Origin of the sequence: Paenibacillus sp. NPDC057886 (assembly GCF_042796655.1) — a bacterium.
GTDB lineage: Bacteria > Bacillota > Bacilli > Paenibacillales > Paenibacillaceae > Paenibacillus.
The window spans coordinates 212,213-269,883 of record NZ_JBHVMZ010000008.1; the positions used below are offsets into that span (position 1 = coordinate 212,213).

Annotated in this window: 45 protein-coding genes (1 of these 45 cut by a window edge); 14 read left to right on the plus strand and 31 right to left on the minus strand. The window is 47.2% G+C overall.

Translation table 11 applies throughout. The features are described from left to right. Both uvrC and trxA read right to left on the minus strand, forming a co-directional pair. On the minus strand, positions 1-1,759 hold the 5' portion of the coding sequence (gene uvrC / locus ACFVQB_RS25685; RefSeq protein WP_379446768.1) for an excinuclease ABC subunit UvrC. Its footprint begins 323 nt before the window's first position; the window shows 1,759 of its 2,082 coding nt (coding positions 1-1,759); the start codon lies at positions 1,757-1,759; its stop codon lies off the left edge, out of view. Between the two features lie 314 nt (positions 1,760-2,073). Beyond that, on the minus strand, positions 2,074-2,391 hold the full coding sequence (gene trxA, locus ACFVQB_RS25690; protein WP_036605788.1) for a thioredoxin: 318 nt from the start codon (positions 2,389-2,391) through the stop codon (positions 2,074-2,076). 263 nt (positions 2,392-2,654) lie between these two features. On the opposite strand from trxA, the gene ACFVQB_RS25695 reads away from it, so the two are divergent. Beyond that, positions 2,655-2,810 (plus strand): YqzM family protein, encoded by a 156-nt coding sequence (locus ACFVQB_RS25695; protein WP_090810527.1) that lies wholly within the window; start codon positions 2,655-2,657, stop codon positions 2,808-2,810. 116 nt (positions 2,811-2,926) lie between these two features. On the opposite strand, the gene dnaI is transcribed toward ACFVQB_RS25695, so the two are convergent. The 11 genes from dnaI to ACFVQB_RS25750 all read right to left on the minus strand — a co-directional run bounded on the left by dnaI (position 2,927) and on the right by ACFVQB_RS25750 (position 24,254). Beyond that, positions 2,927-3,877, minus strand: a complete 951-nt coding sequence (gene dnaI / locus ACFVQB_RS25700) for a primosomal protein DnaI (RefSeq protein ID WP_053783224.1) — start codon at positions 3,875-3,877, stop codon at positions 2,927-2,929. Between the two features lie 230 nt (positions 3,878-4,107). After that, entirely contained in the window at positions 4,108-6,930 is a 2,823-nt protein-coding gene (locus ACFVQB_RS25705) for an alpha-mannosidase (RefSeq protein WP_379446775.1), read from the minus strand. Positions 6,931-6,934: 4 nt separating this feature from the next. Further along, positions 6,935-10,108, minus strand: coding sequence for a beta-galactosidase (locus ACFVQB_RS25710; RefSeq protein WP_379446779.1), 3,174 nt, complete (start codon positions 10,106-10,108; stop codon positions 6,935-6,937). Next, positions 10,105-11,424, minus strand: a complete 1,320-nt coding sequence (locus tag ACFVQB_RS25715) for a glycoside hydrolase family 125 protein (protein WP_379446783.1) — start codon at positions 11,422-11,424, stop codon at positions 10,105-10,107. The genes ACFVQB_RS25710 and ACFVQB_RS25715 overlap by 4 nt, the downstream gene beginning before the upstream one ends. Positions 11,425-11,716: 292 nt before the next feature. Further along, positions 11,717-14,824: an alpha-mannosidase gene (locus tag ACFVQB_RS25720; RefSeq protein WP_379446787.1), complete on the minus strand. Its 3,108-nt coding sequence runs from the start codon at positions 14,822-14,824 to the stop codon at positions 11,717-11,719. Between the two features lie 4 nt (positions 14,825-14,828). Beyond that, on the minus strand, positions 14,829-17,177 hold the full coding sequence (locus tag ACFVQB_RS25725; RefSeq protein ID WP_379446791.1) for a glycoside hydrolase family 3 N-terminal domain-containing protein: 2,349 nt from the start codon (positions 17,175-17,177) through the stop codon (positions 14,829-14,831). Between the two features lie 33 nt (positions 17,178-17,210). Beyond that, positions 17,211-18,065 carry a carbohydrate ABC transporter permease gene (locus ACFVQB_RS25730; protein WP_379446879.1) on the minus strand — a complete coding sequence of 285 codons (855 nt, stop codon included), beginning with the start codon at positions 18,063-18,065 and terminating at the stop codon, positions 17,211-17,213. An 84-nt stretch (positions 18,066-18,149) separates the two neighbouring features. After that, complete coding sequence (locus ACFVQB_RS25735) at positions 18,150-19,079, minus strand: ABC transporter permease (RefSeq protein ID WP_379446795.1); 930 nt, start codon at positions 19,077-19,079, stop codon at positions 18,150-18,152. Between the two features lie 75 nt (positions 19,080-19,154). Next, a complete protein-coding gene (locus tag ACFVQB_RS25740; protein ID WP_379446799.1) occupies positions 19,155-20,627 on the minus strand; it encodes an ABC transporter substrate-binding protein in 1,473 nt (490 codons plus the stop codon). A gap of 281 nt (positions 20,628-20,908) precedes the next feature. Then, the gene (locus ACFVQB_RS25745) at positions 20,909-22,423 is read right to left on the minus strand and encodes a response regulator (RefSeq protein ID WP_379446800.1); all 1,515 of its coding nucleotides are present in this window, start codon (positions 22,421-22,423) and stop codon (positions 20,909-20,911) included. 1 nt (position 22,424) lies between these two features. Beyond that, entirely contained in the window at positions 22,425-24,254 is a 1,830-nt protein-coding gene (locus tag ACFVQB_RS25750) for a sensor histidine kinase (RefSeq protein WP_379446801.1), read from the minus strand. A gap of 211 nt (positions 24,255-24,465) precedes the next feature. Here ACFVQB_RS25750 and ACFVQB_RS25755 point away from each other — a divergent pair, with 211 nt between their 5' ends. Further along, positions 24,466-27,222 carry an endo-beta-N-acetylglucosaminidase gene (locus ACFVQB_RS25755; RefSeq protein WP_379446802.1) on the plus strand — a complete coding sequence of 919 codons (2,757 nt, stop codon included), beginning with the start codon at positions 24,466-24,468 and terminating at the stop codon, positions 27,220-27,222. 88 nt (positions 27,223-27,310) lie between these two features. Here ACFVQB_RS25755 and ACFVQB_RS25760 read toward each other — a convergent pair whose 3' ends face one another. The 5 genes from ACFVQB_RS25760 to ACFVQB_RS25780 all read right to left on the minus strand — a co-directional run bounded on the left by ACFVQB_RS25760 (position 27,311) and on the right by ACFVQB_RS25780 (position 31,165). Continuing rightward, a complete protein-coding gene (locus ACFVQB_RS25760) occupies positions 27,311-27,967 on the minus strand; it encodes a hypothetical protein (protein ID WP_379446803.1) in 657 nt (218 codons plus the stop codon). Beyond that, entirely contained in the window at positions 27,968-28,486 is a 519-nt protein-coding gene (locus ACFVQB_RS25765; protein WP_379446804.1) for a DinB family protein, read from the minus strand. Between the two features lie 95 nt (positions 28,487-28,581). Then, positions 28,582-28,911 carry a WYL domain-containing protein gene (locus tag ACFVQB_RS25770; protein WP_379446805.1) on the minus strand — a complete coding sequence of 110 codons (330 nt, stop codon included), beginning with the start codon at positions 28,909-28,911 and terminating at the stop codon, positions 28,582-28,584. A gap of 70 nt (positions 28,912-28,981) precedes the next feature. Continuing rightward, complete coding sequence (locus ACFVQB_RS25775; RefSeq protein ID WP_379446806.1) at positions 28,982-30,517, minus strand: replication initiation and membrane attachment family protein; 1,536 nt, start codon at positions 30,515-30,517, stop codon at positions 28,982-28,984. Positions 30,518-30,871: 354 nt separating this feature from the next. Continuing rightward, positions 30,872-31,165, minus strand: a complete 294-nt coding sequence (locus ACFVQB_RS25780; protein WP_053783239.1) for a YuiB family protein — start codon at positions 31,163-31,165, stop codon at positions 30,872-30,874. Positions 31,166-31,395: 230 nt separating this feature from the next. Here ACFVQB_RS25780 and hemQ point away from each other — a divergent pair, with 230 nt between their 5' ends. Then, on the plus strand, positions 31,396-32,142 hold the full coding sequence (hemQ, locus tag ACFVQB_RS25785) for a hydrogen peroxide-dependent heme synthase (protein WP_379446807.1): 747 nt from the start codon (positions 31,396-31,398) through the stop codon (positions 32,140-32,142). A gap of 133 nt (positions 32,143-32,275) precedes the next feature. Here the strand turns inward: hemQ and ACFVQB_RS25790 are convergent, their stop codons facing one another. Beyond that, entirely contained in the window at positions 32,276-32,530 is a 255-nt protein-coding gene (locus ACFVQB_RS25790; protein WP_379446808.1) for a hypothetical protein, read from the minus strand. Next, on the minus strand, positions 32,527-33,720 hold the full coding sequence (locus ACFVQB_RS25795) for an NAD(P)/FAD-dependent oxidoreductase (RefSeq protein ID WP_024632649.1): 1,194 nt from the start codon (positions 33,718-33,720) through the stop codon (positions 32,527-32,529). Before ACFVQB_RS25795 ends, ACFVQB_RS25790 begins: the two co-directional genes overlap by 4 nt. A 534-nt stretch (positions 33,721-34,254) precedes the next feature. On the opposite strand from ACFVQB_RS25795, the gene ACFVQB_RS25800 reads away from it, so the two are divergent. Together ACFVQB_RS25800 and ACFVQB_RS25805 are read left to right on the plus strand one after the other, a co-directional pair. Further along, positions 34,255-35,229 (plus strand): NAD(P)/FAD-dependent oxidoreductase, encoded by a 975-nt coding sequence (locus ACFVQB_RS25800; protein ID WP_211754064.1) that lies wholly within the window; start codon positions 34,255-34,257, stop codon positions 35,227-35,229. An 84-nt stretch (positions 35,230-35,313) separates the two neighbouring features. Beyond that, positions 35,314-35,565 carry a hypothetical protein gene (locus ACFVQB_RS25805; RefSeq protein WP_379446809.1) on the plus strand — a complete coding sequence of 84 codons (252 nt, stop codon included), beginning with the start codon at positions 35,314-35,316 and terminating at the stop codon, positions 35,563-35,565. A 21-nt stretch (positions 35,566-35,586) separates the two neighbouring features. On the opposite strand, the gene sda is transcribed toward ACFVQB_RS25805, so the two are convergent. Then, positions 35,587-35,730 (minus strand): sporulation histidine kinase inhibitor Sda, encoded by a 144-nt coding sequence (gene sda / locus ACFVQB_RS25810; protein ID WP_017692430.1) that lies wholly within the window; start codon positions 35,728-35,730, stop codon positions 35,587-35,589. A 355-nt stretch (positions 35,731-36,085) separates the two neighbouring features. Then, complete coding sequence (locus tag ACFVQB_RS25815) at positions 36,086-36,745, minus strand: YheC/YheD family protein (RefSeq protein ID WP_379446810.1); 660 nt, start codon at positions 36,743-36,745, stop codon at positions 36,086-36,088. Positions 36,746-36,981: 236 nt separating this feature from the next. On the opposite strand from ACFVQB_RS25815, the gene ACFVQB_RS25820 reads away from it, so the two are divergent. Both ACFVQB_RS25820 and ACFVQB_RS25825 read left to right on the plus strand, forming a co-directional pair. Then, complete coding sequence (locus ACFVQB_RS25820; protein ID WP_090904514.1) at positions 36,982-37,236, plus strand: hypothetical protein; 255 nt, start codon at positions 36,982-36,984, stop codon at positions 37,234-37,236. A 26-nt stretch (positions 37,237-37,262) separates the two neighbouring features. Continuing rightward, positions 37,263-38,789: a Ppx/GppA phosphatase family protein gene (locus ACFVQB_RS25825; protein ID WP_379446811.1), complete on the plus strand. Its 1,527-nt coding sequence runs from the start codon at positions 37,263-37,265 to the stop codon at positions 38,787-38,789. Here ACFVQB_RS25825 and ppk1 read toward each other — a convergent pair. Beyond that, positions 38,749-40,830, minus strand: a complete 2,082-nt coding sequence (gene ppk1 / locus ACFVQB_RS25830; RefSeq protein WP_379446812.1) for a polyphosphate kinase 1 — start codon at positions 40,828-40,830, stop codon at positions 38,749-38,751. The genes ACFVQB_RS25825 and ppk1 overlap by 41 nt on opposite strands. Before the next feature lie 476 nt (positions 40,831-41,306). Here ppk1 and ACFVQB_RS25835 point away from each other — a divergent pair, with 476 nt between their 5' ends. The 3 genes from ACFVQB_RS25835 to ACFVQB_RS25845 all read left to right on the plus strand — a co-directional run bounded on the left by ACFVQB_RS25835 (position 41,307) and on the right by ACFVQB_RS25845 (position 43,759). After that, positions 41,307-41,534 (plus strand): hypothetical protein, encoded by a 228-nt coding sequence (locus ACFVQB_RS25835; RefSeq protein WP_379446813.1) that lies wholly within the window; start codon positions 41,307-41,309, stop codon positions 41,532-41,534. A 415-nt stretch (positions 41,535-41,949) separates the two neighbouring features. After that, a complete protein-coding gene (locus ACFVQB_RS25840) occupies positions 41,950-42,930 on the plus strand; it encodes a glycoside hydrolase family 53 protein (protein WP_379446880.1) in 981 nt (326 codons plus the stop codon). 319 nt (positions 42,931-43,249) lie between these two features. Next, the gene (locus ACFVQB_RS25845; RefSeq protein WP_379446814.1) at positions 43,250-43,759 is read left to right on the plus strand and encodes a hypothetical protein; all 510 of its coding nucleotides are present in this window, start codon (positions 43,250-43,252) and stop codon (positions 43,757-43,759) included. A gap of 94 nt (positions 43,760-43,853) precedes the next feature. On the opposite strand, the gene ACFVQB_RS25850 is transcribed toward ACFVQB_RS25845, so the two are convergent. The 3 genes from ACFVQB_RS25850 to ACFVQB_RS25860 all read right to left on the minus strand — a co-directional run bounded on the left by ACFVQB_RS25850 (position 43,854) and on the right by ACFVQB_RS25860 (position 49,216). Continuing rightward, complete coding sequence (locus tag ACFVQB_RS25850; RefSeq protein ID WP_379446881.1) at positions 43,854-44,495, minus strand: NAD(P)-dependent oxidoreductase; 642 nt, start codon at positions 44,493-44,495, stop codon at positions 43,854-43,856. 143 nt (positions 44,496-44,638) lie between these two features. Beyond that, entirely contained in the window at positions 44,639-48,541 is a 3,903-nt protein-coding gene (locus tag ACFVQB_RS25855) for a carbohydrate binding domain-containing protein (RefSeq protein ID WP_379446815.1), read from the minus strand. 318 nt (positions 48,542-48,859) lie between these two features. Beyond that, positions 48,860-49,216 carry a HesB/IscA family protein gene (locus ACFVQB_RS25860; protein WP_247899263.1) on the minus strand — a complete coding sequence of 119 codons (357 nt, stop codon included), beginning with the start codon at positions 49,214-49,216 and terminating at the stop codon, positions 48,860-48,862. A gap of 441 nt (positions 49,217-49,657) precedes the next feature. Here ACFVQB_RS25860 and mqnE point away from each other — a divergent pair, with 441 nt between their 5' ends. Continuing rightward, positions 49,658-50,764 (plus strand): aminofutalosine synthase MqnE, encoded by a 1,107-nt coding sequence (gene mqnE, locus ACFVQB_RS25865; RefSeq protein WP_379446816.1) that lies wholly within the window; start codon positions 49,658-49,660, stop codon positions 50,762-50,764. 225 nt (positions 50,765-50,989) lie between these two features. Beyond that, complete coding sequence (locus ACFVQB_RS25870; RefSeq protein ID WP_379446817.1) at positions 50,990-52,051, plus strand: NAD(P)/FAD-dependent oxidoreductase; 1,062 nt, start codon at positions 50,990-50,992, stop codon at positions 52,049-52,051. Here the strand turns inward: ACFVQB_RS25870 and ACFVQB_RS25875 are convergent. Further along, positions 52,048-52,302: a YuzB family protein gene (locus ACFVQB_RS25875; protein WP_063566116.1), complete on the minus strand. Its 255-nt coding sequence runs from the start codon at positions 52,300-52,302 to the stop codon at positions 52,048-52,050. The two genes, ACFVQB_RS25870 and ACFVQB_RS25875, sit on opposite strands and share 4 nt — an antisense overlap. Positions 52,303-52,382: 80 nt before the next feature. On the opposite strand from ACFVQB_RS25875, the gene ACFVQB_RS25880 reads away from it, so the two are divergent. Next, a complete protein-coding gene (locus tag ACFVQB_RS25880; RefSeq protein WP_062324083.1) occupies positions 52,383-52,628 on the plus strand; it encodes a NifU family protein in 246 nt (81 codons plus the stop codon). Between the two features lie 66 nt (positions 52,629-52,694). On the opposite strand, the gene ACFVQB_RS25885 is transcribed toward ACFVQB_RS25880, so the two are convergent. Beyond that, on the minus strand, positions 52,695-53,474 hold the full coding sequence (locus tag ACFVQB_RS25885; RefSeq protein WP_379446818.1) for an SDR family oxidoreductase: 780 nt from the start codon (positions 53,472-53,474) through the stop codon (positions 52,695-52,697). A gap of 323 nt (positions 53,475-53,797) precedes the next feature. On the opposite strand from ACFVQB_RS25885, the gene ACFVQB_RS25890 reads away from it, so the two are divergent. Next, positions 53,798-54,796, plus strand: coding sequence for a DUF2167 domain-containing protein (locus ACFVQB_RS25890; RefSeq protein ID WP_379446819.1), 999 nt, complete (start codon positions 53,798-53,800; stop codon positions 54,794-54,796). A gap of 169 nt (positions 54,797-54,965) precedes the next feature. On the opposite strand, the gene ACFVQB_RS25895 is transcribed toward ACFVQB_RS25890, so the two are convergent. The 3 genes from ACFVQB_RS25895 to ACFVQB_RS25905 all read right to left on the minus strand — a co-directional run bounded on the left by ACFVQB_RS25895 (position 54,966) and on the right by ACFVQB_RS25905 (position 57,576). Continuing rightward, the gene (locus tag ACFVQB_RS25895; RefSeq protein WP_379446820.1) at positions 54,966-55,802 is read right to left on the minus strand and encodes a MetQ/NlpA family ABC transporter substrate-binding protein; all 837 of its coding nucleotides are present in this window, start codon (positions 55,800-55,802) and stop codon (positions 54,966-54,968) included. A gap of 80 nt (positions 55,803-55,882) precedes the next feature. Then, the gene (locus ACFVQB_RS25900; protein ID WP_379446821.1) at positions 55,883-56,542 is read right to left on the minus strand and encodes a methionine ABC transporter permease; all 660 of its coding nucleotides are present in this window, start codon (positions 56,540-56,542) and stop codon (positions 55,883-55,885) included. Continuing rightward, positions 56,542-57,576 carry a methionine ABC transporter ATP-binding protein gene (locus tag ACFVQB_RS25905; protein WP_379446822.1) on the minus strand — a complete coding sequence of 345 codons (1,035 nt, stop codon included), beginning with the start codon at positions 57,574-57,576 and terminating at the stop codon, positions 56,542-56,544. Before ACFVQB_RS25905 ends, ACFVQB_RS25900 begins: the two co-directional genes overlap by 1 nt. Between the last annotated feature and the right edge of the window lie 95 nt (positions 57,577-57,671).

Below are 57,671 nucleotides of genomic sequence, written 5' to 3' on the forward strand. Positions count from 1 at the left end.
TCTTGTGCTTCGCATCCTTCACCAGTCCACATACCGGAATAAACAATCCCAATTCATTCTCCAAAATGTCCACGGCTGCCGAGATCTGTCCTTTGCCTCCATCGACAACAATCAGGTCAGGTTGGGTCAAGTTTTCTTTCAACACCCGTTCGTAACGGCGACGGATGACTTCTCGCATCGTTTCATAATCATCCGGTCCTTCAACCGAACGCACCTTGTATTTGCGGTATTCTTTTTTATCCGGTTTACCATCGGTAAATACAATCATGGCAGATACCGGGTTCGTACCCTGGATGTTTGAGTTATCAAATGCTTCGATCCGGCGCAGCTGATCCAGACCAATAAAGCGTCCCAGTCCTTCAGAAGCCTTCGAGGTCCGCTCTTCGTTGCGCTCGATCAGACGGAATTTCTCCTCCAATGCTACACGCGCGTTATCAACAGCCATTGTGATCATCTGCCGTTTCAACCCGCGCTGCGGAATGTGGACTTTAATTTCCAGCCATTCCTGCAATGCTGCTGCGACCTGAGAAGGGTCTTCAAGGCCTGGAGGCTGTTTATCATCTTCCTGAGCAACAGCGTCGTCCTGAATAACCATCGCAGCTTCTTCCGCTTCTGCTTCTGGTTGGATATCTCCATAAGATGCACGGGACTCGGCAACACGCAGCTCAATCCCAGAATCTTGCGCCAAGTGCGTTGTGTGTTCTGACTCGGCTGTCACGGCCGCAGGTACCGTTCCATCAACATCGGATACATCATCCGCACTCTCGTCACCAGCTCCCAAATCTTTTGGCATTTCCGGCAGTAAGATCTCCTGCGGCAATGCTGGATTATCACTGTAGTACTGGGTCACGTAAGACATAAAATCACTGTATGCCTCACCATAAAACGGGAACGTCGACACGTGGCGTTCGATCATTTTCCCCTGACGCATATATAGAATCTGGACACACATCCAGCCTTTATCAATGGCAAAACCAAACACATCGCGGTCTCTGGCGTCCGCCATCGTAATTTTCTGTTTTTCCATCATTGCATCAATGGCGATGACCTGATCCCGAAGTTCCTTGGCACGTTCAAAATAAAGATCCTCAGCCGCTTCCTGCATTTTGCGCTGCAAATCCTTCTTGATCTCCTCATGGCCTCCGCCCAGAAAAGAACTGATCTCCTGGGAGATCTCATCATACTGCTCCTTGCCCACTTCTTGCACACAGGGAGCGAGGCACTGTCCCATATGATAATACAGGCATACTTCCTTCGGCATCACGCCGCATTTGCGTAACGGATACATCCGGTCAAGCAGCTTTTTCGTTTGGTGTGCCGCATATGAATTCGGATAAGGTCCGAAGTATTTGGCTTTATCTTTGAGCACCCGCCGGGTCACTTCGAGTCGGGGATGCTTTTCATTCGTAATTTTAAGGTAAGGAAATGTCTTATCATCCTTGAGCAACACGTTATACCGCGGCATATGTTTCTTGATCAGGTTACACTCCAAAATAAGTGCTTCCATATTGCTGCCGGTAACGATATATTCGAAATCACGAATTTCCGACACCAGGCGCTGTGTCTTCCCATTATGACTGCCGATAAAATATGATCTTACGCGATTCTTCAGCACTTTGGCTTTCCCTACATAGATAATGGTACCTTCACTGTTTTTCATCAGGTAACAGCCGGACATGTCGGGCAGCAAAGCCAGCTTGTGGCGGATCTGCTCCAGTGCCTTCTCCTGTTCCTGCACGTTTGTAATGAATTCATCCATAATTCGGTGGGTCCTCCTTCCCGATTACTGAGAAAGCTGATAGCTTCACCTTACATGAGGCACTCCGATGACAGAATGACCTTCCGATCGCTGTTACCCCCAGATTTCTTTGATTTCTTTTTTTATAAGGTATAAATCCGGGGATAAAGGCGAACGCTGCGCTTCTACAGGTCATTTCTGTCCTCTACGTTATCCATGTAAATTTCAGTTTCCAACGTCTTATAATTAGTATACTTTATATTGTCCTATATAAAAGGTTTCGACGCAAAACGCCCCCGGCGCATAACCGGAGGCGTATTTGAAATCTTGGTCAATTATTGGTGTTTTTCGATAATTCCTTTGAGAGCATCTTTCGAGTTCAGACCAACCACTTTATCAACCGGTTGACCATCTTTGAAGAAGATCAATGTTGGAATGCTCATTACGCCGAAGCGGGAAGCGGATTCCGGATTTTCGTCCACGTTGACTTTAGCAATTTTCACTGCATCGCCAACTTCGGTGGACAGCTCTTCCAGGATTGGAGCGAGCATTTTACAAGGACCGCACCAAGGCGCCCAGAAATCAACAAGAACCGTTCCTTCGCCTTCGACTTCAGCGTTGAAGGATTGATCGGATACGTTAACAATAGCCATGAAATTGTCCTCCTTATATATACTTACGGTTTATTTTAACCTGTAACGTCGTGAACGACACTTCCAGTATAACACAGGTAATCTAAACTTGTGAAATGAACGCTGCAATGTTCATCTCCCCAACATCAAATCTTCACAATTGAAGAACTTGCGGGTTCGCTGCAAAATCTTTACAAACGCTTTCTTTTCCAAGTATACTAAAATTACTCCGGGCTTCAGCTCCCTGTAAGGGCAAGCTGTTATCCCCATAAGGAGGCAATACCATGGATGCAAATGTGCGGATCAACGACCCGCGTGAACATGTGAACGAGGAACCCCGTAACGATCTGTTTGATCTGATAGCGGGTGTTGCTGGCATGGCCGGCCTGATGACGGTTATCTTTTTCGGAATGGTTATTTTCAAATTTATCACCGAATAGGATCTTCAGGCTGCACGCAGGGCCAGAAAAGCCCGGTTTTCGCGACAATGCGAAAGCCAGGCTTTTTTTGGGACTATATAAGTAAAAATAGATCAGATCGGTAACATAAATAGAAATTAACGTTTGCCCCGCTGATTCTCACCCCGAACCGAGATGACATCAACAAACGGACGAATCCGGTCCATCAAACGCTGGCCTTTGTTCATTTCCTCGCCGTCCCTGCTGGTGAAGCTAAGATGTTTCTCCAGCCCATCCAAATTGTAGTTGGACGTATAAAATGTAGGCTTGCGATTCATACGATAGTTCAGAATGGAACCCATCACATGATCCCGAACCCATGGGTTCAGATTCTCTGCCCCAATATCATCAAAGATGAGCAGATCACAACTTTTCAGAATATCCGTCGTTTCCTTCAGCTTGTTTCCTTCACTAATCATGGATTTCAGATCCTCCACAAAATCAGGCATGTAGATAATAACACCTGTGTGGCCCACAACCGCGAGTTCATGCAGCAGATAACACATTAGAAACGTCTTGCCCGTTCCGAATGATCCTTCCAAAAACAGTCCTTGCGGAGACAATCCATTCTCCTTGGTGTCGTTAATATAACGCAGAACCTGGTTCACCGCCGGAGCACGCATCCGATCCTTGCCCATAATTTCCACATCGTTATATCCTGCATTGAGCGCACGCTCGTCCACATAAAAACTGCGGATTCTCTGTTTGATGACATGCTCATTTTGCCGGGCGATATGTTTGGAACAAGGTGCTTTTTTATCTATAATTTCGGGTTTACCGTTAAAATGCTCTACTTCCAGTTTGCAAAAGTGACCCTGGAAATCGTTAGGACAGTTGTCGAGCCCCGGACAGTTCGCACAGTTCTTCGAATCTTTGGCATACTGATACAGCTTGCTCAGATCAGTAATAAGCTGTGCATCTTTCAGTTCAGGATGACCTGCGCGGAATTCGCGTACGTACGGATCTTCCATCAATTCCGCCGCAATCCGCCGCGACTGTTCACGAAAGGAAGGATTCAGCTGCTGAAGCAGTCCTCCCAAGGATTCCATGGCTTCAAGCCCCCTTAATAGTTTCAATATAGAATGAACAATTGAATTTTACGATGACCATCATGATGGCAGGGTAACCTTCGATCGCTTGTAATTCTACTGTTCATTCTATATAAACTTGAGGAATAACTCAACATGTTCAGCTGGAAAAAGCATTATCCATTCCATGACAGTACGCAGAACTTCAGGTACACCGTACGCAAAAAATAGATCCAATCACGCTTGCCAAATTAACGACGCAATCCCACGGTAACAATCTCACAAGGTCCCGCCTGCAGAGCCCATTCCTTGCTGATCAAGGTAGTGGAAGATTCATTTATAACAGAAGAATTCAGCTTGCCTGTCTCTTCCTCCAGAATGTTGCTCTGATAGGCATCTTCCAATGCTTGTGGGATGGACTCAGAAGCAGCAAACTTCAACTCAGTCGTATTGGATCTCATATTATACCAACGTAACATCAGATCACCCGAATCCTCGTTCACCTTCAGTGAAGAGAACGCAAGACCGTCCCCTTGCCACTCAAACGGTGTGTTGCTTGGCGTCAGGAAACCCGGGTGTACGTCCGTCTGGGTCACAGTCCATGGAATCTGGAACTGGTAAGCTTCAATGTACGCTCCGGAGGTAGCTCCGTTCCCATCATGAGGGATGATCTCCAGCTGGAAGGAATGCTCGCCGAGACACTGAGCTTCCGGTGTCGGGAACAATCCCCAGTCTCCAAGCTCTCCCACCGCACGAAGCAATGTCACGGCAATCGTATTCCGTCCATCCTTAAGAACCTCATATTCATTCAGACCCAGATTGGCTACAACCAATCCAGCCTGATCCTCGCTCACATCAACAAAACTTTGCTGATGCTGGGTGTTGCTCGGATTCTGCCATTCCGGTGCAGGCGTATTATCGCGAGTAGCAATTTCGAACATCGAGTCAACGTGATGAACAGCCGCTGTCAGATCTGTTGGGAAGAGTGCCCGCACCCGATGATCCTTCGCCTGATTGTTGAAGGTTGTTTCGAGCTTGATGCCTTTTCCACTGCGGCTTAACGACACAATGGTTCGGATCTTGAGCGTAACCATTTGTTTGGAACGTTGCGCTTTGCGATGTGGGTAATAGATAAGTTCACGCTGCTCACGATCGAGCATTTCGTCCGCGGACTCAGGAATCTCCCAATGATGAACAATTTCGTACGATGCTCTGTAAGGCGCATCTTCGATGACCCGAATTTCTGCCTGAAGATCCTTCGTAGTCAATGCCACTTCATTCTCCGGCTGCTTGAACATGTACTCATTGCCGATATCACCGACATTTTCATACACGCCAAGATCCTTATACGTCCGGCCTGTCCGTTTATCCGTGAGTGCAAAAGACCCGTTGTCTGCAATATTTACGATAAAATATTCATTTTCCATGCCACGTTCACCACGCAGCAGTGTATTCGAAGGCGCATGGGTATCCACAGACTCCCCAGCAACAGCATTTGAATCACTTGCAGCATTGCTGTCCATGCGAACCAAAGCATACGTCTTCAGGCCAAGTGCAGGCACGCTCTCTGCTTCAAACGTAATGCTGACCCGACGGCAGCTATATGGCTGACGGAATCGATCATCCGGCAGATCATAGCCGAATTGCAGACCCAGATCCTCTATCGTACACGGAACTGGCTTGCCTTCTTCATCCACCAATATATGACCTGACAGGTCGATAGCGTTCATTTTGGTTGCCATCTCTTCCAATGAGAAACCTTCGCGGAAGTACAAACGGGCCGCATCCAGTTCCATCTGAACCACACCGCTGCGCTCCCATCCCGATGTGTTAAACACAACCACAGGCCGCGCTTCTTCACCATATCGTTCAAAGGTTGAAGTATCGACGGCTGCGGCGATTTGGCTGGTGCTATCCTCAATCAGGGCCTCAGCGACATGACGGCTCTTATCAAACCGTGTGACCATCTCACGATGTACCTCGTCTACGCTACAGCCACAGATGCTGTCATGCGGATGATTCTGCATCAATGTTTTCCAGGCATAGGTAAACTGATCATGCGGATATGGATGACCTAGCAGATGCGCGAACGAAGCCAGTGGCTCAGCCACCTTTTCCAACATGGCTTGGCCCAGTTGGTTCATCTGTTTCAGATAAACGCGTGCCGAAGCTGTGTTCACCAGAGTGCCCCAGCCATCAGTACGCTGACTGCGCAGCTCTCCTTTTACAACAGACAGCTCCTGAACCGCAGATTCTTTCAACGCTGACAGATAGTCCGGGAAGTTGGAGTGCACAAACTCGATATCGGGATACAACTGTTCAGCCATACGGATGGCTTCAGGCAGATCCTTCTGAATCGGCTGGTGATCGCATCCGTTCATGTACAGCAATTCATTTGTCGATGCATACTTCTCCGCGTCCGCCAGCTTGGTTTCCCAGAACTTGCGGGCCGAAGCTTCGTCCACCGGAACCTCATTCCCGTTGGAGTACCAGTTGGCAAATAGAACACCCAGCACCTTCGATCCATCCGGGCCTTCCCACATCAGCTCTGAGAAACTGGATTCGTATCCAGCGTCAGACACCGTGTTGTTGAAGCCCGTTGGCTTCACACCTCGCCCGAAAAAGACATTATCGATACCCGATTGCAGCATAAGCTGCGGTGTCTGTCCCACAAGTCCGAACGTATCTGGGAAGTATCCGATCTTTGAAGGTGTTCCGTATCGTTTGGCATCCCGATGTCCGACCTGCATATTACGTACATTCGCTTCACCACTGGTCAGGAAGGCATCCTGCAAAATATACCAAGGCCCAATGACAATACGGCCATCACGAATATGCTTCTCCAGCCGTTCCTTCTGCTCAGGTCTAACCTGAAGATAGTCTTCGATGATGATCGTCTGGCCGTCCAGGTAAAAGCTTTTAAAATCCGGTCCTTGATCGAGCTGATCCAGCAAAGCATCCACCAGTTGAACCAATCGCATATGATGCTTCTCATACGGCAGATACCATTCCCGATCCCAGTGCGTGTGAGAAATAATATGCGCTCTCTTCGATTTGTTTGTCGGTTTAGTCATTGTATTATTCCCCCTCTACCTTTTGTTGTACAATCTCTACTTCATCCGGACGATATACGGCTTGCAGTTGTCCGGCAGCATCTGTGGCAAACAGCACGGAGCGATTCTTCTCCAACAGGAACGTATAGAGGACTCCTGTACGCGTATCTCTGACTTTCACCTCATGATCCAAAGCGAACTCTGATACAAATACGTACAGATTCCCTTTCGGGAAGCTCAGCTTCCGGCCATAAATCCCTGCCAGATCACCGCCAGATATCCATTCCAGTTCATTCTCAATGCCAGCCACTTCTGACGCATATCGATACAGGTCAGCCAGCGGTTCATCTCTACCGTTCAGCTCCAGCGGCAGCGGGCTCCAGATCAACTTGCCTTTGCCTAATGGCAGTACGACTACTTCATCAGGTGTATGATTCTTCGCATGAAGCAGCGTTTCCTTCGCCACCTCGGCAATTCGGCGACGACCATACGTGACGCGGTGATTCATCCCGTTAATATTCAGCATTTCTTCTCGCTGTACGTTGCCCAGACTGCGCTGGCCGACAAGATGATCTGCCCGATCACTTCTCTTCCAATAAGCATCCAACCCAAGCGGCCCGGTAATAAGCAGTGTAGCTCCTTCATTTTCCGCGAAGTTCAGCAGCTCGCTTAAGGCATCGCTATCTATGTTATGCGGACTCGGAACCATGATCAGCTTCGGTGGTTGCTGCTTCAACGCTTCCAGATGATACTCGGATACAGCCCGGAATGGCTGATTCAGCTCATAGGCCATCACACGGGTTAATTTTGTCGTTGCGTCGTAAGCCAGGGAACGGTTCGAGAAATCGTTGGAATACGGGAAGACCACCGCAATTTCCTCCAGCTCGCGATCGGTAAACAGGTCTCGGATCTGCTCCATGAATCGGCCAAAATCGTAAGACACATCGGCCTCAGGTTTTTCCGTACCGTCCGCTCGTAGCGCTCCGATATGAGATTCATTGGCATTATCCATATAGAAGTTGGTATTCCAGATCCATTGCACGGCTCCGGCACCGCCTGTTGAGAAGGCATACGCGTATTTGCGCTCCAGAATGCTGTGAAGCTCTTCCTCTGTGCGTTTAGCACGGCCATCCGGAGTTTCCACATACATGATGCCTGTCTCCTGAATGAGATTTGGTTTATGTGGTGTTTTGGCGAAAATGCCATCCCAGATCAGGTCATCGTTGAGCCACCAGGAATGCACGGTTGTATAATCCACTTCCCGCTCATAGAAGAACGGTGAAGGCCGCTGTGCTCCGAGAGCTTCATCCTGCCCCACGGTAACCAGATGATGGGGAACGAGATCCTTGATCGTGCCTACAAGCTCTCTCGCCCAAACATTATGCATCTCCATGGAAAAGAGACAATAATCGAGCCAGCGTGTTCCTTTTTTAGCCTTGTGCATGTCCTGTACATCGAAATTGATCTCTTCCGGTTCAGGAATGACTGCTGCGGTAAAGTTCGGGAGCTGTTTAGGTGACATGTTCCATGCCTCCTGCAACGCTTCAATCGTCTGATGCCGCTGCTGAAGCCACTCGATAAACGCCTGCTGCTCATATGAATCTCGTGCCGAACGTGGCCCATCGGAGAATATGCGCACAGGATCAAACATCGACGGTTCATTAATCAAGTCCCAGTCCACATGTGTGGAATGTCTGTGACGACTAACAATGCTGCGAATGAATCGTTTCTGTGCATCTACGCTCTGCGGGTCCAAATATGGATTCGTTCCTTCCCACGTCTCAGGTGTAAAGGAGAAAAAGGTGAATGTTACTTGAAGGCCATGCCGTTTTGCCGTTAACAGGAACGCATCAATGGCGCGCAGTACATCCTCGGACATGTGACCATCCACCTGCATCATGTTGCGATAGGCAGTCCAGATTCCGGTCCGAATCCAGTTAATACCGGCTTTCGCCATCTGTGCCATATCCCGATCCCATACATCCGCATTGGGAAGGAACAGGAATTTCCGTGCCACGTCTGAGGTCATGTAGGTCATACCAACAACAGGCAGCGGACGACCGTCTTTGATAAAATAATCTCTGCTGCGTGTAATGACTTCACCTTCTGCCAACAAGGCTGCGTCCTGCCCCCAGAAACCTTGTCGCAGGATACGAACTTCTCCATCAGGTGCCTGCACACGACTCACAATTCGGTACAGCCCGCTCTCGATTGGAACCGGAAGAAGTAGGCGTTCAAAACGCTGCTCGCTGGAAATTTCCATCTCCAGGTGATGATTCCATACCTTCTCTACCGTGCCGTTGGTGCGATTCTCCCGTTCAACCGTCAAATCAAACGTCCACACCTCAGGCTCACTTCTTCTGCTGCCTGCACGCTGTAGAATTTGGGTTTGGAGGATCAGTGAAGCTCGTTCACCCGGTTCATACGAAGCATAGTTCGGCTTCAGAGATAGCTCGGTCACACCTTTGGCGCAATACCGCGCCCAATTCACCATTTCAGCTGCTCCGTTCTGTTCCCAGAAGGTAGCTGTCAGAGGCAGATGCACAAACAGCCAGCGTGAACCGGCAAACGTACTGCGGGAGTTTTCCCACAATACGATTGGGGCAGCGATGTTACGACCATCCTTGGTGCGACCTCGGAGCAGCGGAGAAATCTGCGTGCTCATCGGACCTGAAGAACCCATCTGGTGTGGCAAATCACTTGTTTTGGTTGTATGGGGTACCAGATTCCACGTATCCGCACTCTCAAACATTCCCTCCTTGCCTGCAAGAAGTGGAATATCTTCTGATGAAATTAGTGAATCCACTTTGGCTGCGGATACTTTTAATGCCTCATGAATGTAAAGTTCCTGGTGATACGCCGTTTGTTCCGACTCGGAAACCCATGCCCCATTCTCATGACGAACAGGACATTTGAAAGGTGCACCCCCGACGCTGATCAGGCTTCCGCCCTGATGAAGAAAAGCTGCAATTTCGGTCCAAGCGGATTTTGGAAAATAAGGCGCATGTAAGTTCACGAAACATCCGTCACCTGCCGTTGTGCTCAAAGCCGAAGCCAATTCACCCGCGCCCACAACGATGATCTCTTCCGATGCTTTCCATGCATCAAGAGCACCTTGCGTTGGCAAAGTGCCTTCCACCGGAAACGCTGGATCAGAGAAAATAATCAGCCTGGTTCTCTTCACCTGTGCGCTACTCATAGCAAACCATCCTTCATGGATTTATAGACCAACTGGGAGAACAAACTGTTGGACCAAGCAAACCATTTTCTCGTAAAAATCGTCGGATCATCGGCATGGAAACCTTCATGCATATATCCTGTATCTGCATCCGTTGCTTCCAGCATCCGAATGATTTCTAGCTTCTCTTCAGCAGACTGTGCCGTCAATCCTTGCATGGACAGACCCATATGCCAGATGTAATCCGGCGGTGTATGCGGGCTGCCGATTCCTTTGGCAACTTTGCCTTCATAGTAGAACGGATTCTCTTTGCTGAGCGCAAAACGTCTCGTATTCTGATAGATCGGATCATCCGCCGTGACGTAACCAAGATAAGGAATGGACATCAGTCCCGGTGTACCTGCATCATCCATCAAGCAGTAGTTGCCGAAACCATCCGTCTCATAAGCATAGATCGGACCGAATTCAGGATGACGGTAAATACCGTACAGCTGAATACCATGATCTACTTCCGCCTCCAGATCCTTAAGCTCCTGCAGGAACTCCATGTCCCGGAATACCCACTCCGCGAACTCCTGCATCTGACGCAGGGCAACGACGGCAAACATATTGCCTGGAATGTTGTAATGGAAATCGCACGCATCATCACTGGAACGGAAACCGGACCAGATCATGCCTGTGTAATTGACGGGCATGCCTCGTCCGTTATTACGGATTGAATCCGTAGCAATGCCGTTATTGCGGGTAAAGCTGTATGGTGATTTCTCCATGTGATGCTGCTCCACCCGGAACAAATCCACGATTTTGCGCATGGCGGCTTTGAAGCTGGAATCGAAAATATCCGTCAGTTCGGTTTCTTTCCAATATAAATAAGCGAGACGCACGACAAAGCACAAGGAATCAATCTCGAATTTGCGCTCCCACACCCAAGGTGACATCTCGGTTACGTCGGTGGTGTTCCAGTGCCAGTCATTGGCTGTCTCATTGAAGGCATTCGCGTACGGATCAATATGAACGTACTGGATGTGGCGCTTAATCAGGCCGCCGATAATGCGTTGCAGGTCCTGATCTTCCTTGGCAAAGGGAATATAATGCACCACTTGCTCCACGGAATCACGCAGCCAGGAAGCTGGAATATCGCCAGTGATGACAAAGGTCGTGCCGTCATCCATTAATTTCGTTGTTGTTTCAATCGTATTGGGAAAACAGTTCTTAAATAGCTGAAGCAGCTTCGGTCGATGCGCCAGCTTCTGCTCCACTTCTTCCATTACAGCCTGAACAGCTTGTGGCAATGCAACAGGTGGCATTGGTATTTTGGGTAGTCTGAATTGTTCCATGAATGAGTGCGCTCCTTAAACAAATTGAATGGTGTAGCCATAAAGATCAGCTGAGAACATTCACACTAGCCACTACGATGACAGAATAACCTTCCGATCGCTGTTATCCCCAGATTTTTTGACTTCCTTCTCCAAAAGGTAAAATCCGGGGATAAAGGCATAGCATATGCTTTCGATGTAGCTTTCTTTCAGAAAGCTTTTAGCTTACGCTTCTTCAGGTTATTTCTGCCCTCTCCGTTATCGTGTACATGTTTTAGTTCATCTTACATAGCTCAAAATATATCAAAAAGGTTTACCGTAGTAGCACGGTTTTTATTTCGTAAGGTTTAAAAGACAATGTAATCTGACCATTGGTACTGGCCAGCGGTTCGCCTGCTTCTTCCAAAGCATTGGAGAGACAAGCTTGTTCAAATGCATGCGGCCATTGCAGCGTCACACGTTCACGTGTGCCCGAAGATTCATAGAAACGTAGCACCGTACCGCGTCCATCCTCTGCCATTTTGACCGTATCCAAAATGACATGGCTGCTATCGAATTCAATCCATGCTCCTGATGCCGGGCGTACGCCTTCGTTCTGCTCTACCTGATGCACAGGCACTTCATGGTTCAATTCGGCTGCCTGACGTACCGTATGTGCACTTCTCCAGTCGCCTTCATGTGGATACAGGGAATAGGTGAAGTCATGTTCTCCAATATCCGCAGTCCGGTCAGGCCATCTCGGTGCACGCAACAAGGAAAGGCGAATCGTGCTTCCCTGTACGTCGTATCCGTATTTGCAATCATTGAGCAGACTAACGCCATATCCGTACTCCGCGACATCTGTGAAGCGGTGTCCGCACACTTCATACTGAGCCTGTTCCCAACTCGTGTTGCGATGGGTCGGACGCTCCAATGCACCGAATGGAATTTCATAGGTCGCTTTGGAAGTCATTACATCGATCGGGAAACCCACTTTGAGTAATTTATGATCTTCATTCCAGCTTACATGGGTCTTAAAATCAATCCGTCGATTGTCATGATAGAACACCATATCCTGCGTAATCACAGACTGGTGAAGCTTCCACCGAAAACGCAGTACGTCCTTCGTAGTGCCTGCCAGAACCAGTTTCTTCTCCACAAGCTCCACTTCTCCAGCAACCTGAGCCTCATAACGGCTGTCGATATCCCAGGCATCCCAGAGCGTCGGACGGTCATGGAAAAAGTAAAATTGATTGCCACGTTCACCCGGCTTCAGAATCTCGCGTTCTGCTGTCTTGTCCCACAAGCGGGATATCTCGCCACGATCGTTAAACTGCACATAGTAATACGCGGTTTCCCATGTATCTGTAAAGTTCTTTTGCCCGGCAATGCTCGTCATTTCCCGTACATTCATTTCCCTTGCATTTTCCGGTACGAGCCAAATTGTCTTATGCCCAAACGCTGGAATGTCCGTCACCAGAACCGAAATTTGGCTATCTTCCCGATCCATGCGCAAGCGCTGACCTTCTTCATCTATTACGTAACGATCGAATCCATCGTGCATTTGAAGTTGAACAACTTCACTTCGAGTCCAGCCGAGACTGTTAAACACAACATAAGGTACAGAACCCTCTGGCCCCTGGGTGTTAATTCCCTTCGTCAATGAGGAAATCCCTTGATTCAACCCTGCTTTACCCAATTCAAATACCCGGACATATTCCTCGTCTGAGGTTACATACGATTCCGTAATGGCCGAGCCAGGGATAATATCATGAAATTGATTCAGCAAAATCAGCTTCCAGCCATCATGCAGCGAAGATCGTACTTCCGCTTCCTGCTGCGGCTCCATATCCGGCAGGGCAAGTGTGTTCCAGAGCTCCGCTTCACGATAAAGCACTTCAGCCTTCCGGTTGTTGCGCTTATTGCGGCCATGGGTCGTGTAGGTCCCCCGGTGAAGCTCCAGATACAAGTCGCCATGCCACTTCGGAAGATCAGGCTGCGCCTTCTCAATTCCGTCAAAAAAGGCTCCGGCGGTACTATAACCATTCTTCGGTTGGCCCACCATCAACTCGGAACGATCCACGTACTCCAACATCTCTCGCGTCACTCCGCCACCACCATCCCCATGCCCATACAGAAGCATATGCTCAGGATGCGCCGCCTTCTCGCGGTAAGACTGCCAATGATCATGAATGTCCTTCGGCAGCGTATGCTCGTTGACACCATGATTGAGATAAGACAGGATGGACGTGCCATCAATGCCTACCCAGTGGAAAAGATCATATGGAAACACGTTCGTATCATTCCACCCGAGCTTGGTCGTCATGAAATACTCCACATTGCCATGCTTCAAAATCTGAGGCAGGGAAGCACAATAACCAAATGTATCTGGCAGCCATTCAATCTGAGATGTTTTGCCGAACTCCTCCATATAAAAGCGCTGACCATATAACATCTGACGAATCAGGGATTCACCGCTCGGAATGTTCAGATCCGGCTCAACCCACATCCCGCCAACCAGTTCCCAGCGTCCTTCGGCAATGCGCTTCTTCACCCGTTCATATAGCTCGGGATCATGTTCCTTCAGAAAAGCATACAGCAAAGGCTGGCTCTGGGAATAAACATAATCGGGATATTCATTCATGAGTGCATCCACCGTGGAGAATGTACGACTGGTCTTGCGCACCGTCTCACGTACAGGCCACAGCCAGGCAATATCGATGTGCGATTGCCCCACCATATGCTCCAAGCCTTCGGCGTTTCCACCAATCTCTCGCACTTCATGGATCAATCTTTCTTCGATGTTGTGGATGTCATTCCCCTGCTTGACAGCCTCTTCTGTCAGACCTACGAATTGATCCATCGCCCGATAGATCGCTTCCAGCAGGCGCACACGGCGGAAATCACTTTCCGGCAGCAGCACTGCGGAATCACGCACAATTATGACCGTGTACATCAGGCTGCGAACAGGTTCATTCGGTCGCACCAACAAACTGCTGATGGATGTAATCGGCGGCTGAATAACCGCCTGTTGGTTCAGTGGATCTACAGGCTCGGGTACCGGATCAAATAACTCAATCTCTAGCTCAGGCTGAGCACCTATTCGGGAAGGGTCGAGCGTTACATACGTATGATTACGATCCAGCCCCTGATAGGAATGTCCATTTACCCGAAGCAAGCCTTCCCCACCGGATTCAAATACAAGTCCGTATGGCTCCTGCTGCCAGGATGCAGGCACTTCCAGACGTGTACGGAAGAAATAAGTCGTTCCCTGATCACTCGGAAAACGATTCAACCCTTCACCTTCTGGATAAGCCTTTTGATCCTCGTATTGTCCTGGCACTTTATAATAAGCGCGGATGATGTCCCAACTGCGTAGCTCCATTTGCTCCAACCACTGACGTTCGGACAACTCGCGAATAAATCGTCTGATGCGTTCCATTTCCTTACGCCTCCTCTACGGTCAGCTCGGCGAACTGCGTATCGTTCACATGTCTTCCGATATGAATATGGAATTGACCTGGTTCAACGACAGGTGTGAGATCACGACCGATATATTGCAGCTGCTCTGCTCCAATATGGAAGGCTACCGTCTTCGTCTCTCCAGGTTCCAAATTCACTTTTGCAAACCCCTTTAGCTCTTTGGCTGGACGAGCGACTCGACTGACCACGTCAGATACATACATCTGTATGACTTCTGCGCCTCTGCAAGCCCCCGTATTAGTGACCTCCACCGATACGGTGACTGTCTCGTCTGCCTTCATCGACTCTGTACTCAGCTCCGGCTCACTGTAATTAAAAGTAGTATAGCTAAGCCCATATCCGAATGGATAACGAGGCTCCAAATCCTCTTCCAAATAACGCTTGCCGCGTGAACGTTTGCCATTGTAGTAAATCGGTAACTGACCCACATGCTTCGGAATGGATATCGTCAGTTTGCCGGACGGATTTACTTCGCCGAATAAAATATCCGCAATGGCATGCCCACCCTCTTGGCCTGGATACCAAGCTTCCAGAATGGCATCGGCATGTTCATCCACCCAAGGCTCGGTAATGGGCCGACCGTTGATATATACAATGACAAGTGTTTTGCCAAGCTCGTGAATCTCCTGAATCAGCTCCAGCTGGACTCCGGCGAGTCCAAGCGTCATGCGGTCAATGCCTTCTCCACACTCCATGTCATTCCATGAGTTATCGGACACATTGGAAGCGCCTGTCTTCAGATCGATCGTTCCTTCACCAAAATCACGGGCACTTGAGCCGCCAACGACCATGATGACCGTATCGGCCTGACGTGCAGTTTCTATCGCGTGCTCGAACCCTTCTCTCGAATCACCCTTGATGCGGCAACCCGGTGCATACAGCACCCGGGCTTCACCATTCGATTGTCCATCTGAGTCCTCCTCCGCGTACCCACGCTCACTTACGGCAAGCTTACTGCGGATGCCATCCAGCACCGTAGCCACTTTGGATTTCGGTTGGGGGGATGTATAATCGCCCAACTGGTTATAAGCTTGGTCTGCATTAGGACCAATAACAGCAATTCGGCCCGCTGTTGCCGTCGACAGAGGCAGAGCAGCAGCTTCATTTTTGAGCAAGACCACACCTTCTGAAGCCAATTGGCGTGCCAGTTGAATATGCTCTGCACTGCCAATGACCTCTGCTGCTCGATCAGCATCCACATAAGGCTGCTCGAATAGTCCCAGCTTGAATTTCAGTGCCAGCACGCGGCGGACAGCCTGATCCAGTACATGCATTTCAAGCTTGCCTTCCGAGATCGCCTGCACCAGATATTGTCCAAACATCTCACCGGACATTTCCATATCAATCCCTGCCTGAATGGCCTGTACGGATGCTTCCAATCCATCTGCTGCCACATCATGCCCACTTGCGAGCATGTTAATGGCACCGCAGTCCGTAATCACCAAACCGTCAAAGCCCCAGTCTTTTCGCAGAACGTCATCCAGCAGTTCCGTATTAACCGTACACGGGATACCGTCGATTTCGTTATACGCCGGCATAATGGATTGAGCGCCTGCTTCAACAGCTTTGCGGAACGGATACAGATCTACTTCCAGCAGCTCACGCCAGCCCATGTGCACCGGTCCCGCATTGCGTCCACCTTCCGAGCTTCCATAACCGACAAAGTGTTTCAGTGTAGCCGCGACCGCATCCTCTTGGTCCAAACGCTCGCCTTGAAGTCCTTGCACGGATGCAACAGCCAGTTCGCCAATGAGATACGGGTCTTCACCAAAGCATTCCTCGGTACGCCCCCAACGTGGATCACGTACAACATCCAGCACCGGAGAATAGGTTACCGCACCGCCTTGAGCACGCGTCTCGCGAGCGACTGCCCGGCACATGTCACGGTACAGATCCACGTTCCAGGTACTTCCCAAGAGCAAGGGAACCGGATAGACCGTTCCGTCAATCGCCATATGTCCGTGTGAGCACTCCTCTCCGATCAGAATGGGAATTCCCAGTCTGGAATGCTCTACAGCATGGCGCTGAATGAGGTTTACTGCTTCTGCCCCTTCTCTGGCAGACAGTCCATTTTCAAGCGTAACACCCGTCCATGGATCTGCACGAAGTGCACCATACAGGGAGCCTACACCCCCGTTTTCCACCTGCTGCTTAAAGGATTCATTCAACGTGATGTTTCCCTGATCATTCGTATATGTCTGCCAGCCAAAAGGCTGGATGAGCTGACCCGCCTTTTCCTCCGTCGTCATTAAGCTCAGCAGATGTTCTACTCGCTCTTCCACGGAGTTGCTTTTATCCTTATATATCATCATCCTTCGATGCCTCCATCTGTAGAAGTGATTTGGTTACTCTTTGACAGCTCCGACCGTCAGACCCTGTACAAAGTAACGCTGGAAGAACGGATAAGCGAAAATAATCGGCAACGTGGCGAGAACCACCATAGCCATCCGTGAAGTATCCTGCGGGATGGATTGCATCGCCGCCAGACTCATCGAGCTGTTCGCCGAGTTCTGCTGAATGAACTGGATGCTGGACTCGATCCGCATCAGCATCGATTGCAGCGGTACGAGGTTGGGATTATCGATATATAACAGCGCATTGAACCAATCGTTCCAGTAACCTAGCGTACTGAACAAGCCGATCGTCGCCAGCCCTGGCAGCGATAATGGAATAACAATTTTCAGGAACGTATAAAATTCTCCGGCTCCATCAATTCTCGCGGATTCAATGACTGCATCCGGCACACTGGTTGAATAGAACGTACGCAGGATCATGATATAGAAGGCATTCATTGCGAGTGGCAGGATCAGTGCCCATACGGTATCTTTTAATCCAAGAAGCTGGGACACGACCATATAGGTCGGGATCATCCCGCCGTTAAACAACATGGTCAGAATGGCAAATATGGAGAAAAATCTCCGATAACGGAAGCTCTTGCGGGAAATCGCATAAGCGTACAATGACATTAGAATTAAACTGACAATGGTACCCAGTACCGTGACCAAAATAGTGACCCCGTACGCACGCAGCAGCGTGTCTCCACTCTGCCACACAAACTGATAGGCTGCGAGACTCCACTCTGCCGGAATGAGTCGATACCCGTCACGGGCCAGTACCTTCTCGTCCGTGAGCGAGATGATGACCACAAACACAAAAGGAAATACACAAATCAAAGCGAATAGACCGGCTATAATGTTCATAATTACGTTCCAGCCGTTGGATACATGATGGAAGTCGCGTTTTTTTACGAGTTGAGCCACAGTGGTTCACTCCTTTCCCTTATCCTAGAATAGGCTGCTATCTTTATCGATTTTGCGAACAACATAGTTGGAAATGATAACAAGCACGAAGCCCACAACGGATTGATACAATCCGGCAGCTGTACTCATGCCAATCTCACCGCTTGTTTTCAAGCCACGATACACATACGTATCAATAACATTCGTGACAGAATACAACGTACCTGAATCCCTTGGCACCTGATAGAAGAGACCAAAGTCGGCATAGAAGATACGACCTACGGCCAGCAGGGTCATAATAATGATGATGGGGGATAGCAACGGAATCGTTATGTTACGGATCTGCTGCCATTTATTGGCGCCATCGATCATCGCTGCCTCATACAGCGACCGATCAATCCCCAGAATGGAAGCCAGATAGACAATGCTGTTGTACCCGATGGTTTTCCATAAAGCTACGAACACCAGGATATACGGCCAGTACTTCGCTTCCGAATACCACTGAATGGGTTCCACACCGAACCAGCCAATAATTTGATTCAACATCCCCCGGTCCATGCTCAGGAAGCTGAACGCGAAGTAACCTACAATAACCCAAGACAGGAAATAAGGGAGGAACATACCTGTCTGATACAACTTGGCCAATCGTTTATTAATCAGTTCCGAGAGCAGAATTGCCAAACCTACAGCGAATACCAACCCCAAGAAAATAATGGCAATGTTATAAAAAAGTGTATTTCGAGTAATGAGCCACGCATCGTTGGTGCTGAACAGGAACTTGAAGTTGTCCCAACCCACCCATTCGCTCTTCATCAGACTGGCCCAGAAGCCTTCGCGACTGAAGCGATATTCCTTGAATGCTGCTACTGTACCTACCAATGGAAGGTAGGAGAAGAAGAAGAACCAGATAGCGCCTGGCAGCACCATGAACAGCATGACTCGGTTTCTAATCAAATTTTTCAAAAATGACGTCATATGGAGATCCTCCTTCAGGCTTGAATGAAAAAGGATCGGGCGCAACAAACAGCGGCCCGATCCCTGAATTTACCCTTACTTATTTGCCGCTCTCCAGGCATCAAGCTGGGTTTGGGCTTCAGCCATCACTTTTTCAAGTCCGGCTTGATTGAACTTCTCAATCACTTGCTCCAAATTGTTCTCTGGATCCAGCGTACCTGTCATCAATGCGGCCCAGTATTGCTCTTTGACATTCTGCACTGCTGTCAGTTCCGACGACACGTTACTTGAGTCAAAGTTAAAACTCAGAATTGGGGAATTTACACCCTCTGCATTAAACTTCTTGAACTCATCCCATTTGTTATCCGGGTCATTGTTGTTCAGATACAACAACATGTTGTTACCGAGGGAGTAAGAAGGCATATCGTAGTTCTTGGATTCAGCCAGATTTTCCATGTGCGTATCATCCACTTTTTTGTAGTGAACGCCCTCAATACCGGAATCGACCATATTGCGCAGCACTGGATCTGTATTCAGCAGGTTCAGGAACTCCATTGCTTTCTCCGGATATTCGGAGTTGGCCGAGATGGCCATGATCGAACCTTGTACAGACGTGTTAGTGATAATCGCGTCACTAGCTGGCGTGGAAACTACCGGATATCCGTAACTTGCCGACCATTGGTTGTCTGCGAGCGGTTGTGTCTGTGCACGATCCAGGAACCAGTTGCCTGATGTGGTCAGGTCATTGGTGGAACCTGTTGTTGCTGCCTCTGCCGACACATAACCAGCTTTGTAGTATTTGCTCATCGTTTTGAGTGCTGCTTTCATTTCCGGAGTATCCAGAATGTTCACAATCTTGTAATCCGTCGTATCCAGTTTGATTGCCATTGGCAAATTCTGAATGACGTAGTCATAAGGAACATAAGGAACGAAGTTTTTATCCATTCCAAATGGAGTCACACTTGGCTCATTTTCCTTGATTGTTTTGAGCAAAGGCTCCAGACTGTCTAACGTACGAATATTGGAGATGTCCATTTTGTATTTATCAAGCAGCGTTTTGTTGAAACGCCATACCTCTTGTTGAGGCAGTTCCTTGTTGGCCGGAATTCCGTAATTGTGTCCGTCTACTTTCGAACCGCTCAGGAATGCAGGATCAATGGTTTTAATGAGATCCTGACCGTATTTAGGGAGCAAATCATCCAGTTCCAGGAATGCGCCCTTTCTGGCATTTTGAACATAATCGAATCCGCCGGATGAGGTGAACAGGATGTCCATTGGCTCACCGGATGCTACGTTAACTTGCATCTTTTGCGGATAGTCACCCCAGTCAACCATTTTCATCGTTACTGTGGCATTGATTTTTTCTTTGGTGTACTTGCTGACTTCTTCCATCACTTTATTAACATCTTTCTGAGGGGTACCGATGGTGTACCAGATCAGCTCGACAGGATCCTCCCCTGCTTCCCCTGATTCTGAAGCATCCTTGCTTCCTCCACAGGCGCTAAGAACAAGTGTAACCGCCATCAACAATGCAAGTACGAGAGAAAAACTTTTTCTTTGTTTACTCATTTCCTTGATCCTCCCTTTTCGTGTTCCCTTTAGCTCTACAAACTAACTGCTTTAACCTTATCGAATGAAAGCATTTTCAAAAAGAAGATAAACTTAATATTTCGAGGTACAAATTAAAGAGAAATCAGTACTGATTCATTAATTTGTACCAATTTGAATGAATCGCTTACATAAAAAAGACATGCTGAGTAACATTTGGCACCAACTCCATTGCATGCCCTCCTGTCCCCAGAATGTCTCATCCATTTCAGTCCACTGGTCTAATCGTGATCCACTGGAAATTATCCAAAAACCTTAAAATCAGTAGGTGAAATTCCCACATACTTGCGGAACTGTTTATAGAAATATCCGGTCTCCCAGTACCCGACATTCCTTGCGATCTCATGTACTTTCAGATTCGAATTGCGCAGCTGTTCCTTGGCACGTTCAATCCGGTATTTATTGATATATTCGGCAAAAGTATCCCCCGTCTCCTTATGGAACAGTTGTCCTAAATATACCGGATGAAGATGGTAGTGAGCACCCAGCAGCTTCAGGGAAAGTTCTTCTGCGTAATGTTTGTCAATATGTTGAAGCACCTGGTTGACGATCGGATTCTTTAAATCCTGAAGCAGAGACTGAATCGTCTCCGAACCAACCTGCTGCAACGCCTGCACGAGTTCATCAAAGGTTCCGCTGTCCAGCACAAGGCGAAGTCCACGTTGGTAAATAGCCGATTCATCCGAATGTTTGATGCCCTCCAATTCCATCTTGAAGCGAATGACCACTTCCAGTGCGATGTTCTGCAACTCAGCCGGAGTAACTCCGTCGCGGTGCTGTTCAAAATCGACCCGAATTCGCTCCGCAAGCAGCTCTGCATTGCGGGATAGAATGAGCTTCGCGTACTCCTTCCAATCGATCGAGAAGGAAGAAGCAGAGCTTCCACCCTTCTCCAATATGGCATGATCGATCACTTTAAGATCAGGATAGATCATCACATACTGGAGCGCCTTTTTCGCCTCCTGATAGCTTGCAGGAGCATGGTGAAGCCCACGCATCAGACTTCCTGCACCAATCAGAACATCAGGATGTGTCTCACACAGCGCAGCGGATAATGCCTCAAGGCACTCCATAAATTTCTTTTTCTCGTCCTCACCTGCATGCACATTGGCAACAATGACAATGTCTCCATCAATGTCATGAAATATATTTACATTGGACTTATCCTTCAGCATGTCCTCCACTCGCTCAAACATGCCGGATGCTTCTCCTTTAGTGCGAAGTACTGCTACTGCAACATCAGGTGCATCCAGCGAAAGATTCAAGAACTGTGCCCGTTCCTCGAATTCCGTGGAGGCAATCTGTCCCGTCAACCATCGGTGAAGGATGTTGTCTTTCAGAATCTGAACACCATAAGCATCATCCGTTTGAGGAGACAACGTATGGTCCAGCTTGGAAGCCGTATTGCGAAGCGTGGATTCCAGCTCTTCCACATTAATCGGTTTGAGCAGGTAGTTTTCGATCCCCAGCTGCATGCCCTCTTTCAAATATTCAAACTCATTGAAACCACTAAGAATAATCACCTTGATGTCAGGCTGCAATTGCCTTGCTTCCCGAATCAGATCCAGACCATTCATGAATGGCATAGATATATCGGTAATCAGAATGTCCACAGGCTGCGCGGACAAGGCCTTTAATGCGGCCTGTCCATTGCCGGCATGGCTTACAATTTCCATATCGAACGATGACCAATCCAAAATATCGTACAAACCTTCAATGATGAACGGTTCATCATCCACAATAAATACCTTGTACATATTAAATACCTGTCCCTTCTGTATGAGGATAACGTACCCTGATCAGGGTACCTTCTCCGAGTGTACTCTCTATCGTGATACCGAATTCCGGTCCATACAGGAAACGCAAACGGGTGTGAACGCTGCGCAGTCCGAACATTTTACCCGACTCTTCCGGACGTTCCAGTTCTTCTAAAATTTCAGTCAGGCGTGCAGGCTCAATGCCTTTGCCATTATCTCTGACCTCTACCTGCAGAGCATCGCCCAGTTCTTCAACAACGATCGTTAATTGATTATCCGAACGTTCTGTCTGAATGCCGTGCACCACATAGTTCTCAATAATCGGCTGCAGGGATAGCTTGACTACTGGATGCTGATTATGCACAGGGTCCAACTGAATCGTGTACATAAAAATGTCCTTATACCGGATTCGGAACAATTCCAGATATAAACGGCAAGCTTCCATCTCATCCTTGAGCGTATAATTTTTCTTCTGTTGAACGAGGCTCTTGAATAACACCGATAAACTGTAGATCATCTCGCCGACATCCTTCGCCCCCTGCGAAATCGCCCTCATTCGGATGACTTCCAGCGTGTTATAGAGAAAGTGAGGATTAATCCGTGCCTGGAGAGCGACCAGTTCTGTCTCCTTTTGTTTGATCTCGGCTTTGTAGACACGTTCAATATATTGATTAAGTTCATCCAGCATATCGTTGAAACTGTGCGAGATCTGTCCGAGCTCATCATCACGGGCATCATCGATGCGTGCTGTCAGGTTGCCGTATTTCACCCTTTGGGTGAAACGAATAATTCTGCGGGTGCGTTTGGCAAAATTAATAATGAAAAACGCCGGAACCAGCACTGCAAACAGGATACATATGATGCTAATCGAAACGATTGTATTGCGTGTACCCGCATAGGCCTCAGCCATCTCATCCACAGGGACCGTGCCAACGACCACATATCCCTGATCTGCCGAGACAAACTTATTCACATACATATTTCTCTCCTTTTTCATCGAGTCCATATCCGTCTGATCAAACAGGGAATCGGCCACATTTATATACGGGTACTTTTTGCCGTAATAGTTACTGTTGGAATCGAACAATACTGTGCCTCTGGCTGACAGCACAACAATTTCTCCCTTAAGATTACTTTCATAACTATCCAAAGCGTTACCAATTCCCGCTGAGTCAAAGAACACAAGGAACTGACCCAAATTCCGAAGGGTCTGCGTATCGTTGATAGGCACCCGAATCGCATACAGCGCCGGGTCCCATTGATTAATTTCTTTGCGAATCCAATAGTTTGGTGCGCTGATATTCGGTGTCTCCATCGCCATCACGTCAGGAATATAGGAATGGGCCACATTGGTGTTTAGCTTTCTGAACTGCTTATGTTGATTGAAGGAGGACAGATCCTGCTGTTCGGCACTATATAACATCACTTGATTGATATCCGAATTGCGATCCATGATATTCTGAAAATGTTTCAGTACATCAGCTGAGTAATCATCCTGATTCGCATAATAGCCATTCGTCAGATGCTGTACATACTCGGCGTACGTGTGGTTCATCAGATAGGTGATATTGGACGATAACGCCTCATTCTGATGCATATCCCTCACCATGTTCTGCACCGATTCATACTGCTGATGAATATATCGGTCGACACTCTCCATCGCCGCTTTCTGGATCGCCAGCTCTCGGCGAATCGTGGCATCGGACACTGATAGGAAAATGATATAGGACAAGGTAATTATCGTTACAATCGAAATCATGGAGAAGATGAACAGCATCTTCATAAACATATTATTTTTAAAGAAATTTTTGTAAACGCTAACAATTTTCAAGTCACATGTTCCCTCCGATGCTGTTTTCCTGTCTAAAGTATATCATCTGCCTTCTGACATTAACTTGTCACCTAGAACTTTTCTTTATTTTATACCTATGTTTCTTTAATTTCGCCCTATTTGAAAATGCTTTCATGCCCTATCGTTAACCATAAGTTTATTTTTGTGTAAAAGAATACCTTACATTCATTCGACTTGAAGGAGGAACAGCATGACACGCAAACACAAACCCAAAGGCCTCATCCCCAAAGTAACCGCAATGGTTCTCACTTCGGCTCTGCTTGGACAAGTCATTGCCTCATCCGTTTATGCCGGAGACACGCTCCCTTACACAGGTGACAGCGCCAAGGGAGTAAATCAGCCTTATCAGCACGGCTACACCGCTGCCCAGATTCTGAATTGGACACCCGAAAGTGATATCCATGGTGATCTGCTTCGTGCTCATGTACCTTTGCAGCCACGTAATGATGCCTTTGCGGCCACGCAAGCATATCCCGAACTCAGCCCGGACACCCAGTTGTTTACGATGAGTGGCGATTACGGCAACGCGTTCTTTGACAGCACCCCTTACACGAATGAATTCAGCGAGTACCTCTTTAATTATTGGCAGTACACAGACTATTACAGCTATTGGCATGGTATGGCTTCTGCTGGTGTGCCTGAGGAATTGTATGACCCCAATAAGGAATGGACGGAAAAGTACTTTGAGTTTGGCATTTTGAACATTCCGAATCCGGCCTATACCAATGCCGCACACAAAAACGGTGTCCGTTCCATCGCCAACATCTTCTTCTCCGACAACGATCGCGGACCACAAACCTACAAGCAGATGCTTGTGCAGGATGAGAAAGGGAATTTCCCTGTCGCTGCAAAGCTGGTCGAGATGGCAAAGTATTATAATTACGACGGATACTTCTTCAATCAGGAAGAGGTTGCCAAAGGCGTTGCGCCTGAAGACATCGCTTCCTACAAGAAATTCATGAAGTATTTAAGAGACGAAGGACTATATGTTCAGTGGTATGACTCCACCATCAATACAACGGGCAAAATTCAATATCAGAACCAGTTTAACGGACTCAACAGTCCATTTGTGCAAGATTCTGCATTAGGCAGAGTCTCGGATTCGATCTTCCTGAATTACGTGTGGAACCATGACATGCTGCGTGATTCGCGCGATCATGCCCTAGGTTTAGGTCTTGACCCACTGGAAACGGTATTTGCCGGTGTCGAAGGTGGGAATGACCAGTTTGGCCGTTGGAAGCAGCTCTACGATCTGCGTAACAATCTGGACGAGAACGGTCAGCCGATGAACAGTATTGCAACGCTTGGTGCCGACTTTACCCATAATGCCCTGGATGAAGAAATGGGCGATGGCAGCACGAATCATAGAGCCGAAGACGAGTACCAATGGATGACCTTTGTGCGTGACCGCGCTTGGTGGTCAGGTCCAAATCAGGACCCAACCAATGCACGCCGTACGGCATCCGTCGATCTGTCCGATGTGTATGCTTCTGGTGCAAAGTGGGACGGCATCGCCGCTTATCTCACCGAACGCTCCGTTATTCACGGCTCCAATTTTGCGACCAACTTCAATACAGGCCACGGTCTGAGATATTATGAAGACGGAACCGTCTCCAATGCAACCGAATGGTCAAATATTAATATTCAAGATATCCCGGTCACCTGGCAGTGGTGGATGGATAGTCAAGGTGACAAACTCACTGTTGATTTTGACTATGGTCCAACCTATGAAAAAGGTGCTCGCTATACTTATGATTCCGTTGGTGCGTTCACTGGCGGCAGTTCTCTTGTCGTAAATGGAAGTCTGAATACGGACAATTTCCTGCGTCTGTACAAGACAGATCTGTCGATCAACGCCCAATCCAAACTTGAACTCACCTATAACAAACCATCTGTCAACGACGCTTCCTCCATGCAAGTTGGACTGATCTTCGAGGATGAACCGACCAAAGTGGTCAAAGTCAAAGTGCCAAATTCAGGTCAGCACACGTCAGGCTGGAAGACTACTTCACTCGATCTGAGTGCATACCAAGGGAAGACCGTTGCAGCTTTTGGTCTATCCTTCGACCCTAATGATACTACGATTGAGAATTATCAAATGAACATTGGTGAGATTCGTATATCCGACGGTTCTGCCGCCAAACCGAATGCGCCAACCGGATTCCATATTGCCAAAGCACTGACCAACACCGATGAGTTGGTTGTCGAATGGGATATGGAAGACTATTCGAAGGTTAAGCAATATAATCTGTATGAGAACGGCGCTTATGTCGGCGGCGTGTATGACTCCACATTTTATATTAAATCGCTCAAACATCCCGCTGGCGAACTGTCCATTCGTGCTGTAGGCGCAGATGGTACCGAGAGTGAAGCAACCGTCCTGTCCTATGATCTGAATACAGCTGTTCAGGACATTGATGTGAAATTCAAGAACAATGGCGATGCTATTGTCAGTTGGAAAAACCCAAAGAAGAACCCAGGTAAAGATCCGATCCAGCTTACACTCCAAACTGAGTACACGAAGGAACCTTTCACCAAGACACTTCAGGTCAAAAAAGGAAAACAGTCTGCCATTCTGACAGGCCTTCCGACCAATGGTGAACATTACGTCCTGGATATCGCCATTGGCAAACAGAATCCAGTCACTACGACCGGACAACTGACAGATACTCAGATTACACCATATGCCAAGGAAAAGGTTACGGTAAAGGATGGAAAGTACACCCTTGCATTGCCTGATTTGGAGGATTGGTACAAAATCTATGTCTATGAAAATGAGGTAGCACGCGAATTCGGAGTAACTTACGTTTCGCAGAAATTCCCTTATATCATTCGGGGCAGAACGAAGCTGAGTGAACTGACATTCACGCCTGCATCCAGCACCAGTTCCCTGAATCTCGTTATCGAAGATTATGCCGGCAATAAAGCAACGACGATTCTGCGATAAAAGATTCACAAAAAATCAATCCAGCCCTTTCGCTTCCCTACAGGAAGTCGGAAGGGCGTTATTCATGTTCGGTACTTTTAATTAAACCCTACAATACGCCGTTCATTCCACCAAATATCCGACCTAAAACATTAAAATAGATCATAATAAATGACAATATAAGTGCTATCGATAGAATGGGTAAAAATCGTTTTTTATTTTTCGGTATGATCAGCAACAACACAACAATCAAAATTAAATATATTATCATAAGGATTGGAACTAAATAGTAATGAGTATGAATAGGTAAGTAAGCGTGACGTAATTGATACCCTTCTGACAGTAATAATGTAACGGGGAGAGCTGCAACAACATTAGATAACAGCCCACTCCCACGTACATACCACATAATATAAGCACAGATCGGAGATACCACCGCGCATATCCCCCAAAAAACCATAGCCCTTTCTGGAGAAAAATGTAGAAATAACACGGTGTAAACATAATACACTGTCAGCATTGACCCAAAAAAGACGAATATTTTTACTGCCGCCAATTTGGGAGAATAGCTAAAGACCGATATAAGCGCTGCAACAAATACCCATACACCCAGACGTCCACCGATATCGTCAAATATAGGGTTGATTCCCGGAACATCAACAAGTTTGGCTGCCACCCCCATGATAACTCCGATCAGCATGGCATACCCTATCGATACAACTTTTTGTTTTGCGGTTGACTCGCTCTTAAGCCTAATCTGATTCATTTACCCTTGAACCTTCTGCTGTTCCAACAAATAAAATATATAATCGGTTGGCACACCGGTATAACCTAGCTGTCTCAACATCGCGGTCACATTGCCCCGGTGATACGTTCCGTGGTTGACAACATTCTGTAGAATGTCGGAAAAACGTGTTTCCATTTTACCGTATTTCGGATGCTCAATCGTCATCTTTTTGTCTGGTTCAGGCGTATTCCGCAGTAAATCGCGGAAACGTTCGGCAACGCTGTCAAACAGCTCCCGCATCTCATTCACGGTTTTGCCCTGTGCTTCCTCTGTCCAGCCCGAGATTTTCGGGAAAATCCCCTCGTTCGGAACTTCCGCGAGCACGAGCATATAGAGCTGTTCGAACAAGTACATGTGTGCACATGTTTGTGATACGGATGGGAAAACGCTCGTCACCTCCGCATGGAATACCTCCTTCGGGAGTTGCTCCAGGTGTGCAAACAATCGATCGTTTGCCCAAACATGATAGTCATACAGTCGGTATGGTTGTTGAAGCATCGATGAATTCACCTTTCCCTTCTTCGCATAATTTGGCTGCCGCAGCTTTGTCTTTATCATATAACAAGTTCGCTGACAAATGTTGTCAGTGAACTTCAATTCGGATCGTTTTCATAATGTTTGGCGATACAGTATGCCTTTTCCTGAATCCGCCGCTTCAACTCCAGTGGTTCGCGGATGCGAATGGCCGTGCCGAACGTCAGGAGATATGTCGGTAAGTATTTGTTCATCGTCGGAACATCGATCAGAAACCGTGCCTCCCGATCGGTTCGTTCCGTCAAATAGTGGTGCAGATGCCAGTGGCCGCAAACCACATTAAGCGTGTCAGGCTGTCCCTCGATACGGATAACCGTCAGCGGTCCATCTGCCTCACGTCTCTGGTTGGACTGCTCACAGATTATGTATTGTTCAAAGATGTAAAACATAATCATCTAGCAAAAAAGACGAGTCTCCTTTGATTTAGGTGACTCGTCTTTTGGGTTATTATTATGAAAGTTATGAAGTTCCCTTTTGTTTGCTTGCCTGCATCTGCTGGGCAAACCTCATCATCTCTTCGAACTCTTCTTCGGATACGGCATCGCCGTCGGCGCCTATGTCTTGTACAATCGGAATTTCGGGTTTGGCTTTGGTTCCTTTGCCGTATGTACGGGAACGGGTTCCAGCTGCACCAGCAGCCTGTTTGCCTTTGACCTTGGCTTGGTCACGAATGTATTGTACCGCCTTCTCATAGGAATTCACCTGCTTGAGCAGCATGTTGGAGGCAATGGCCTCAACAAAGTTACGATTAATTCTTTGCTCACCACCGGATACAAGCAATGCCATCAAATAATGAATCAGTACATTGATCACTTCACCAGGCAACTTGTAGCTGAGGTCGATCTTCTCAAAAATGTCCACCAGGTTGTCCGGTACGGCACCAGGGAAGAACGTCTGAAGCAATCGTGTGTAGGGCTCATTACGCAGCATCATATTGTATTGATGAATATCACACTTGGTCGAAAATTGTGGTGGCACTTCGACGTAGTATTCCATCTGAACCACATGTTCGACAGGTGGTTCACCGGAATCCTCTTTACGCTCAGGCTCCTCCATATGCTGTCTTAAGGCAACTACCTTCGCTGCCTGGACCGTCTGCTGCTCATGTCGCTTCTTGGTCTGTCTGAACTGCAAGCTTGCCTTGTGTTGAAGATCATCCAGCACGAGCTGTCCCTGTGGGTTGAAGATATCATCTTCATCCAGCAAACGGCATACATCCTGTACGCTGAGATTGAACTTGTTCACCACATAATTCACAATGCCGAGCTGTTCGTGATCGAACCGCAATTGCTCCACATGGCGGCGATTGACCGACTCACGCGGAAAACGCAATATAATGTCGGCATAATTCAGGCTGTTCTCTTCGGCTGCCCCATTGATCCCGCTGCGCTGTGCCGAAGTCGACACTTCCGACAACGCCTGCTCCAGTTCATAATCAATGACATGGGTATTCAATTCAAATATATCGTAAAAAGGAACGGAAATATTTTCTTTATTCGCTGCTGGGTAAGGCGCGTCACCGCTCTCTATCGCCGAAAAACCGGAACGCAGTGAGAGTACGGCAAACTTGCCGATTTTGTCACGAAGCAGCAGTGTCAAATGCTGTGTACGGAAAAATTCTGCCGGGGAGAGCGGAGGCTGCAGCTCATATTCATAAATGTAATCGTCATTTTCCGGAATATACAGCCGTGAAGTCTGAAGCAAACCAACAGCTTCAAGCTTGGATGCCTGCTCCACCAAATACTTGCGCCCTTTCTCGCTGGGCTCGAGTCCCAATGTCATGAACAGCCTCCGTTGCTGTTCAAGCGGCGAGTAACCGACCTGTTCACCGGGAAGATGCTGAAACAGCAGTCGATACAAGCCTACCGCAAAGGCACCTACCATTGGCTGATACGCTCCGGTGAGCATGCGGTCATCCAGGGCGCTAAGTCCAAACTCCCTGTATACGCAGTAGCGATGATGTTCAGTATAATGGTGCAAATTCTTCATGCGCATAGCTTGATCTCCTTCTCCCCAAAAGTATGTTTATCTATTCTATCATAAATGTCCGATCCTCAAATGTTCAAAAACAGGTAAAAAACGGACCTGTTCTCGCTCCGTTTCGTCCTAGGTCGACAGCATTCACGTTTTCGCAGAGTTGCTAGATTACTATAAAAGCTATAGCCTTAGAAAACAAGTGAACAAATGGAGAAATGTTATCCAGATATATATGAGACATGCCCGAATAATCATGCACATTTTTTTGATGCATGCCAAAAAGCCTTCCCTTTGAACTCGTAAGCGTTTACGACAAAGGCAAGACCTTTACGGAAAATGCTGTCCAGCGTTTGCTGCCATTTGGCTAGCCGCTTAAAACATTTTGTACCCACCCAGGCGAAGTTTGCGAATGGCCCAGCCACTGATGACCGCTCCAGCAAGTCCAGCTACGCCCGTCATATAGTCAACAATATGGAAAGAACCCAGATGCGACATCAGCGATGCCGTATGATCCCATAAGGAATACACGACGACAGGCAGAATGACAATAATGAACAGATAGGAAGGAAACCAGGTTGTCTTCATCAGCATATTCAGAATGAAACCGATACCAAACATCATAACGAAAAATAACACCATCAATACCAGCACAGGTATAAACTGCATCGGGTGACGTTCACCTCTTCTTTCACTGACTCGGTTTCTCTTACTACGGATAGTAGATAGTGTACCGCAAAAAATGTGGCGAAGCAACGAACTTTCTGGACAAATTTCCCTATATTCACCTTCTCTTCATTTGCCCTTCTACTTCCTGTTGAGATACAATGAAGACGATATTGTACTCAACCGTCCCTTACCGGGATTTGGAAATATAACCTGCAGGAGGAATCAATTCAATGAACGAAGCCGCATCAACACTGGAGGGCTGGTACGCCCTGCATGACTTCCGCTCGATTAACTGGGCCGCCTGGAAAGCAGCCGATGATGAGGAACGCGCCGTAGCACTGGACGAGCTTCAGGCATTCTGGAAGGAATGGAAAGCAGTAGAGGATTCATCCAAAGGAAGCACTGTCGTTTATACCGTCGTGGGACAGAAGGCTGACCTTGTCATGATGCACTTGCGTGAAACGCTGGAAGATCTGAAGGCCGTTGAGAACGCGTTCAACAAAACGATGTTTGCCCAATACACCACCAAATCATATTCCTATGTCAGTGTAGTGGAACTGAGCAACTATCTTGGCAAAGAGGGCGAAGACCCGATGCAGAACCCGGAAATTATCGCCCGTCTCAAACCGGTCCTGCCACAGCGGCAATATATCTGCTTCTACCCGATGAACAAAAAACGCGAGTTGAACGACAACTGGTACATGCTATCGATGGACGAGCGCCGTACGATGATGCGCAGCCACGGCATGATTGGTCGCAGCTATGCTGGCAAAGTGAAACAGATCATTACCGGTTCCGTTGGTTTCGACGACTGGGAATGGGGCGTTACGTTGTTTGCGGATGATGCACTACAATTCAAGAAACTCGTTTACGAGATGCGCTTTGACGAAGTCAGTGCCCGTTATGGCGAATTCGGCTCTTTCTATGTGGGGAGTCTGCTAAACGAAGGAACATTGGAAGATATGCTCAAGCTGTAAATCGGATAAATCACAAAAAGCACCGCGACACCTCCATTTAGGACAGGGTCAGCGGTGCTTTTACTTTTTCGAATGAATATGAAATGTTCAATAATAAATGGATGACTCAGGTTCTTTTGGATAACGTGATTCCTTAATCCTGATCCTCTTCATCAACCGCTTTCAGAGATTCCAAAAACTCAGCCGTTGCCCGGTCACGGTCACGTCCCTTCTCCTTAAGCCGCTCAATGGCAGGCAAAATGAGAATATCAACTTCCTTCTGAACGATATAAGCCAGATCATACTGATCCTGTTCCTCCAGATAACCGCCAACCTGCATCAGGGTGTTGTATCGATCCAGTTCTTCGCGTGTGAGTAATCCTCTGACCTGAACACTGCAATGTCTCATCCAAAAAACCGCCCTTTCTTCAGTACCAAGGGAATGCCACCGATGATAAACAAGTATCGGAGATCCACCAGCTTTTTCAGCTGAGCCGCCTTCCATCCCTTGTATTTCTTACCGCCTACGACGGCGATAGCTTCACCTTTCCCCAGTGACGCAACCGTACCTTTACTTGTAAACACAAAAGGCTGTGGCTGCTTTTTGCGGATGGCAGCGACAACGTTTTTGGCACAGTTAACACCCTGCTGCATCGCGATCTGAGCTGTTGGTGGATATGGGCGCCCTTCGTTGTTGAACACCAGTGAATTGTCACCGATGACATAGACATGCTCATGCCCTGGGGCACGAAGAAATTCATCAACCTTCACCCGTCCACGCATCACTTCAAGGCCTGCCTGCTCAAGCAGGGCGTTCCCACGAATACCGCCGGTCCATACGACCGTTGCTGCATCGAGTTTTTCTCCTTCACCCACAATGACTCCGTCTGGCAGACATTGCTTGATCGGAACACCAATTTTGAAAGTAACGCCTTTCTTCTTCAACACGTTCATTGCATGCTCAACCAGTTCCGGGTCAAAGCCCGGCAGAGCTGAAGGCGCTGCTTCCACATTATAGATATGCACATTTTTCGGATTCACGTCGAATTCCTTGCAGAGCTGAGGGATGCGATCCGCAAGTTCAGCCACGAATTCGACACCACTGAAGCCAGCCCCACCCACGACAAAACGAATACGGTTACGTTTATTATCGTTTTTGTACATGGCAAACTGATATTCGATATGCTCGCGAATCATTCTGACCGAGTTAATGCTGCGAATCGTCATGGCATGATCGAGCATGCCTGGGATACCAAAGGTCTCCGGTTCTCCACCCAATCCAATAATCAGATAATCATAGGATAACGTGCCATCCTCCAGAATAATTTTCCGATCCTGCAGGCGTATCTCCTTCACCGAAGATTTGACCAGATCAATCTTGAACTCGTCAATCAGCTTCGAAATCGGGACCCTTGCATGTTCAATGGTATCTGTGCCGGCTGCCGGCATATGTAGATGTGTAGTGATATAATGATAATCATGCCGGTTCACCAATGTGACATCGGCCTCGTTATAGTTCAATTCCTTCTGCAGCCGCTGGGCTGTCAGAATCCCGCCATAGCCCGCGCCGAGGATGACGATTTTGGGAATACTGCTCATGTCTATACCCCTTCCGGTTTCATTGCATCAGCCATTCGATTGTTTTGTTGTAAAAAGGCTCTTACTTACCCATATTGATGAGGTCTTATCCATTATGACGACAAATGTTAGCTTCGCGAATTTATTTGAACTTTTTGCATGCAAGTTATCGATTAAAATTGTGAAATTATACACAAGATTCAACAAAACGCGGGTATTGTCTTCACATTACAAATTGGGGCTAAATTAGACAAAAAAACACATAGTACAGGTCAAGGATATCTGTATTTCTGGCAAAGATCAAGGTTTTTTTTGTTATTTTTCATAACCTTTCATTTCCAATTTCATCCTATTCTCACCTGATCTTCATCTATTGTTCCCAGATTCATCAAACTGCCAACTTTGCAACCCAGTTTACACCGTTTATAATGAGAAAGACAGTTCAGCAACAAACGCTGGTTACCATACGTACCCGGCTTCATTAATTCTGTTAACTACCTATTAAAATAAGAAAGGTGTTGTTGATTCTTGACTGCACAAACTGCCGGTCATGACATGACCGATTTACTTATTATTGGTGGCGGCCCTGCGGGTCTGTTCGCCGCGTTTTACGGAGGGATGCGTCAGGCATCTGTTACTCTGGTTGAAAGTATGCCACAACTTGGTGGACAACTTGCCGCCCTCTATCCCGAAAAATTCATCTATGATGTAGCCGGGTTCCCGAAAGTTACCGCTCAGGAACTGGTGAATAATCTGGTGGAGCAAATGAGCCATTTTAACCCGAACATCCGTCTTGAGGAAAAGGTTGTATCGGTAGAGAAATTAGAAGAACGTCACTTCGTCGTAAAAACCGATGTGAATGAATATCACGCCAAAGCCGTAATTATCACTGCGGGTGTGGGTGCATTCGAACCTCGTCGTCTGGAGCTTGAGGGTGCGGCCAAATTCGAAAAAACCAATCTGCACTACTTCATCAGTGATCTGAACGCCTTTGCCGGCAAAAAAGTACTGATCAGCGGTGGCGGTGACTCCGCTGTAGACTGGGCGCTCATGCTCGAACCGATCGCTGAGCAAGTAACCCTGATCCATCGCCGCGACAAATTCCGCGCGCATGAGCACAGTGTCGAAAACCTGATGAACTCCAAGGTGAACATCGTTACACCTACCGAAATTACGGAACTTCACGGTGAAGACAGCATTACCAAAGTTACTTTGGCTCACGTTAAAACCAAGGAAACGCAGGAAATTGAAGTCGATGATGTAATCGTCAATTTCGGCTTTGTCTCTTCCCTGGGACCTATCGCAGAATGGGGCATCGAAATTGATAGCAATTCTATTGTGGTCGATTCACGCATGGAAACTTCGATTCCGGGAATCTATGCTGCCGGAGATATTACAACATATCCAGGCAAACTGAAGCTGATTGCTGTCGGATTCGGTGAAGCGCCAACCGCAGTCAACAATGCCAAGGTTTACTTCGATCCAGACGCCAAGTTGTCCCCAGGACACAGCAGTAACATGAAGCGCTAATTCCTTATGGAATCATATAGAACATAAAAGACACAAAAAAGGGTATCTTACTCCTGAATGAATTCAACATCAGGAGGGATACCCTTGTCTTATATATGCCCGCTGTGTAACGGTCTGGTTGTACCGGAGCAGGCTTGTCCCCACTGCCTTCAGGGACTGTCAGAATGCGGCAAATTGGACGATTACACCGGACCATACAGCCCCTACGTCATTCACACTTCCTCTGACACGGCAGACGAAGCCGAAAACGTTTGCAATCATATGATGTACTGTCACCATTGTCAGACAAGCACACTATGGTCTGTCAATCTTTGGGACATGTCCGGAAACCTGTAACATTGCCTGCAATGAGGATCTCTAGTGAAGAATGGCAGATACGTCGGTACCCAGTTTGCGCTTATGGATTTCTGCCAACAGCAGTGCGATGAAATCTCGTTCGAGATTCAACTCAATCGCCTTATGGTAGGAATCCAACAACATCTCATCGGATAACATAGCCATTTCCCGCCACAACCTTTCCTTTTTTTTCCTCAAAACTATCATATCAGAGATTTATAAAGAGAACAAGCGTTCTTGTTATCCACAACGTTATGTGGAAATCCTGTGTATAGTTTGTTGATAAATGGTAAAAATGTTGATTGATCAACGTGGATAGTGTGGATAGTATTTATACACAGGATCATAGCTTATCGAACAGAACGATTATCAGAGCGTTTTTTTTAGAATAAATTCATAGTTTCAAAAGTTGATGCGAGTAAATTACCCTAGGTTGTTAAATTCCAAACGTTTTCCATCTAGTTTCCTTCTATACTACTATCGGATTTTCTTTGGATTTTTTTAGATTTTTTCACCATTTTCATTGCGGTCTGGTGTTCACTTCCAAAATCCATATCTTGCCTGAATGATCCAGTCCATAATCGAAGCCGAGCTGTCCCACACCTGGGAACTGACTTTCCATGATATGCGTACAGGTGAGTGTTAGTGAACGCATCTCTCGACGTTTATGTTTTCCAGAAATATGAGGTAGGGACAGACCGAGTGCTCTCCTACCGGACAGCATCGTTCCTCCTTTGCTAAGATTGGTTACGACCAGTCCCGGACGAGCGAGCCGTCCCACCATAGAACGGAATCCCCAGCCTCTTTCCGTCTTGACGACTTTGACTCTGTAATCGACAGGTCTGCCTTGAATGGTCGCCAGATGAATGCCTTGCTGGATCAAGTATCTCCTTCTGGCTTTTACACGGATTAGGGAGCGGTACATCTGATTAAAATGAGTAAAAGAACGGGTTATTTTCATATGAGTGTACCGATAGGCTCCTCCGCTTGCTGTTACTCTAATGACACCGTAACCTCCACCACCGACAACAGGTTTGATATACACCATTCCATAATGACTAAGCATGTTTAGCAGATTCCCCGAGTTGAACGATTTCGTCTGTGGAATGTGGACAGCAGCTACCGGATATTTCAACAGCGCCGCTGTCTTCAGCCATTTGCTTGCAAGCTGTCTCGACATGGGTTGATCTCCTTTCCTGAACAATAGTCCTTCCTTATACATACTCAACAGGAGCCGTGCTTTCTTGGATGTATGTCCAAGGCTGGGGCCCCTTTTCCGTGGATAAAGTCCATCAGCTTGGTTCAAGGCTGGAACAGGCGCCTGGTTTGCTTTTCAAACGCATCAATCTATCGTATGCTACTAAGGAATGGTTTGGAGAGGCTTAAATATGAGGATCTAAGGAGCGTTCAGAAGACATGGAATCATTTTTCAAATCACTGTATGGCGTAGCCTATTTTGCAATTTCTATCGTTCTGGTAGCCATTACGGTACTTCTATTCGTTACAGGTATTCGACTGTTTATGAAGAAAAGCAATCGCGGTTTTGCTGTAAGTTGTATTCTGTTTGCCTGCTTTATCGTCTTCATCATTGTGGTCATGCTAACCACGCCCTTCTCCTCGACGCCTCCGGGTTCACCGGAAGCCATGGCTGCCTTGCTGAAAATCGGGTAGATTAACCTCTGTAGAAGGAGATGCTTATGACACATAACGAAATACTCGGAATTATCGATATTGGCTCCAATTCCATTCGTCTAGTTATTTATGAACTCGATCAGGATGTGGCCTATCGCATCATTCATGAAGACAAATATGCCGCTCGTCTAAGCAATGTGGTTGAACAAGACGGAACCATCCTGCGACATTCACTGGACAAGGCCATCACCATTTTGCGACAATTCAAGGCTACTTGCGAAGCTTATCAAACCAAGCTGATCCGCGCAGCAGCCACGGCTGCCATTCGGAATGCAGGCAATGCCCCAGAAATTATAGGTTGGTTGGAAGCCGAGACGGGACTTACTATCGAATGTGTATCCGGCGATCAGGAAGCCTATTACGGTTTCCTTGGTGTCACTCAATCGATTGATCTGGCGGATGGTTATGTCGTGGATATTGGTGGCGGCAGTACCGAGATCACTGTATTCCGTGATCGAAAAAGACTGCACAGCATCTCTCTGCCTATTGGTGCGGTTAACTCACATGCCCGTTATGGTGGGGAAGATCAGTGGACTGAGGCTAATATGGCTGCGCTTTGTAATGAAGTTATACAGGCATTAAGCGATCAGGATTGGGTCAGACAGCATCCCGGACTACCTCTTATAGGACTTGGCGGCACCATGCGTACACTGGCCAAAGTCGAGCAGAAGAGAACGCAATACTCATTACCGGTTACGCATCATTACGAAATCGGCGCAGAAGAGATGGAAAATATCGCTCGTTCTTTGCCACATCTAACCTCGGCACAACGCAAGAAAGTACCCGGACTTGCCAAGGATCGTGCGGACATTATTGTTCCAGGTGTACTCATATTGCGGACAGTCTTCCGAATTATCCAGGGGGATCGTTATGTCGTGAGCGGAGCGGGATTACGGGATGGTTTGCTAAGGGATCTCCTGGCTGAGGGTAAGCCGGTCGTGCCAGATGCGCTGCGGGACAGCATTCGCAACTTCATTCATTTTGGTCCACCCATTCCAGAGAAACGTCTGAATCGGATTCACCATGATGCGCTTACCCTGTATACTGCCCTACAAGGCAATGCTCCCGATCCAGCGGATGCCCGGATTCTGTACACGGTCTCCATGCTGCACATGGCTGGAAAACAGATTAATTACTTCCGGTATCCCCAGCACTCGGCCTATTGGATTATGAATGCAAGCATCTACGGACTATCTCATCGGGAGACCATCCTTAGTGCCATTGCAGCCGATTATCATCCAAAAAAAAGAACGCCCCAGCTGCTGCATAAGCACAGGGACATCCTAAAAGATTCGGACGAACGGCATGCCCATCGTTTGGGCTCTCTGCTGCGCGTGACTGAAGCGATTAATCGATCTGAACGTATTATCTCCATAAAGGTAGCAAAAGAAAACGACTCGCTGCAGATGCAATTCATCTGTACAGCCGAGCCGTTATTGGAACTGAGCGGTCTGGAAGAGGCCGTCAAAGATTTGCAGGAAGCTTGGGGAGTTACGTTAACGCACTCCATTCAGCAGGCTTCCAGGGAATAATGCCCATCGCCTCCGTCTGACTTCTCAGCGGGGGTTTTTCATTTTGTACAAATACATAATTGCCGCCAGGCATAAGCTCTCTTGCCTTTACATTGTCCCTGAGTGACAGATTCAATATGTCGACCAGCATCTTTTTCAGCTCTGGATCAAACACGGGACACATCAGTTCAATTCTCCGCTTCAAATTACGGGTCATCCAGTCTGCACTGGACAGATATACATCCGGGTTGCCGCTATTTTCAAAATAAAACAGTCTGGAGTGCTCCAGAAACCGGTCCACGATGCTGATCACACGAATATTCTCACTTAGTCCCTCTACCCCGGGACGCAAGCAGCATACACCGCGCACGATCAGATCGATCTGTACTCCAGCTTGAGATGCCAGATACAATTCATCAATGATATCCTGATGGGATAAGGAATTGATTTTGGCAATAATTCTGGACGGTCTCCCCTTGAAGGCATGCTCCGTTTCCCGACGAATGAGCGCGAACAGTTCATCCTTCATGCCGTCAGGGGCGACGCGGAATGCCTGCAACGCTTTGGGTCCTGAATATCCGGTAATCTCATTAAACAATTCCGATGCGTCTTCGCCAATGATGGGATTGGAGGTAAACAGGCCCACGTCGGTGTACACTTTGGCCGTACTTTCATTATAGTTACCTGTTCCAACATGCACGTACCTTCTTAGACCACTCTGTTCCCTGCGTACGACGAGAATAATCTTGGCATGGGTCTTTAATCCGACCAATCCATATACGACATGACAACCTGCCTTCTCCAGCGTACGGGCCCATGCAATATTACGTTCTTCATCAAATCTGGCTTTCAATTCAACAACAACCGTCACCTGTTTGCCGCTCTCGGCTGCATGAGCCAGTGCGGGGATGAGACGGGAATCCCCATTTACCCGATATAACGTCATTTTGATCGCCATCACGCGCGGATCTTCCGAAGCTTCCACAATAAAATCCGTTACCGGTTCGAACGATTCGTATGGATGATGCACGAGCACGTCCCGTTTACGCAGCAATTCGAAGTGACTTTCCCGAGGAAGGAACTCCAGAGGATACACAGGCTGCACCGGACTGTATTTCAGATGAGTGAACCCTTCCAGACTATCCACAAACCCGGCCAGAAAACTCAGGTCCAGAGGTCCATCAATCTCGTACACAGGGTCTTGAATTTCGAACTCTTCCTGCAACTCTAGCAACGCATCCGGGCGAAAATCCTTGCAAATTTCCAGTCGTACCGGTGCTCCCCGGCGTCTGCGCCGCAGCTCCTTCTCAATTGCCTCAAGTAAATCCTCAGCTTCTTCTTCATTAATGGAGAGATCCGCATTGCGGGTCACCCTGAATTCTTGTACAGCCAGCGGCACATATCCGCTGAATAAGGTATGAATATGATGTTTGATGAGGTCCTCGATCAAAATGAACGTTTTCTTTTTACTATTTGCCCGAAGAGGCACCTGAACTACGCGCGGCAGATTGGAAGGCACCTGAACGATAGCTAAAAATGGCTCGCCCTCCTGCTCTTCTTCCTTCTGCAGCATCACGGACAGATATACAGACTTATTGTGTACCAGTGGGAATGGCCGGCTCGAATCGATAGCCATCGGTGTTAATACCGGAAAAATGATCTCATGAAAATACTGGTCCATTGCTCGCTGTTGGGTCATATTCAGATCCGTATATTCCTGAAAATGGACGCCTTTCTTGGCGAGAAGACGAATCAGCTCCCGATAGGTTTTATATTGCTCGGCGACCATGGCCCCCGTTCGTTTAATCAATCTGCGGTACAAGCCGGAAGGGGTGTAGCCCGTAAAATCCTTTTGCGTAAATCCAGCCTTGATCTTCTCTTTTGTCTCCGCTACCCTTACACTTACGAACTCGTCCAAATTACTGGCGACAATACCAAGAAACCTCATGCGTTCCAGCAGAGGTGTTGTTGGATCTTGAGCCTCCTGGAGCACACGTCGATTGAATTCTACCCAACTTAAATCACGGTTAACGTAGTTACCTGTTTTGACATCTCTATGCATGTATGGCCTCCGAATTTGTTACATATCTATTCTTGGTTAGATAAATTGAACTAAAGAGTATTTACAGTTGCCACTCCGATGACAGAACAACCTTCCGACCGCTGTTATCCCCAGATTTTTTGATTTCCTTTTTCAATGGTGAAAATCCGGGGATAAAGGCGAAGCGTATGCTTCCGATGTAGCTTTCTTTCAGAAAGCTTTTAGCTCCGCTTCTACAGGTTTTTTCTGTCCTCTCCGTTCTCGTGTAAATGTTCAGTTCAATTTTTTATAGATGCTAATATAATTGTACTATTCGTGATTGGCTACAAGCGTCAGCGTAGTGTAAACGCTATGTAAAATTTATGTAAATGATACCTCATGACGATAACTTTTTCCATCCCTTTACAAAGAGCAGGAGACAGGGTAAAGTGATGTACAGTGTAAAATGTCCGGTTGCTATCCACATTCTAAAATTGTTTTTGTTAAAGGAGTATATAATGAAATCGAACAAACCTAGAACGTTACAAAAAAATATAGAGTTTTTCACGGCTGCCCTATCCCAATGCACGGTAACCGCATGGCAGGAAGATCCGGCCGGCGTATATTGTGAAGTGGGCCGTGGCATCGTAGAGCGGATCAGCGAAGACAGCGTGAGAATGCGCAACGATAACGGTACGAAGAGTCATTATGACCGGGATATCACGATGTTCCAAACCGAAAAATAATTTTGCGTATATATGAAAAAAAGACTAGCTTTCCGAAAAAGAGTGGTGTATACTCTTGGCACAAGGAAAGGAGGTGCGTCAACATTTCTAATCACATGTTGAACGTGTCCCTTACCCGATCCACTAGCTCAAATTAACTGATTCTGGTGGAGGCGCGGGATACGGATCAAGGTTTCAAAAAGCGCCACGGGTAGAAAAGCCGTCTTCGGACGGCTTTTTGTTTTGTCTTTTTTCGGGAGAGGTTAAAAAAACAACCAAAATATTGGAAATGGACCCTGTAGCTGAGTAAACGATACTCGATATAATTAGGTTGCAACTCAACCCATATTCGAGGAGGCATATTGTAATGTTTAAAAATGTAAGGGGTTTCAAAACATCCATCGCTCTGGTCTTTGTTTTGTTATTCACCTCCATTATGCTGCCCGCAGGCCAGCATGCCAGTGCAGCACCGAGCTTCGCCAAAGGAGCCGACATTAGTTGGGTTCCCGGGATGGAAGCACAAGGCTACAAATGGAAAGACAAAAACGGCGTACAGCGTGATATTATTGATATTTTGAAAAATGATTACCAGATCAACTCCGTTCGTATTCGTGTCTTTGTTAATCCTTCGAATGATTATGGTAACGGTTACATGAACAAAGATCGTGCAGCTGCTCTGGCCTTGCGTGCCAAAAATGCAGGCATGAGCGTCATGCTGACACTGCATTACAGCGATTCCTGGGCTGACCCGGGTCAACAAACGAAACCTGCGGCCTGGAAAAACTACACGTTCCAACAGCTGATGGATGCTGTATGGAATCACACGCGTGAAGTCATGACAGCCATGCAGAGCAAAGGTGTAACTCCGGACTGGGTACAAATCGGTAACGAAACAAGCAACGGCATGTTATGGGAAGATGGAAAAGCATCCACCAATATGAAAAATTATGCGTGGCTGGTGAACACGGGCCATAATGCCGTAAAATCCATCAGCACCAGCACCAAAACAATCGTTCACCTTGCAGGCGGGGATGATAATGCCCTCTATGTATGGAATATCGGTGGTCTGATCGATAACGGTGCCAACTTTGACATGATTGCCATGTCCCTCTATCCTTCCGCTTCCGGCTGGAACACGGCTGTCACCAATGCTGTAAACAACGCCAAGGATCTGATCAACCGGTATGGCAAGGAGATTATCGTATCGGAAATCGGGATGGATAATACCCAACCGGCAGCTGGTAAAAGTTTTGTCGCAGCGATGAAAACGCAATTCCGCAACCTGCCGAGCAGCAAAGGTAAAGGTGTATTCTATTGGGAGCCTGAAGCAACGCCAGGCTACAACGGCGGTTACAGCAAAGGTGCCTGGCAGTCTAACGGCTTGCCGACCGTAATGTTGGAAGGATTCATCGACTAAACACGGAAATAAGTGACTGGTGAGCAGCGGGCGGCCGTTACGGGTACGGATCGTTCTTTCGAGCGCTGCCTCTGGGGAGCAGCGCTTTTTTTGAGGGTTGTAGTGAGTTGAGTGGGTTAGTTGCGTTAAGCTAGGCTAGGTCGGTTAGCTTCTTCAGTTCGGCTAGATAGGTTAGATCGATTCGTTGGATTGGTTTCTGTTAATTAGGAACGTTTGATGAATCTGAACGTAAATAGTCTTTTCGCTCATATACTTATATAATAAGATAAAGATTCAGACAGCACATGTGCAACCTTATTTCAAAGGTGGGGAATAATGTATGGGATTTTTAAAAGAACTGGGTCAGTTTGCTGGAGAAGTTACCGGAAAAGTACTGGGCGGCACCGTCAGAGTGGCTGGAGAACTTACCGGGAGCCCATTTATTAAAGAAGTTGGTAATGGCGTAGAGAAAGCTACGATTAATACAGGGAAAACGGTAGGACAACTTGCCAGCGGTACATATGATATGGCCAGCGGTGTGATCAGAAAAGACAATACCGCGTTAGACGCGGGACTTGCTGATATTGGAGGAGCTCTTTCCAATACAGCTAAAGGCGTAGTGGTATCAGCTAAGTATGTGTATAACGGTGGCAAAGATGTTGTTGTCGGCATGAAAGATGAGGACATGGAGAGAGTAAGGCTCGGGGCCAAGAATCTAATTGCCGCTGCTGCAGTCACTACATTGGCTGTAGGACTCGTTGAGGTTGTAGATGGTGTTGAAAGTATGGAATCGGTAGAGTCCGTAGAATTGATAGAAAATCCAAATACAGATGACGTTACACCTCACTAGCATCGAGGATTATAGAACTTCAACTTCATAAGAAAAAAATGGACGCTAATCATATGATTGGCGTCCATTTTCCATCTCTTTCAGTTCGAATCAATTACTTCACTTCGCCAACAACCGTAAAGCGTTCGTTTATGTGCTTCGGATTTTCGATCTCATCCACCAAAGCAATGGCATAGTCCGCATAGCTGATGTAGCTGTTGCCTTCACTGTTCATCATAATCACGTCATGGCCGGCTTGATATTTGCCAGTACGCACGCCTTCCGGATTAAAGAAACCAGCCGGACTCAGGAACGTCCATTGAAGACCGGAGGATGCTTGCAGATCCTGCAGGTTTTGCCCTTGGTTGGTCGCTGTTGCTTTGTAAGCATCAGGGAATCCTGGGGAGTCCACAATGCGCAAGGTTTTGGTTTCATCCGTGAACAGACTGCCTGCTCCACCAACAACGATCAGACGTGTATTAGGCGCATCCTTCAGGACATTGATCAAGGCTTGTCCCACTTCAACATGCAGGTTTTCTTTACCTGCTGGTGCACCGAACGCATTGACGATAACGTCGAATGATTTGGCATCCTCTGACGTGAGGTCGAATACATCTTTTTCAAGTACATTCAGATTTTTATCCTCCACCTTGGATGCACTACGAACGATCGCTGTCACTTCATGCCCTCTATCCAAAGCTTCTTTCAAAATCAAATTACCCGCTTTGCCTGTCGCACCAATAATTCCAATGTTCATCATAATCTCTCCTTTGGTTGTCATATTCAAACTCCATGTTGTAACTATAATAGTTACAACAATTCTTGTCAACTATTATGAATACCCCTGCCATCCAGAGATGAACAGGGGATATGAGCATGACTATACTCAAACTCAAAACGTTACGCGCTCTTTCGCTGTACTACCTGTGATGTACCTTGACTATGGTATGTCGAGAGGAAATTTACTCTTTTCTTAATCTCCAAAGCAGTCTGTGTCCCGGGAGGGGCACCTGGCGAAATGGATCCCGCATTGTACGTGCTGACACCCAGGGGAAATTGATAGTTTTTGCCGCCGTTGTTGTCCCATGTGCCACTCCCGTTGTTGAATACTGCCTCTAGACCCGTTGCTGTACCTACATCGATTGTGATCCTGTTGTAACCTGGTATTTCTGCCGCCGGCATCCCCACACCAGGAGGCGTCGTCCACGTACCGCCTGCTGGGCGATAATGAATATTCGGACTTGTGTATCCCTGCTTGTAATAGATGGTCACACTGTTGCTTTTCGGGGTAGCCTCCGTCATTACCTTGAGTTCGACACTTGCAGCGGACCTGTTGTTCGCTGCATCATAGGCCTGAATTGTATAGCTGTAAGTGGTGGAAGGCTTCAAGCCGCTGTCCGTATAACCAGGCGTTATACTTGTCCCCACCTTTGTTCCGTCTCGGAAAATTTCATATCCAGCTACACCAACATCATCTGATGAAGCTTCCCACGCCAAGGTGATGCGATCTGTCGTTGTGGATAATGCCGCTAGTCCGTTAGGCACACTTGGTGCTGTTACATCCACCACTGGTGCACCCTGAGTAATTTTTCCGGAGCTGTACGTACTGATACCCAATGGGAACTGATAATTATTTCCGCCGTTGTTATCCCATGTGCCGCTGCCGTTATTGAATACCGCCTCCAAACCGGAAGCTGTGCCTACGTTAATCGTCATTTTGTTGTAACCCGTCAATTCCGAAGCTGCCATCTTTACACCTGGAGGCGTCGTCCATGTCCCCCCTGTCGGTCGGTAATGAATATATGGACTCGCATATCCTTGCTTGTAATAAATCGTAACGATGTTCCCCTCTTCCGTCTTGGCTGTCACGGGTGCGCTGGATGGAGACATGTTGCCAGCGGCGTCCACCGCCTTCAACGTATAGGTATAGGTTGTCGCAGGAGTGAGGGATTCATCCGTGAACAATAATTTCGCAGTTTCTCCTACCTTGCTGCCATTACGGTAAATGTCATAACGAGACACGCCATAATTGTCGTTGCTGGCTGTCCATTCAAGCGTCACGGACGAAGCAGTCCTTCCACTGACCTTCACATCGGTAGGTGCCGTTGGCGGCTGAGTATCTGCCCCCAGCGTCACAACCTTCAAAGGAGCGCTCGCGCCTGAACTATTGTTCGCCTTGTCATTCGCCTTAATTGTATACTCGTATTCCGTTGCAGGTTTGAGCCCAGTGTCCGTATAACTCGCTGTTTTTGAACTCCCCACCTTGCTTCCATCGCGGTAAATGTCATAATTGTCCACGCCGACGTCATCGGTGGAAGCACTCCATTGCAATGTAACGCTTCGGTCCGTTATACCCACTGCCTTTACATCCGTCGGTGCTTCTGGTGGTGTACGGTCTATGACCAGAAACGGATGCGTACCTTTGATCGTACCATTCGCTTCCTCCACCATTTTGCCGGATGCATCTTTGTTGTACTTTCCGGTACCTACATAGACGGTCTGAATGTCACTCCGGGTAACATTGCCATTGGCATCGACTGCTTCAATATAATAATCGACCATTTGATCCTGGAATTCGTCAAAATACGTATAATACAGGTCACCAATCTCCTGAGCAGGTACTCTTTTGAACATATCCGTGCTGCTTGGTTGCCAGGCGACACCGTTGATATCCGATTTCAAGTCGCGCTTATTCATCGGGTATTCCTTCCAATGGCTAACCTTGGCTGGATCAATATTGGATACACCCTTCGCATTGAGATCTGCAGGATCGTACACGCGGAACGTATTGTCTTTGGCGTCAGCCCGCTTGTCGCGATGTGTACGCACTTTTACTTTGATGTCACTTATTCCGCTAGCATCATAGGCATAGGTGTAAATGCCGAAGTTGTTGTCAAAATAATGGAGTGTCCACCCCTCTGCCTTGCTGACGTTTGCACTGCCTGGGTTATACGGATAACGTTGAGGCCACCAGACCGATGGTCCCGTGCGATCCTTCGCCAGTTGGGTGGTTACATATGGTTTAGAGAAGAATAACGACTGGTTGAATGATAAAGTTGGCTTCACGCCATCATCCACGTTTTCATCGTAATAGCCGAAGCCGGAATCCAGCGCTGGCAGTAGGAAATACCAGCTTAGCTCGGCCGGATTGGCCCCACCTTTGTAGTCGTTGGCCGGGTCCCCTTTGACCGGGTAAGCCATCATCCATGGATTAAGCTGATTGCCTTCATACGTAATCTCACGATCAAGCGCCGTTGTTGGCTTCCAGTAATTTGGATGGCTGTCCAGCCAGATCTGCTCAGCCGTCTTTGCATAATTGAGTGCAGCCTGTTCCAGAGCGAAATTTCGTTCCAGATAATGGTATCCGTACTCGAACGATACCGTCATACCTTCCTGGACACCGTCCAGGTTTTTTTTGGGCTCCAGATTGAGTCCTGTTACTTTGTTGAAAGCATCGAACTGACCTTTCCAGATGCCAAACGGCAGACGCCAATGATACCAAGTCGGGTCGGACGAAGAGTCACGTGTGTCGATCCATGATCCGTCTTGTACATGCACCACGTCATCAGCTTTCGGGGTATTCGTACGCAAATACTCATTGATGCTTTCCCCTTTTACTCCCTGTTGGGAATAAGTCACATTGCCCGCATTGCGCCACGTGTCTTCAGAACCAGCGCGACCAGAGGAGTTATCCCCATCATGTGCGATGACAAAAAACTGCTTCTGATCCACCATGCCTTCGAACGGCTTGAGTGCATCGGCTTTGACCGAGCCCTGGTATCCTTCCTCCCACGATTCAGCCTGGGCGACAGGAATCCCAATGACACGTTTCTCTGTGCCGGTGTCGGGATTGACGTAACGAACCCAATGAGGCGTAGAGGCAAACGGATATTTGTTATAAACCACCTGTTTCTCGTTAAACATTGGAGAAGATACCCACGAACCCACATCGCTGGTATTCTGCAGGTCTGCACGGTTTGGCGGTGACACCATCGTATCCTTGCCGGGGGCATTCAACAGAGGATAATCTTGCAGTGTACGTGAAAAATGATTATTGCCAATGACCGACCATTCGATGCCTAGCTTTTCGAGTACCGGAATAATCCGTTCCGAGAACCCGAGCTCGGTGGGGAAAAACCCTTTGGAGGATTTAAACGAATCCCCCAAGAAAAAAGGTTGAGCCATCACCGTATTCTGATAGATAAGGTCCTTAAGCAAATATTCATTTCCAGCCAAAGGTCCCATTGAATGATGACCTGAGAAATGAATGAGGTCCAACGTTCGTTCGCCATTGACGGTTTTGAGGTTATTGTAGGCGTTCTTCCAGGGTGCGCCCCAATTTTTGTTGTTGTAACCGTTTACATTATTGGTATACATAAAGCTGTCTACGTTGTTAAGCAGTGAGCCTGACATCGTCACCTGCATTCCAGCGGCAGGATGATTGTTCTTCAGATCGCCAGCCACTTGCCATGGCCAAGACAAATAAGCACCGGTTTTGGCGTGATGCGTGTAGTATGATACGAGATCGTCATGTGGCATTGGTGCCCCGCTGGGCAGATAGTAAGGATATCCGGCAGGGGGACTACTTTTCAAATTAATAACCTGACCATCGTATGTGTACCGAATTGGAGTTCCGACCGAAGCCGAAGCATATTGGGAAGTGTCATAGTAAGCCCAAAAATTCGGCATATGATTATGATACACATGAGAAGCGGAAATTTCTGCAAAAGCAAGATTGGTCTGAAAAGAAAAAATGAGCGGCAACGTCAAAAGGAATGCGCCTAGCCGTCGTACTAACTTCATGTCCTACCTCCTCGATTTGTAGCCATCCGTCCAGTCATTTAGATCACAGAGTGACGGCTTAAGTATTGGTCATTTCCGGTTCCCAAACGTTTTATCGTCATACCTCCCTTCTGCCATCATCACCTGCTTTTGTGATTACAGTGGTTCATTTTCGTGTTTTTTTTAAATTGCGCAAACGTTTGCACAAAAACAATATAACTTCGCATGGAACAAAATGTCAACATATAATTGGAAGCAGTATCCATACGACAACAAAAAGACCTCCATAACGTGATTAGTACGAGACTAATACGCTATAGAGGTCGCGATTCGCAATCATTAACAATCTTTATCCGGTACGCCTGCTTCTTCCTTCGTTCGGAAGGATGATCCACAGCCGCATGTTGCCACTGCGTTCGGGTTGTGAATGGTGAAACCACCGGACATGCCGGATTCTTCAAAATCAATTTCAAGTCCATTCAAATATTTCAGGTTTTCCTTCTCTACAACAACCTTCATATTCTGAATATCCATATAGAGGTCCTCATCGGACTCTTTATCGTCAAAGCCCATGGCGTACGAAAATCCGGTACAACCGCCCGGTGCTACGCCAAGACGCAAGAACATACCAGGTGTCTCTTGCTGTGCAAGCATTTCTTTCAATCTGTCTGCAGCCGTTTCGCTGATGCTAATCATGCCAGGTCACTCTCCTTTTCGTTAACTCTTCTTTAAATTATACTCCACCCCGTCAAGGGGCTCAAGTCATCTTTGCCTGTTTCCGCGTTCCCCCTTAACTCCTTTTTCTTCCCAGTGTATTGAACCCCCGGGACACGAGGTTTATAATGGGTAGGTGATCGCTTTGAAATGTCGATATTTTGTCATGACTTATTCAGGTGATGGTCATAATTGGAGTTGTAATTTTTTTCACATTTCGAGACTGCACGCAGTCCCCAATGCATATAGAGTCACAAGACTCATTTTGATGAAAAATTAGCTTTACGTACGCAGCACAGGCTGCACCGGGTAAATAAGAGTTAGTCCATATAAGAAGCGGCAGATGACCGCATCTTTTCTATGTAGTTCTGTAAGTAAGTCCTACACCCAACTCGATTCCGGTTAAGAATAGGAGGATACAACATGTCTACATTGGTAACACCGTTCACAGACAAAAGAATGGCTGAAATCGTTGAGAAAGTGCAGAACGGCGTAAGGCTGACCGTAGAAGACGGCGTTTATCTGTATGAAACGGATGATCTGCTGACTTTGGGCCAACTGGCCAATGAGGCCAACCTGCGTAAGAATGGCAAGAAAGTTTATTTTATTGAAAACATGAGCCTTTATTTTACCAACGTATGCGAAGCCCACTGCGCTTTCTGTAACTTCCGCAAAGATCAGGGCGAAGATGGCTCTTACACATTGTCCGGTCAGGAAATGATTGATTACGTAGAACAGCATATTCACCCAGGTGTACGCGAGTTCCATATTGTAGGCGGACATAACAACCATGTTCCTTTTCAATATTATGTCGATTCCTTACGTGCTTTAAACGAAAAATATCCGGACGTTACATTGAAAGCCTACACGGCTGCCGAGATTGATTTCTTCACCCGCATCAGCGGACTGAGCATCAAGGAAGTACTACAAGAACTGCAAAAAGCAGGTCTGGAATCACTGACTGGTGGCGGCGCTGAGATCCTGTCCGATGAATACCGCAAAAAAATGCGCGTAAACAAAGCGAACGTTGACCGCTATCTGGAAGTGCACCGTACTGCTCATCATCTGGGCATGCGTACCCATACAACGATGCTTTATGGATCCATTGAGTCCTATGAGGATCGTGTAAACCATATGGTACAGATTCGTGAACTGCAAGATGAAACCAACGGATTTATGGTCTTTATCCCGCTTTCCATGCAGCCGAAAAGCAAAAACGCCAGCATTATGCGCCGTAACTCCGCATATGAGGATCTCAAAACGATTGCAATCAGCCGTCTGATGTTGGATAACATCGATCATATTAAAGCCTACTTCATCAACATTGGTCCACAGCTGACTCAAGTCGCTCTGGGATTCGGTGCTTCGGATGCACACGGTACGATCGTTCGCGAACGGATTAGTCATGCAGCAGGCGCACTAACACCTGAAGGCCTCACCCGCAAAGAGCTTATATGGTTAATTAAGGGTGCTGGGCGCATTCCGGTTGAACGTGATACGTTCTACAATGAAATTCAAGTGTACGAATAGTATGTAACACGAGCATCATTCCCATAAGCGACTTTCATTCTACCCGGGAGCGTTTGGCATGGAGTGATGCAAATTTCTAAGGTATATCTGTAATTTTAAATGCCCATTTTGAATCATTTCAAATCCAGATTAAAAAAACAAACAGGAGCAGCTATGTTATTGCATAGCTGCTCCACAGGTTACAGCCCCGTTCACACGGGACTGATGCAGAAAGGAAGCCGAGTCATGAAAAATTTCGTCATTCTCGGAGGCGGCTACGGTGGCCTCACGATTATCAAGGAACTTCTGGAAGGCAAGATTCCGTCAGATACACAAATCGTGTTGGTGGACCGCAGTCCCTTCCAAGGATTGAAAACTGAATATTACGCACTCGCAGCAGGGACGGTATCCGATTATGACCTGCGTATCCAATTCCCAGTCAGTGATAGAGTCACTTATCGTTACGGAGAAGTAACTTCGATCGACTTGGAACAGCGTCAGATTGAATTTGAAGGCCAGGACCCGTTGGAATATGACAAGCTCGTGATTGGGCTTGGATGTACAGACCGATTCCACAATACGCCGGGAGCCGAGGAATATAGCTGTACGATTCAAAGCTTCAGCAAAACACGGGAAACCTACCTTCGTCTTAACGAAGTTAAAGCTTATGGTAATGTGCATATCGTCGGCGGTGGATTGAGCGGCGTCGAAATGGCTGCCGAGCTTCGTGAGAGCAGACCGGACCTGAACATCAGTATCCTGGACCGTGGTGAACGTGTATTATCCGCTTTTCCGCAGCGCTTGTCTGCTTATGTTCATGAATGGTTCGGCGAACATCAGGTCGAGACACGTGGACATATTGCCATTTCCCGACTTGAACCAAATGCCATTTTCAACCGGGATGAAGAAATTCTAACGGATGCGGTAGTCTGGACTGCCGGAATTCAGCCCGTAAAAGTCGTACAGGATCTCGATGTGACCAAGGATCCACAAGGTCGTGTTGTACTGAACGAATATTATCAAATTCCGGAATATACCGATGTCTATGTAGTAGGTGACTGCGCCAGCGTGCCTTATGCACCAAGCGGTCAGGCTGCCGAAGTACAGGGTGAACAAATCGCCCATATTCAGCATGCCCTCTGGAAAGGCGAAAAGCCCAATCCGCAGCCACTCAAGCTTCGTGGCACACTCGGTGCACTCGGCAAGAAGGCTGGATTTGGGCTGATGGGCAAAACGTCCATGATGGGACGTGTGCCACGTATTTTAAAAAGCGGCGTGCTCTGGATGTCCAAGCGTCATCTCGGTTAATCGAGATCCAACTCATCCCAGGCATCGGCTTCGGCAATTTTGGCCAAGATGGCGTTATATAAATCCTCCACTTTGTCGGTGATGACTAACTCGCCATTCACCAGTGCAAATGGAGTCATGTAACATTGGCCGCAGTTGCTGAGGCAGCCGTATTCTATCACATCATAGTCTGGATTTTCTTCCAGTTGATCCATGACTTCATCTGTGCCAAAATGCATATTATTGGCACAAAATTCAATAATCGGTCTCATGTAGGTTCACCTGCTTTGTTTGACCATTTTAATTTATGGCCAATTGTAATATAATATAGTGAGGAAAGGAGTTGAAAAAAATGAGCGAAAACGCACAAAGCACCATGTATGATGAGGTATCTGACGTGCTTGACAAACTTCGTCCGTTCCTGCAACGCGATGGCGGTGACGTGGAACTGGTCGACGTAGAGGATGGCATCGTTAAGCTGAAACTGGTCGGTGCCTGCGGCAGCTGCCCAAGCTCCACCATTACCTTAAAAGCCGGGATTGAACGCGCCCTTCTTGAAGAAGTTGACGGTGTCGAAGAAGTCGTACAAGTATTCTAATCAATCCTTCACGAAATAAACCTCAAGAGCCTTTCGCTTCGCATGAAGCGGGGGCTCTTTTTTGCGCTATGCATCCTCACGCTGTATGTTAGGACGAATCGGATCAAGTCCTCCAGATACATCCATAATGTTGCCTGTTATAAAATCGGAATGATCCAGACACAGATAGGTGATCACCCGCGCAATATCTTCACCGCTTCCAGGACGTCCTCTCGGCGTTTCCTCGTCGGTTATACCTGCCATCTCATCAATCGTTTTCTCTTTGTTGACACCGCGAATATCACCTGGACATACCATATTAACTGTAATACCGTAGGGAGCTTCCTCCACAGCAAGTGTCTTTGTGAATGAAACCAGACCTACCTTCGCAGCAGCATACACCGCCCGATGAGGCCATGATCTCGCTTCTCCTGCATGACTGAAGCCAAAATGAATAATTCGTCCCCACTGCTTACGTCGCATCTCAGGCAATACACGATGATCCAGCAGCATCGGTCCAAGCAGGTTTCCTTGCACAAGCATCTGAACCTCATCTTCGGAATACTCGGCAAACAGTCGACGTTCACGGACAAAAGGACCCGCGTTGTTCACAAGAATATCAATGCTGCCCAGTTTCTCTTCAACCTGTGCAACCAGCATGGTGATCTCTTCTGTCTTGGAAATATCGGCCTGAATGGCAATACACCGCACACCCTTGGCGATAATCTGAGCCTGTAACGCCTCAGCTTCCGTACGGCTATGTACGTAATTCAGAGCAATATGACAACCCTGATCCGCCAGACTGAGGGCCGCCATTTTACCAAGACCTTTGGCACTTCCCGTTATGAGGGCAATCTTTCCCTTCACGTTCATCCCCCTCTTCAAAGAGCAGTCACTCATCCAGTATAAAAGATTTATCATCCCCCCACAACTCACGTTTCCCACCAATCTGTACCATTTGCAAAAAAGTGTAAATTAAGGACTAAATACTTATCTTTCAAACAACTAAAATAAATTGAATTAGGTCTTTTGTAGGAAAATTAACCCTTTATATCCAGATTCCCCTTGTCTGGTTCGAGTGCCTATGGTACTGTCGATAAGTCCTTATTTTCTTATGAATATAACGACACAATACATATGTTCATGTAGATGACAACATTGCATGACACCTTCGAAAGGAATATAGCGTAATGAAAAGATGGTTAGCCTCTCTACTCGCAATTTTGCTTGTCGCCTCATTTCAAGCTCCATTCTCGACAACAGCATCTGCAGAAAGTGAAAGCAATAGCTCCACCGAAGATTATCAATGGATTGATGGGCCTTCAAACGTAGTACTTGATAACAAAGCAACATTAACCGTAGCTGAAAACCTTTCCTATCTAGATGCAGCTAACACCCAAAGGTTTCTGGAAGACACGGACTCCTTCCCCAATGGAACGGAAATTGGAAGTATCTATGGCGCAGGCGAAAACTCCAACTGGTATGTTATTTTCGAATATAACGATACCGGTCATGTCGACGACAGTGAGAAAGACGATCTGGACGCCGATGAACTGCTCGATAGCTACAAAAGAGGTACAGAAGATCAAAATGAGAAAACAACACCCGAAAATCAACTGTTTATCACTGGATGGGAGATTGAGCCCGCCTATGACAGCACCAAACATCAATTGATCTATTCTCTTGGTCTTGAGGATGCAGAGCGGGAAAAACTCGTCAATTACAATGTGAATGTACTCACCCGCGAAGGATACATCGGTGTTATCCTCGTTACGGATAGCGCCAATTTTGAAGAAAACCGCAAACAGTTTGAAAGCTCTGTGCTTAACCAACTCAACGTGATCAAAGGAAACACCTATGAAGAGTTTGATGCATCCGTAGACAAAAAATCTGAACTTGGCCTGACCAGTCTGATTCTGGGTGGAGCTGGTGTAGCTGTAGCCAAGAAAGTTGGATTATTGCTTTTGCTTAAAAAAGGATGGTTTGTCATCGTTGCCGCCATTGTTGGTGCTTTCGGATGGATTCGTCGCAAGCTGACTGGCCGCAAAAAGGATGCTGATCCGGGAGATCAGAACTCGCCATCTCCGGCTGAGGAAGCTTACCAACAGCATGCTGCTGGACAGGAGTCCACAGATTCTCACAGCCATCAAACAGACGGACGTTCGGATACTGATCCGCATAAACGTTAAAGCTTTACAATGTAAAATTCATAAGGTACTCTTACATCGAAGTACTCTTTAACATGATGAACAAAACAAAAGCCCTGCATTCTCTATAAAGAGAATGCAGGGCTTTCTTTAGTAGTTCCATAAGAAGTGGAGCCGAGTATACAATTTATTTTCAGCTTAATCGTTTAGCTTAAAACGCAGGTTCTACAGCACCTTGATAACGTTCTTTAATGAATGTTTTAACCTCTTCGGAATGCAGAGCTGCAGCCAGTTTCTGGATGGCATCTGCATCTTTGTTATCTTCACGGGATACGAGGATGTTTGCATAAGGGTTACCTTGCAGGTCCTCGATCAGCAGCGCATCCTTCTCTGGGTTCAGATTCGCTTCCAGCGCGTAGTTGGCATTGATGAATACCAGGTCTGCTTCATCCAGTTGACGAGGCATCATGGCTGCATCCAGCTCGATGATATTCAGGTTTTTCGGATTGGCTGTGATATCCTGAATGTTGGAAGTGATATTTGTGTCGTCTTTCAGCGTGATAAGTCCTTCTTTCGCAAGCAACAACAGTGCACGACCGCCGTTGGATGGGTCATTAGGAATGGCTACTTTGGCGCCGTCTTTTAACTCATCCAATGACTTGATTTTTTTGGAGTAACCAGCAAATGGCTCAACATGCACAGGTGTTACAGCAACGAGGTGAAATCCACGTTCTTTGTTCTCTGTATCCAGGTAAGGCTGGTGTTGGAAAAAGTTTGCATCCAGTTGTTTATCTTCAAGCTGTTGGTTCGGTTGAACATAATCATTGAAAGTCACAATTTGCAAGCGAATGCCTTCTGCTTCGAGTTCAGGCTTGATGCTTTCCAAAATTTCCGCATGCGGTGTAGGTGATGCTCCCACTTTCAATTCCACGGTGCGCGGTGCGCCTCCAGCATTGTCAGCGCCGCTGTCGGAATCCTTGTTGTTTCCGCAAGCCGCAAGAACCGCAATCAGCATAATGCTAAGTAGAGCAAAAGACCATTTTTTCATGTGTAAAACCCCTTCTCCAATAAATTTGTTTTGCATTTTGCACCAAATCGATACCGAATCAGGCAAATGCTATATATGTGTTATTTCCTGGTGAACCATTTAACCAAACGATCGCCAGCCATCTGAAGCACTTGCACCAGAATGATCATAAATACAACGGATATAATCATAATTTCATTCTGATATCGATAGTATCCATAATTAATTGCCAATGTTCCCAGACCTCCACCACCAACCATCCCCGCCATCGCCGTGTAGGAAACGAGGGTAACGATTGTAATGGTAATCCCGGCTAGCAGACCCGGCAATGCCTCTGGCAGAAGCACACGCCTTACAATCTGTCCGGTTGAAGCTCCCATCGCCTGTGCCGCTTCAATGACGCCACGGTCCACTTCACGCAGTGTAGTTTCCACTAACCGGGCAAAGTATGGAGCTGCGGCAATGACGAGCGGTGGTATAACGCCCAGCACACCTGTAGCTGTGCCGACCAATGAACGCGTAAACGGAATGAGTGCAACAATCAGAATGATAAATGGCACTGAGCGCAGAATATTTACAATAAACGATAGTACTGTGTACACCACTTGGGACTGGATTGAAGACGACCTTGCCGTCATGAACAGCAATACGCCTAGCGGCAAACCAATGATGATCGTGAACAGACCCGATGCTCCCAGGATTTGCAGTGTTTCGATTGAAGCCTTACCGATTTCTTCCCAACGTACCGTTGAAAAATCCATTAACGAAGCACCTCCACATCAAGTCCCTGATCCACTAACTCTTTAATGGTGAGATCAATCTCATCCGACTGCCCTTCAAACCGAACGGTCAGCTGTCCATAGGGAACTTGTTTGATCGTTGAAATGGTGCCTTGCAAAATGGCGAAATCCACTCCTGTTTTACGAACCGTTCTGGACAAAATCGCCTCATATGTTTTATTGCCCAGGAAGGATATTTTCACAAGCTTAGAAGCTCCGTCCGTCTGTAATGAAACATCTGCACTCGCCAGAGCAGTTTCTTCTAACGCAATACCCACCTCGTGGTCCCGCATCATAAAGTCACGCGTAATTGCATGCTGCGGCTTGAGGAATACTTCCGTCACTGGCCCTTGCTCCACGATGCCTCCCTGATGGATAACCGCCACCTGATCACAGATATTCTGAATCACGTGCATCTCATGGGTAATTAGAACAATCGTGAGGTTGTACTTTTCATTGATATCCAGCAATAATTTTAGAATCGAATCGGTTGTCTGCGGATCAAGTGCCGATGTGGCCTCATCACACAGCAACACGTTCGGATCACTCGCCAAAGCTCTTGCAATACCTACCCTTTGCTTCTGTCCACCTGACAATTGGGCCGGATATTTATTGCTGTGGTCCTCCAGTCCAACCAATGCGAGCATTTCCTTCACTTTCCGATCAATTGCAGCCTTGGGAGTATTAACGAGCTTCAAAGGAAAAGCCACATTATCATATACCGTAGCTGAGGATAACAGATTAAAGTGTTGAAAAATCATGCCGATCTTACGCCGTTGTTGTTGCAAATCGCTTTTGTTAAGACTCGTTAAATTGATGCCATCAACCCAAACCTCGCCTGCCGTTGGACGTTCAAGCAAATTAATACATCGAATCAATGTACTCTTGCCTGCACCGGAATGGCCGATAACTCCAAATATTTCACCCTTGCGGATATTCAAATTCAGATCCGATAAGGCCGTCGTACTTTTCGAACCTTTACCGTACGTCTTGGTTAAACCTTTTAATTCAATCAAAATTACTGCTCCTTCCCACTGCCTACATGTATCTTTACCCGAATGAAAGGAAAACTCCCCTTCGTCGTACAAAAAAAGAGCCCCTTTTGCAGAAA

What these genes read in the sequence shown, in the direction of transcription:
- trxA (WP_036605788.1), bottom strand. Translation starts at nt 2,391, where the DNA reads ATGGCTATTGTTAACGTATCCGATCAATCCTTCAACGCTGAAGTCGAA.
- ACFVQB_RS25695 (WP_090810527.1), top strand. Translation starts at nt 2,655, where the DNA reads ATGGATGCAAATGTGCGGATCAACGACCCGCGTGAACATGTGAACGAG.
- dnaI (WP_053783224.1), bottom strand. Translation starts at nt 3,877, where the DNA reads ATGGAATCCTTGGGAGGACTGCTTCAGCAGCTGAATCCTTCCTTTCGT.
- ACFVQB_RS25705 (WP_379446775.1), bottom strand. Translation starts at nt 6,930, where the DNA reads ATGACTAAACCGACAAACAAATCGAAGAGAGCGCATATTATTTCTCAC.
- ACFVQB_RS25710 (WP_379446779.1), bottom strand. Translation starts at nt 10,108, where the DNA reads ATGAGTAGCGCACAGGTGAAGAGAACCAGGCTGATTATTTTCTCTGAT.
- ACFVQB_RS25715 (WP_379446783.1), bottom strand. Translation starts at nt 11,424, where the DNA reads ATGGAACAATTCAGACTACCCAAAATACCAATGCCACCTGTTGCATTG.
- ACFVQB_RS25720 (WP_379446787.1), bottom strand. Translation starts at nt 14,824, where the DNA reads ATGGAACGCATCAGACGATTTATTCGCGAGTTGTCCGAACGTCAGTGG.
- ACFVQB_RS25725 (WP_379446791.1), bottom strand. Translation starts at nt 17,177, where the DNA reads ATGATGATATATAAGGATAAAAGCAACTCCGTGGAAGAGCGAGTAGAA.
- ACFVQB_RS25730 (WP_379446879.1), bottom strand. Translation starts at nt 18,065, where the DNA reads ATGAACATTATAGCCGGTCTATTCGCTTTGATTTGTGTATTTCCTTTT.
- ACFVQB_RS25735 (WP_379446795.1), bottom strand. Translation starts at nt 19,079, where the DNA reads ATGACGTCATTTTTGAAAAATTTGATTAGAAACCGAGTCATGCTGTTC.
- ACFVQB_RS25740 (WP_379446799.1), bottom strand. Translation starts at nt 20,627, where the DNA reads ATGAGTAAACAAAGAAAAAGTTTTTCTCTCGTACTTGCATTGTTGATG.
- ACFVQB_RS25745 (WP_379446800.1), bottom strand. Translation starts at nt 22,423, where the DNA reads ATGTACAAGGTATTTATTGTGGATGATGAACCGTTCATCATTGAAGGT.
- ACFVQB_RS25755 (WP_379446802.1), top strand. Translation starts at nt 24,466, where the DNA reads ATGACACGCAAACACAAACCCAAAGGCCTCATCCCCAAAGTAACCGCA.
- ACFVQB_RS25760 (WP_379446803.1), bottom strand. Translation starts at nt 27,967, where the DNA reads ATGAATCAGATTAGGCTTAAGAGCGAGTCAACCGCAAAACAAAAAGTT.
- ACFVQB_RS25765 (WP_379446804.1), bottom strand. Translation starts at nt 28,486, where the DNA reads ATGCTTCAACAACCATACCGACTGTATGACTATCATGTTTGGGCAAAC.
- ACFVQB_RS25770 (WP_379446805.1), bottom strand. Translation starts at nt 28,911, where the DNA reads ATGTTTTACATCTTTGAACAATACATAATCTGTGAGCAGTCCAACCAG.
- ACFVQB_RS25775 (WP_379446806.1), bottom strand. Translation starts at nt 30,517, where the DNA reads ATGCGCATGAAGAATTTGCACCATTATACTGAACATCATCGCTACTGC.
- ACFVQB_RS25780 (WP_053783239.1), bottom strand. Translation starts at nt 31,165, where the DNA reads ATGCAGTTTATACCTGTGCTGGTATTGATGGTGTTATTTTTCGTTATG.
- hemQ (WP_379446807.1), top strand. Translation starts at nt 31,396, where the DNA reads ATGAACGAAGCCGCATCAACACTGGAGGGCTGGTACGCCCTGCATGAC.
- ACFVQB_RS25790 (WP_379446808.1), bottom strand. Translation starts at nt 32,530, where the DNA reads ATGAGACATTGCAGTGTTCAGGTCAGAGGATTACTCACACGCGAAGAA.
- ACFVQB_RS25795 (WP_024632649.1), bottom strand. Translation starts at nt 33,720, where the DNA reads ATGAGCAGTATTCCCAAAATCGTCATCCTCGGCGCGGGCTATGGCGGG.
- ACFVQB_RS25800 (WP_211754064.1), top strand. Translation starts at nt 34,255, where the DNA reads ATGACCGATTTACTTATTATTGGTGGCGGCCCTGCGGGTCTGTTCGCC.
- sda (WP_017692430.1), bottom strand. Translation starts at nt 35,730, where the DNA reads ATGGCTATGTTATCCGATGAGATGTTGTTGGATTCCTACCATAAGGCG.
- ACFVQB_RS25815 (WP_379446810.1), bottom strand. Translation starts at nt 36,745, where the DNA reads ATGTCGAGACAGCTTGCAAGCAAATGGCTGAAGACAGCGGCGCTGTTG.
- ACFVQB_RS25820 (WP_090904514.1), top strand. Translation starts at nt 36,982, where the DNA reads ATGGAATCATTTTTCAAATCACTGTATGGCGTAGCCTATTTTGCAATT.
- ACFVQB_RS25825 (WP_379446811.1), top strand. Translation starts at nt 37,263, where the DNA reads ATGACACATAACGAAATACTCGGAATTATCGATATTGGCTCCAATTCC.
- ppk1 (WP_379446812.1), bottom strand. Translation starts at nt 40,830, where the DNA reads ATGCATAGAGATGTCAAAACAGGTAACTACGTTAACCGTGATTTAAGT.
- ACFVQB_RS25835 (WP_379446813.1), top strand. Translation starts at nt 41,307, where the DNA reads ATGAAATCGAACAAACCTAGAACGTTACAAAAAAATATAGAGTTTTTC.
- ACFVQB_RS25840 (WP_379446880.1), top strand. Translation starts at nt 41,950, where the DNA reads ATGCTGCCCGCAGGCCAGCATGCCAGTGCAGCACCGAGCTTCGCCAAA.
- ACFVQB_RS25845 (WP_379446814.1), top strand. Translation starts at nt 43,250, where the DNA reads ATGGGATTTTTAAAAGAACTGGGTCAGTTTGCTGGAGAAGTTACCGGA.
- ACFVQB_RS25850 (WP_379446881.1), bottom strand. Translation starts at nt 44,495, where the DNA reads ATGAACATTGGAATTATTGGTGCGACAGGCAAAGCGGGTAATTTGATT.
- ACFVQB_RS25855 (WP_379446815.1), bottom strand. Translation starts at nt 48,541, where the DNA reads ATGAAGTTAGTACGACGGCTAGGCGCATTCCTTTTGACGTTGCCGCTC.
- ACFVQB_RS25860 (WP_247899263.1), bottom strand. Translation starts at nt 49,216, where the DNA reads ATGATTAGCATCAGCGAAACGGCTGCAGACAGATTGAAAGAAATGCTT.
- mqnE (WP_379446816.1), top strand. Translation starts at nt 49,658, where the DNA reads ATGTCTACATTGGTAACACCGTTCACAGACAAAAGAATGGCTGAAATC.
- ACFVQB_RS25870 (WP_379446817.1), top strand. Translation starts at nt 50,990, where the DNA reads ATGAAAAATTTCGTCATTCTCGGAGGCGGCTACGGTGGCCTCACGATT.
- ACFVQB_RS25875 (WP_063566116.1), bottom strand. Translation starts at nt 52,302, where the DNA reads ATGAGACCGATTATTGAATTTTGTGCCAATAATATGCATTTTGGCACA.
- ACFVQB_RS25880 (WP_062324083.1), top strand. Translation starts at nt 52,383, where the DNA reads ATGAGCGAAAACGCACAAAGCACCATGTATGATGAGGTATCTGACGTG.
- ACFVQB_RS25890 (WP_379446819.1), top strand. Translation starts at nt 53,798, where the DNA reads ATGAAAAGATGGTTAGCCTCTCTACTCGCAATTTTGCTTGTCGCCTCA.
- ACFVQB_RS25895 (WP_379446820.1), bottom strand. Translation starts at nt 55,802, where the DNA reads ATGAAAAAATGGTCTTTTGCTCTACTTAGCATTATGCTGATTGCGGTT.
- ACFVQB_RS25900 (WP_379446821.1), bottom strand. Translation starts at nt 56,542, where the DNA reads ATGGATTTTTCAACGGTACGTTGGGAAGAAATCGGTAAGGCTTCAATC.